The organism is Devosia sp. Z11_6, assembly GCF_058133665.1.
Genome location: NZ_JBYUNQ010000005.1, coordinates 164021 through 220052, shown reverse-complemented (window position 1 = coordinate 220052; position 56032 = coordinate 164021). Strand labels below are relative to the sequence as shown.

Here is a 56032-nt window from a genome sequence, read left to right as displayed (position 1 = left end):
GAGGTCCAGGCCGTTATGACGGCCTTCATGACAAAATACCTGCGAGATCTGCTGTCCCATGCACCTTACGTGCCGACGCAGCAGGCCGAATTTCGGGCTTGGTCGAAGCAGTTCGCGCACTGGCTTTTCGGCACCGACCATATCACTGTCCAATACGAGATCGCCTATGACGGCGTCGACATCCGCAAGCTCTCGCCCGGTACGCGCGGCATCGTGCTGCTGCTGCTCTATCTGGCGCTTGACGATTCCGACGACCGACCGCTGATCATCGACCAGCCCGAAGAGAATCTCGATCCGAAGTCCGTCTTCGACGAGTTGGTCGCGCTCTTCATTGCCGCGAAGGCGAAGCGCCAGGTGATCATGGTCACCCACAACGCGAACCTAGTGATCAACACCGACGCGGATCAGATCATCGTCGCTGAAGCAGGACCGCATCCCTTAGGCGGTCTGCCGCCGATCAGCTATGTGGCGGGCGGGCTCGAAAACGCTGCAATCCGCAAGGCCGTCTGCCACATCCTCGAAGGTGGCGAAGCCGCATTCCGCGAGAGAGCCCGCCGACTTCGCGTGCGGCTCGATCGATAGGACCGCGATATGCTTTCACCTAAATCCGTCGCGATCGATGCCGAACAGCCTGCTGGCCGGCTTTACGAGCGTGGCTGGTCGTTACACAGCAGCGCGGGCTCAAATCCCGACGACATCGTCCGCGCGCTGGTCGAGCTTGGCGAGCACCTTGGCACCCGGGTCCCTGGCCGCGCTGGTTTGCTCGAAGAGGTCGTTGAGCCGCTTGCCGCCGCGGATGCGCATCCACGATCCCTGAGCGCGCTCTACGGCGTGAGCGCTTTGCCCTTCCACACCGAACTCAGCCATCGCCCAAGACCGTGCCGCTACCTCCTTCTCGGGTGCGTCGACCCGGGATCACCGGCCGCGGCGACGATGCTTCTCGATTGGCGGACGCTAGGCTTTTCTCAGGACGAGCTTGCTCTTCTTGAAGAGACACCCGTCCTCGTTCGCACCGGTCGGCGATCCTTCTACTCGACCATCCTGGCCCCCGGCGGAGCGTTCTTGCGGTACGATCCTGGTTGCCTTGAAGCCATGGACGATCGCGGCCGAAGAGCCATGCAGCTCATCGATGACCGGGTCGCAGCAGCTCCATTCGACGCCCATCATTGGCGCCAAGGCGACATCATCATCATCGACAACTGGCGCGTCCTGCATGGGCGCAGCCCGTCGGACCACGGGTCCGGCCGACGCCTTGCGAGGATCCTCATCGATGCCTGAGAACGTCTTCATCGCCATCGACGGCGACGCGTTGCATGCCAAGTCGAAGGTCTAAATCGCCCGTGCCCTCGCGCGGAAAGGCGGCAGCGATCTCGACGAGTATCAGCTCTGGGCATCGCTCGCTCTCGAGCTGCTAGGCAAGGCTGCGCTTGCCCGCAAGCACCCGAGTCTCGTGGTAGATCCGACGCATTGGCAGTCGATGTTCGTGGCCGCCGGTGTGAACGTCACCACAGACGTCAAGACGATCACGGCGAAGACCCTGTTCGAGCGGCTCGCGCACCTCGTCCCACGGTTCGACAAGACGGTCCAGAAATTCTGTCAGGACATCGCCGAGCGCCGAAACGCAGAGCTGCACTCGGCCGACCTTCCGTTCCGGACCATGCGCCTCGACGCCTGGGAGGCGCGATACTGGCATGCCTGCGACACGATCCTCCACCAGATGGGATCGTCCTTGGAGCAATGGCTCGGTGCGGCCGATGCGAAGGCGCCCCGCCAATTGCTCGACGAGGCCGCCAACGCCGTTGAAGCTGCTGTCAAACTCCGCGTCGAAGCCGCCAAAGAGCACTTCGAGGGGCTAAAGAAGCCCGAGCGGGAGCGCTTGGCCGCCGAGGCCGAACTGCGCGAGCCGCAGCAACAGGTAGGACTTTTCAAGGGTCGCTACGACGAGATCTGGGTCGAGAGCTGCCCAGCCTGCAAATGTCGCGCTTTCATGACCGGCGAGCAGTCCGGCGAGGACATCAGCGAGGACCGCGACGAATACGCGATCTGGGAGGTCGTCGACCGCGAGTTCCTCGGTGAGGAATTCCGCTGCCCGACATGCGACCTAACGCTCATGGGAAGCAACGAAATCGATGCCTCCGGCCTCAGCTACATCCATGAGGACCAGCAAGAGCGGGAAATGGAATACGAGCCGGACTACGGCAATGACTCAAACCGGGCCGCCACGGACGGGGACCTTCGCATGCAGCCCGTCATGATATCGCATTTCCGGGTCGTCCGGAGCCCCGAGCGAGCGCAGTGCATCCGGAGAGGTCGAAAATTTTTGATGTCTCACGACACAGTGCGAAGCTCAGATCCTCTTCATCAGGATCTCGGTCGTCCCGCAGGTTTTTAAAGCAGCAGCCCAAGCAGTTCGATCTTGTTCATAAGCATTCTCCTTGATGCACATACCCTTTACCGGCGCGACGCGCAGGGCAGGCTCAGAGCAATCGGCATATGGAGAATGTTGAATGGCTGAAGGGGACCGCCACTTTGCCCCTATGAGAGCCTCGTCATCTATCAAACGGCCAGTCCGATCTCCAAGCTGGTCAACCGCTTTTTAGTCGTCCGACTAAACTCTCCCAAGATCCATACTTGGCGCTTTCGGCGATCGGTAAAGGGGGGTGTCGCCAGTGGAGCGATATACCCAAGGACTAAGATGATGTGGAAGATTACTACGCCGTCGGATCTTTATGGCTGGACTCGTGACATGGACGGGGAGATCGATGATGCCGCGAACGAGGTGATGCACCTAATGCAAGGGCTGTTCAGCAATGATGAGTGGTCGCTGTGCGTGTTGCATATGCTCGACGCTGACAGGCATCTCACCGCCGAGAAAACCACAACAGGCATTCACCTGCCCGAGCTCGAACGCCGGTACAAAGTGAAAGTCAATATGACCTTGCCGCAGAAAGCCTTCGAGCGCTTGGGCGAGGGTAGCGGCTTAGCATTCTCATGGCGCTAAGTTTGAAAGTGTAGCGCAGCAGCACAGGGAAGGCGCATGGTGTGCGCCTTCCCTCAACGGCAGCGCTGTCGCCGGCCAAGCAAATCCAACCCGTCAGTCACCTGTCGGACAACGCGTGCCTACGGCCCACTAACGCGAACCGCCGTCCGCTGATCTAGATGGACGATTAGCCGTGAGAAAGGTGTCAGCTGACAAAGGAGAACCATCAGCTGGCGGAGGCGGTTAGGCGCTGTCCATCGAGCAGGTCAGCCCACCATTGCATCATCCGTACACGCTCATCCCAGTAGGTGGATCGATTGTAGATCCTTCTGACCTCTCTCGAGTCAAGGTGGGCCAGCTGCGCCTCGATAGCATCGGGGCTAAATTGTCCCGACCCGTTTAGAATCGTACTGGCCGACGCTCTAAACCCATGTGCGGTGTGCTCATCACTGCCCACTCCCATGCGCCTGAGCGCGGAGTTCATGGAGTTTTCTGACAGCACCTTCTTGCCAGACATCATGGAAGGAAAGACCTGCTGCTGAGTACCGGCTATCTCGCGCATTTGCGCGATGACCCCGACAGCTTGCGTGGAAAGCGGAACGTGATGCTCTCGACGCATTTTGGCTTTTGCGGCCGGGATCGTCCAAATGGCCTTGTCGAGATCGAGCTCTGACCACTCCATGGTTCGCGTCTCACCCGGACGAGCGAAACAAAGAGCCTGTATCTTCAGTGCGGCGACAAGGGACGGCCAACCTTCATATCCGTAGATAGCGCGCATGAGCCCACCAAGTTCAGCGTGGCTGGTCAGCGCGGCATGACTCGTCGGCACGTGCCGTTGCAAAGCACCACGAAGTGCAGACGTGGGGTCAGTTTCGGCGCGCGCAGTGGCGATTGCATAGCGGAAAACTCTACCTATGGCCGCACGCGTAGCAAGCGCGCTTTCCACTCGGCCGCTTCGCTCAATGTTGGTAAGAACCGCCAGAACGTCTTTGGGCGCAACTTGGGTGATAGGAAAGGCGGCCAATTTGGAAGCTAAGGTTTGCAGCATCCACTGGTTCTTCGTGACGGTCGCCTCAGCTCGTTGATCACGGCGCATCTTGTCGATGTACTCTTCAGCGAGGACGCCAAAGGTGTTGCCTGCTGCCGCCTTTGAATCTAGCTGCGCCCGCCTTTTTGCAAGCGAGGGATCGATGTGCTCAGCAAGCATCCTCTTTGCTTCGTCCCGTTTTCCCCTAGCTTGAGCAAGTGTCACCAGTGGGTATGCGCCGAACGTAATAGTCTTCCTCTTGTCAGCAAATCGATAGTCGAGCCGCCATGACTTGCTGCCGGTAGCGCTTACATAAAGGTATAGGCCCTCACTATCCGGCAGCTTGCGTGGTCTTTCACCCGCCTTAACATTGCGAATCTGGGTGTCGGTAAGGGGCATGACGGTATTAGCTTTGCGACAGGTGCGCCGATACCGTCAAAAATACCGCAAAAACTACTGGCTGTCATCGGACCTTATTGCACAGCCCCACACGCGCGCGAGGGAGAATCCCCCTAAAACTGTGGGGTTGGTGTACGTTTTTGGATTTTGATGGATGGGTCGCTGGAGCGGGTGAAGGGAATCGAACCCTCGTCGTAAGCTTGGGAAGCTTCTGCTCTACCATTGAGCTACACCCGCACGGGTTTCTAGATGCGCGAAACCTCCCGAGCCGTCAAGCGATTCCGCCCGCCTTAACCGTCAAACCTCCCGGCGGGGGAACCGCGCGGCAGTGGCGGCGTTGCTTGAGCACCATCTCTTTGGAGCACAGCGTCATGGGTATTATCTGGACCATCATCATCGGTTTCGTCGCCGGCATCATCGCCAAGTTTATCATGCCGGGCAACAATGAGCCTTCGGGCTTTATCCTCACCACTATCCTCGGCATTGTTGGTGCCTTTGTCGCGACCTTCCTTGGTCAGGCGCTCGGCTGGTACAGCGCCGATGAAGGTGCAGGCTTTATAGGCGCAATCGTCGGCGCAGTGATCGTGCTGGCAATCTGGGGCTTTATCGCCCGTCGCCGCTAAGCGGCACCTGAAGGAGAAGCAAAATGAAACGTGGCCCTTCCATGATGGCCCTGTTGGGCTTGCTGGCGGTAGCCGGCTATCAAAACCGCGATAAACTCGGCGAACTTCTCGGCAACGCCGGTCGGCAGGGAGGGCTAGGGGGGCAGGGCGGTCAGGGTGGTCTTGGCGAAACCGGCCAAACCGGCGCCCAAGGCGGCGGCCTGGGCAATTTGGGCGGCATGCTCGGTGGCCTGCTGGGCGGGGGCGCCGCAGCAGGCGGTCTGGGTGGCATGCTGAGCGGCGGTCTCGGCGATCTGATGGATAGCTTCAACCAGTCGGGACGGGGCAACAAGGCTCAAAGCTGGGTTGGACCCGGCAACAACGAGCCGCTCGACACCAGCGATCTGGAAGAAACGCTGGGCGAGGACACAATCACCTCGCTCACCCAGCAAACCGGGCTTTCCCGCACCGAATTGCTGCAGCGCCTGAGCCAGACCTTGCCTGAAGCCGTCAACCACTTCACGCCTGACGGCCACATTCCCACCGAGGAAGAGGCTGCGCGCCTGATCACCTGAGGCAACTTAGCCACAGGTCTGCACTTCAAGCCCTTTCCGGTTACGGATAGGGCTTGAAGTGTTTCGACAGCTTGAGCGTCTGCGCCTGGTAGTTCGAGTTGAGCTCGGAGCCGTACAGGCGCTCTGGGCGCTCCGCCAGGCGTTCATAAACCAGCCGGCCAATGGTCTGCCGATGGCCCAAGAGAAATGGCACTTCCCGGCTGCGCACTTCAAGTACGGCGCGGCTGCCGGTTCCACCTGCGGGCGAATGGCCAAAGCCGGGGTCGAAGAATCCCGCATAGTGCACACGGAATTCCCCCACCAGCGGATCAAACGGCACCATTTCGGCTGCATGGGTGGGGGGCACATGCACGGCTTCGTCGCTGACCAGGATATAGAATTCGTCGGGATCAAGGATCAGCTCATCGCTGCCGCGATTGTAGAGCGGGTCCCAAAAATCGAGCACGTCGAGCGCGCCCTTGCGATCCACATCCACCACTGCCGTATGCCGTTTGGACCGGAAGCCAACCAACCCGTTGCGCCCCTCGCCCTTGAGGTCGATGGACAACGCCACCCCGTCACCCACCGGATGATCGCCGCCAAACACCAACTTTTCAAGGCCGTGCAGTTGCACATGCTCGGCCTGGGACAGCCGCGAGTCACCCACCCGAAAGCGCATCTGCGACAACCGCGAGCCGCTGCGCACCAGAATGGGGAAGGTGCGCGGGCTCACTTCGAGATAGAGCGGGCCTTGATAGCCCGCCGGCATCTGGTCAAAGCCGCGCGCCCGGTCCCCGATCACGCGCGTGAACACATCGAGCCGACCGGTCGAGCTCTTGGGGTTGGTTGAAGCGCTTACGCTTGGCGGCAAGGCCAGGCTTTCCTGCAGCGGCACGAGATAAACGCAGCCGCGCTCCAGCACCGCCCCGCCCGAAAGGTCGATCTCATGCAGCTTGAGCGCATCGATCCGCTCGGCCACCGAATGATCCGGGCCCGGCAAAAAGCTTGAGCGCACCCGATAAGCCACCGCTCCCAACCGCAGATCAAGGCTTGCCGGCTGCACCTGGTCGGCATCGAAGGCCCGCTCGGTCCTGATGGCGCCTTGCGCATGCAAGGCCTCGATCAGCCGGGCTGGAAACACCCCCGATGGCCAGTCGCCCTGCTTGTCCATGCGCTTCTCCAAGTTCGCCGCAACCCCTAGCAACAATTGACGGCGGCGAGCAATTGCCTTTAGATGCGCGAAGTGGTGATTTGGCCGGCCGATTGCAGCCACTTAAAATAAGTCGCTAAAGGACCGTTTCACACCGGCCGCTTTCCTGCGCGCCGGTTTTTTGTTGAGATCACCATGTCCAAGACCGAAAATCCGCTATTCGATCCTGCGCGTAGGGCCCCCGAAACGCAGCTGGTCCATGGTGGCACTGAACGCTCGCCGGCGGGCGAAACCTCCGAGGCCCTGTATTTGAACTCGGGCTATGTTTATCCCAGTTCGGGCGCAGCCGAAGCGCGCTTCAAGGGTGACGATCCCGGCTATATCTATTCGCGCTTTTCCAATCCCACCGTCGAAATGTTCCAGAACCGTATCGCGCTGCTGGAAGGGGCCGAGGCGGCGCGCGGCACGGCAACGGGCATGGCTGCCGTGACCTTGGCGCTAATGAGCCAGCTGCGCGCGGGCGATCACGTCGTATCGGCGCGCGCCCTGTTCGGCTCCTGCCGCTATGTCGTGGAAGACTATTTGCCGCGCTGGGGCGTCAGCTCCACCTTGGTTGATGGCCGCGACCCCAACAATTTTGCCGCCGCCATGCAGCCCAATACCAAAGCGGTGTTTCTCGAAACGCCCACCAACCCCACGCTCGAGCTGGTCGACATTGCCGCCGTTGCCGATATTGCGCACGCCCATGGCGCCGTGCTGATCGTCGACAATGTCTTTGCCACCCCCATCAACCAGTCGCCCCTGGCCCTGGGTGCCGACCTCGTCGTTTATTCCGCCACCAAGCATATCGATGGCCAGGGCCGCGTTATGGGTGGCGCCATTCTGGGCAGCCAAGAGCGGATCGGGGGCGATATCCATACTTTTATCCGCCAGACCGGCCCATCCATGAGCCCGTTCAACGCCTGGACGCTGCTTAAAGGACTGGAAACCCTGCCGATCCGGGTGCGCCAGTCCAATGCCTCGGCTGCGGCCATTGCCAATGCGCTGAGCGATCACCCCAAGATCAGCCGGGTGCTTTATCCGCACCATCCCGATCATCCCCAATACGAACTCGGCATGCGTCAGATGCGCGCTGGCTCCACCCTTGTCGCCTTCGAAGTCGAGGGCGGCCAGGAAGCGGCATTCCGCATGGCCGATGCATTGGCGGTGATCCTGATTTCCAACAATCTGGGTGACGCCAAGTCGATCATTACCCATCCGCGCACCACCACTCACCAGCGCTTGTCCGAAGAGGTCAAGCTTGAATCGGGGATCACCCCCGGCCTGCTGCGTCTTTCCGTGGGGCTAGAAGCAACTGAGGATCTGCTGGCCGATCTGCTTTACGGACTGGATCAGGTCTAGATGCGCGCCCCCGCGTTTCTGCGCCTGATCGTCCTGTTGGCGAGTGCGCTGGGTGGCGTAGCGTTGGCACAGGCGCAGCCCTTGCCTTATCACGCCGATCCCAGCGCACGGGAAATCGCGCCTAGCCTCGCGCAGGTGCCGGCAATCCGCTTTCTCACCACGGCGGACTTCCCGCCGTTCAACTTCCGTGACGCCAGCGGCGAACTGATCGGCTTCAACATCGATCTGGCTCGGCGCATCTGCACCCAGGTCGATACCGCCTGCACCATCCAGGCTTGGCCCTGGGATCAGGCTGCCAATGCCTTGGCCGACAATCAGGGCGACGCCTTGATCGCAGGCCTCGCGCTTTCGCCCGAGAACGGCCAGCGTTTTGATTATTCCACCACTTACTTGGCCCTGCCAGGGCGCTTTGTGACCCGAGCCGCCGATATCGAGCAGTTCGATCCGGCCCAGCTTGCGGGCAAGACGGTGGCGGTGCGCCGCGGCAGCGCCCACGAAACCTTCATGACCCGCTACCTGCCGGGCGCCACCATCCAGGGCTTTGACAGCGAAGCGGCTGCCCTTGCCGCGGTAGCCGAGGGCACCGTCGACGCCTATTTCGGCGACGGCATGCGCGCATCCTTCTGGCTCAACGAAAATCTCAGCTGTTGCGGCTTTGCCGGCCCGGCCTATTTCCGGCAGGCCCTCTTCGGGGAAGGCTTGGCTATTGCCGTGCCGGCCGGCAATGATGCCATCCGCCACGCCATCGATTGGGCGCTGGTGGAGCTCAAGGAAAGCGGTGCGCTCGACGAGCTTTATCTGCGCTGGTTCCCGGTCGGGTTTTATTGAAGAAGCGGCGCCAGCCGCCATCCCAGTATTTGAGGTCGATGAGCACGCGCCGGCTAACCGGCGCGCTCAGCACATGCAGGCGCAACACGAACGGCACCTCGCCCATGAACAGGGCCGTCGCGCGATGATTGCCGTCCAGCAGCAGCAAACGCCCCGCACCCAGATCATAAGCCGGTGCGTCAACGGTGATCGGACCCGCCTCTTGGGCAAAGCGATCGCGATAAGCGATAAAGGCTTGCCGGTTGGCCACCGGGAACTCACCCAGCCGCGCCGCAATATTGCCGATGCGCATCGGCAGCGCGAACGGGTTCTTCATCGACACCTCCACCTGCCGCTGCGTGGCGCGGTAGGCGGTGAACACGTCGCCAAGAGCCGCCCGGTCGGTGATCTCCTGCACCTCGACTGTCGCTGTTCCCGGCACAATCCGCTCATAATGCAAGCGCAGCTGAATGCCGGGAAACCGCTCGGCAAAGCCCGCAAGAGCATCGGGCCGCGTTGCTGCGTCTTCAGAAATCATTAACGAAACGGCCTTTTTCCTTGTCTCTGCGCGGGCGACCCTAGGCAGTTGGCGGGCGGGCGGCAAGCGCCAGCACAATTGACGCAAGGGGCAGGGGATGCAACACACGCTCAAACCTCCTCCGAAAGGCCTGTTGCATTGTCGCCCGCTCCGCTGCCCGAACTCGATCCTGCGTTTTTCGACGCTGCCCAAACCGCCCGCGCCTGGCCGTTTGAGGAAGCCCGCAAGCTCGTCGCGCGGCTCGAAAAAACCGGGAAGAAAGAAGCCCTGTTCGAAACCGGCTATGGTCCCTCGGGCCTGCCCCATATCGGCACGTTCGGCGAAGTGGCCCGTACCACCATGGTGCGCACGGCCTTTCGCCTGCTCACCCGCGACCAGGTGCCCACGCGGCTCCTCTGCTTCTCCGATGACATGGACGGCATGCGCAAGATCCCGGAAACTGTCCCCTCCAAGGAGGCGATGGAGCCGCATCTGCAAAAGCCGCTGACCTCCGTGCCGGACCCGTGGACCAACGAGCACAACAGCTTCGGCGACCACAACAACGCCATGCTCCGGCGTTTCCTCGACACGTTCGGCTTCGACTACGAGTTCGCCAGCGCTACCGACTACTACAAGTCCGGCCGCTTCGACACGGTGCTGCGTCTCGCCGCCGAACGCTACGATGACATCATGGCGGTGATGCTGCCGACCCTAGGTGCCGAGCGGCAGGCAACCTACTCGCCCTTTTTGCCGATCTCGCCCATCTCCGGCCGCGTGCTCTACGTGCCGATGAAGGAGGTCAATGCCAAGGACGGAACTGTCACCTTCACCGACGAAGATGGACGCGACACCACGGTTCCGGTCACCGGCGGCCACGTAAAGCTGCAGTGGAAGCCCGATTTCGGCATGCGCTGGGCTGCCTTGGGCGTCGATTTCGAGATGTTCGGCAAGGATCATCAAACCAACCAGCACATCTACGACAAGATCTGCGCCATTCTCGGCGGCACCCCACCCGAGCACTATGTCTACGAGCTCTTTCTCGATTCCGAGGGCCAGAAGATCTCCAAGTCCAAGGGCAACGGGCTCACCATCGATGAATGGCTGACCTATGCCTCGACCGAGAGTCTGGGGCTCTACATGTTCCTCAAGCCCCGTGTCGCCAAGCGCCTGCACTTCGACGTCATTCCGCGCCAGGTCGACGACTATTACTCCCATGTCGCCGCCTATCAGGAACAGGACGCGGCTGCCCGGCTCGAGAACCCGGCCTTCCACGTCCACTACGGCGACGTGCCGAACCCCGACGTACCGCTCAGCTTTGCGCTGCTGCTCAACTTGGTCGCGACCGCCAATGCCCAGGACACCAAGGTGATGTGGGGCTTTATCTCGCGCTACATCCCCGGCGCGAGCCCCGTGACCCATCCCGAGCTCGACAAGCTCGCCGGCTATGCGGTGCGCTACTTCAACGACCGCGTTAAGCCGTTCAAGACCTACCGCGCGCCTACCGATCACGAGCGCGCCGCGCTTGAGGACCTGCGCACCCAGCTCGAGGCCTATGCCGGCTCGACCGATGCCGAGGCGCTGCAGAACCTGGTCTACGAAATCGGCAAGGCCCACAAGTTCGAGCCGCTGCGCGACTGGTTCAAGGCCATCTACCAGGTGCTGCTCGGCGAGGATCAGGGCCCGCGCTTCGGCTCCTTCATCGCCCTTTACGGCGTGGGGGAAACGCGCAGGCTCATCGAGGACGCCCTCGAAGGCAAGCTGCTGAACTCAACCGCCGTCTGACCTGCGCGGGGCGATATTCGTCCTTCACATCCCGCTGTCACCCCGGCCCTGGGCCAGGGGGCCATCAGCATCGGGGCTGCCTTATTGGCTGGCCCAAATGATCCGCGCGATCCATTCAATATCGGCGGTGTTGATCAAGCGCGGCTCATAAGCGGGATTGACCGAATGCAGCTCGATCTGCTTGGCCGTTTGCCGCGCGAGGATCTTGGCCATTACTTCGCCATCGCGCGTCTTGACCACGACCCGGTCGCCCCGCCGGACCTGCTCGGTGGGTGACACCACGATCCGGTCGCCTTCGCGATACAGCGGCTCCATGGAGTCGCCCTGCACCTCAAGCGCATAGATCCCCGCTTCTCCGGGGGTAGGGAGGGCGATCTCCTCCCAGCCTTGCCCGGCCGGAAAACCGGCGCTGTCGAAAAAGCCGCCCGAACCCGCCTGCGCCAAACCCAGCAGGGGCACGGTGGGCGCCGACCCGCGCTCGGGCATCTGCATAAAAGCCCCGGTGCCGGCGAGAAATGTATCGAAACCCTCGCCCGTCGCTTCGAGGATCTTGGCCAGGCTTTCCGTCGAGGGCCAGCGCTCCCGCCCGTCCTTGCTCACGCGCTTGGATACGTTGAACGCCGTGGCATCGAGACCCGCAAGCTTGGCCAGCGCCGAAACCGACAGCCGTTGCCGCCGCGCTAGGGCGTCAATTCCATCCCAAACGGCTCGATGTGACAACATGGGCGGGCAACTCACAGCAGCAAGGAAACTTGTCTCGCCTAGGCAATTAGTCCTATTTTTCTACACATCTTCCCGCCCCCTGTAAAGCGCCACGCTTGCCCCATCCGCAAAGTGGTGATTAGGGTCGCGCCATGACCACGCCCGCTCTCATCTACAAGATCGCCACCGAGGCCGCGTTCGCGCCTTATCGTGCCGCGCCTGCATTTCCCGGCATGCCGATCGACGCTGCCGATGGCTACATGCATTTTTCCACCGCCGCGCAACTGCCCGAAACCCTGCGCCTCCACTTCGCCGGGCAGTCTGACCTGGTGCTGCTAGCGGTGCGCACAGCCGATCTGGCGCAACTGCTCGTCTGGGAGCCTTCGCGCGGGGGGCAGCTCTTCCCCCATCTTTATGCTGATCTGCCGACAACGGCCATCGTCTGGGAGGCGCCGCTTGCTGTTGCGGCTGACGGCACCTGCACCTTGCCCGAGGCCGTGCAATGATCTTCTCGGCTCTTTCACCATTGCTGCGTCTCGCGCCGGTTCAGGAGCTGACGCGCGACGCCTTGCTCAAGCTCGATGCGGAAACCGCCCACCTCGCCACGATCAAGGCGCTGCGGCTGGGTCTTGGCCCCGAACAGGCCCAGGCTGATCCGCCCGAGCTACGCACCACTTTGTGCGGGCTTGAGTTAAGCAATCCCGTGGGCATGGCGGCCGGCTTTGACAAGAATGCCGAAGTGGCACGTCCCCTGGCCCTGATGGGCTTTGGCATGGTCGAGATCGGCACCGTCACCCCGCGTCCGCAAGCGGGCAATCCCAAGCCACGTCTGTTCCGCCTGCCCGAGGGCGAGGGCGTTATCAACCGCATGGGCTTCAACAATGAAGGCCACCAAGCGGTTTTTGCCCGCCTCAAGGACGCCCGCGTTCCTGCCGCCCTTGGCATCAATATCGGCGCCAACAAGGACAGCCCCGATTTCGTCGCCGATTACGTCTTGGGTGTGCAGCGCTTTGCCGATCTCGCCGATTACCTGACCGTCAATATCTCCTCGCCCAACACGCCCGGCCTGCGTGATCTGCAAAGCGATGAGGCCCTGCGTCGTCTCCTGGGTGAAGTGCTGCAGGCCCGCGCCAAGAGCTGCACCCGGGTGCCAGTGTTCCTCAAGATCGCGCCGGACCTTGACGAAGCCGCGCTAGATGCCATTGCCAAGGTAGTGCTGGCCACCGATCTCGATGGCCTGATCGTCTCCAACACAACCCTGAGCCGTGACCCCGTGCAGGGCCAGCCCAATGCCACCGAAGCCGGCGGGCTTTCGGGCAAGCCCCTCTTCAACCGCGCCACGCAATGCCTTGCGCGCACGCGCCAGCGCGTGGGTGATCTGCCGATCATCGGGGTGGGCGGCATCCATTCGCCGCAAACCGCGCTGGCCAAGTTCGAAGCGGGCGCGAACGCTATCCAGCTTTATTCCGCCCTGGTGTTCGGCGGCCTTGATCTGCTCAATCAGATCAAGCAGGGCCTCCTCGCTGCCGTGCGGGCCCAGGGCAAAACCAATATCAGGGAGCTCGTCGGCACCCGTGTCGAGCACTGGGCTAGCGACGCCACCACCCCCTAGGCGGCGAACAAGCCGGTCTTGCGGCGCTCCAGCGCCCACCAGTAAATCGCTCCGCGCGCCAAAAACCAGCAATGGAGCGCGGCCCACAATCCCAAATTGCCCCACAAGGGCTGCAGCACGGCGACTGCGGCCAAAAACACCACCAGCGACGCTACCATGCCATTGCGCATCAGCACATTGAGCGTCGTGCCCACCAGAATGCCGTCAAACACCACGGCCGGCATGAAGGTGACGGCGCAGAGCGCCGCCACGGGCAGGTAGAGCAGGGCATGCTGCTGCACTTCCGCATTGGTCGTCATGAGGCCAATGATCCAGGGCCCGCCGGCGAACCAGGCCAGGCCCAGCCCTGCCGCGAGCATGAAACCCCAGGCAAAGCTGAGCCGATAAGCCTGATCAAAGGCCGGCCGCCAATTGGCGCCCAGTGCTTTGCCGCTCAATTGCTCGGCCGCCTGCGCGATGCCATCCAGAAAATACCCGGCCACCATGAGGAGATTCAGCAACAAGGCATTGCCCGATAGCGCCACCTCGCCCATGCGCGTGCCCTGCGCGGCAAACCACGCATAGGCGCCCATCAGCGCCATGGACCGGATCATCAGATCCCGGCTCAGGCCGAACATGCGCTTGAGACCCTTCGGATCGAGCAGCTCGGCCAGTGGCACAAGGTGAGCGATCCGGCCCAAGCCGCCGAAATGGCGTACCAGCAGCCCCAGTCCAAGCAGGGCCGCGACCGCTTGGCCGATCACCGTGGCCCAGGCCGCGCCCGGCACGCCCCAGCCCAAGCCATGCACGAACCAGATGCTGAGTACGATATCGATGCCATGGAGCAGCATTTGCAGCATCATGCCGGTGGTGGCCTGCGCCCGGCCGTAAAACCACCCCAGCAGCGCATAGTTCAACAGCGCAAAGGGCGCCGCCCAGATGCGAACGGCAAAATACTCGCCCATTGCAGCGGATACTCCCGCTTCGGGGGCAAGCAAGCGATTGCTCAGCCACAAGATTGGTCCGGCGAAGGCGATCATCGCGATGCCGATCAGCACCGCGAGCATGATGGCCCGGCTGGCATGCACCAGCCCACCATTGGCCTCACGCGCGCCAACCGCCTGGGCGGTCAACCCGGCCGTGCCGATGCGCAGGAAATAAGCCAAGGAAAACAGCACATCGAACAGCAGTGCGGCCAGAACCAGCCCGCCCAGCAGGCTCGCATCGCCCAGCCGCCCGATTACCGTTATATCAACCAGCCCCACAATGGGCTCGGTGATAAAGGCCAGGCTCGCGGGCAGGGCGATTTTCCACACATCACCATGCCGCACCACGAATGGATATTGCGGCCGCAGCGGCGTGGTCGTGGTCATCGATCAACTCGGGGGAAAAGCAGGGGAGGGGCAACAGCCCCCAGCTTATAACGGCATTTCGCAGCGCTGCCAGTGGCTGTTCAGCACAGTTTCAGCTTTCGGTATCGAGTTCGATGATCACATCGGCGCGGTCGCGCGACTCCCAAACCAGGTCATAATTGGGCAGGTCATTGCGCGCTATATGGGCGCGATTGCGCTCCTCGGTGAACAGCCCTTCGGCTGCGTGGCGCCGCAGCAAACGCTGTTCCACCCGTTCACGCGGCACGTTGATGAAGACGCAATAGTCGAGCAGCGACTTGACGCCGGCCCATGGCCCCTGCGTCAGCAGCAGGTAGTTACCCTCGACAATCAGCACCCGCACTTCCGGGCCAATTGCGAAGGCATCCTCCACCACATCCTCGATCTTGCGCGAATAACCGGGTCCGCTGATCGTCTCCGTGGCCCTTTTGAGCTGGTGGAGGAAATCCACAAAGGCTTCCCCCTCAAAAGTGTGCGGCGCACCCTTGCGCTCGGTCTGTCCCAGCGCTTCGAGCTTGGCATGGCGCATGTGAAACCCGTCCATGGGCACAAGGGCCGCAATCCCGGGATGGGTTGCGTTGATCATGGTCACGAGTTCTGCCGCCAGCGTCGATTTGCCGACGCCGGGGCCCCCGGTGATCCCCACCGCGATGCGGGCATGCTTCTGGCTCATCAGCTCGAGAATATGGGGCACCAACCGCCCCAGCGCCTCGCCCGGGGTGAGATGGAGCGTCGCGGTCATCGGCGCTTGCCCGTCAAGCGCAGCAGCAGCCAGATTGGGATCACCAGTGCTGCGCCCGTCAGCACATAATTGAGCGTGGTCCGCGCCACCCCGGCACTGTCGCGCAGCGTTTCGCGGACCAGTTCAACGGCACCCCGGAAGATCTCGGTGGCATCAACCCCGAATACCGACATGAAAAAGCCTGCCACCAGCGATAACAGGATCAACCGCAGGATCACGCCACCGGGACGGCCGCCCATGAAGCGCTCCAGCCAGGAGCGGTGATCAACCAATTCATCGCGATCCTCGATCATGCCGCCAACCTCGCTTCTGTGCCGCCTCGTCACCATATAGGCTGTTTGCATCTTGCCCAAGACCTTGGCGTGTCTGTGACCGAACTCCTCCCGCAACTGCCCCCTGTGATCACCGATTGGTTCGCCAGCAAAGGATGGGCGCCGCGCGCCCATCAGCTGGCGGTGCTGGAGAGCTGGAATGCCAGTGCCTCGGCGCTGCTGATTGCGCCGACCGGGGCCGGCAAGACGCTGGCCGGTTTTCTCCCCACGCTTGCCGACCTGATTGCCGAGCCTCGCCCGGGCTTGCACACGCTCTATATTTCCCCGCTCAAGGCCCTCGCGGTGGACGTCGCTCGCAATCTTGAAACCCCGATCGCGGAAATGGGCCTGCCGATCAGGGTCGAGACCCGGACCGGCGACACGCCCGCGTCGCGCCGCGCCCGCCAGCGCACCAATCCGCCCCAAATCCTGCTCACCACCCCCGAACAGATCGCCCTGCTGCTCAGCCACCCTCAGGCCGAGCTGCTGTTTGGCTCGGTGCGTCGTATCGTGCTCGATGAGCTCCATGCCCTGGTCACCTCCAAGCGCGGCGAATTGCTGTCGCTGGCCATTGCCCGGCTGGCGCGGATGGCGCCCGATATGCGCATCACTGCGCTCAGCGCCACGGTCGCGCGACCCGATCTTTTGCGCGACTGGATCGCCCAGCCACTCCCAGAAGCGCCTACGCATCTGCTGACGGCGGCCGGTGGCGCCCCGCCAGAGCTGGCGATCCTTCAGACCGAAGAACGTCTGCCCTGGGCAGGGCACTCAGCGGCCTATGCCCATCGTGAACTCTACGAAACCATCAAACAGCACCGCACTACGCTCCTTTTCGTCAATACCCGCTCCCAGGCAGAGGCCTTGTTCCAGGGTCTTTGGGCGCAGAACGAGGACCTGCTGCCCATCGCCCTCCACCACGGCTCGCTTTCGGTCGAGCAGCGCCGCAAGGTGGAAGCGGCTATGTCTGCAGGTGTCCTTAAGGCCGTGGTCTGCACCTCGACGCTTGATCTCGGCATCGACTGGGGCGATGTGGATCTCGTCGTGCAGGTTGGCGCGCCCAAAGGCTCGTCGCGCATGCTCCAGCGCATCGGCCGCGCCAATCACCGGCTCGATGACCCGTCCAAGGCTCTGCTGGTCCCCTCCAACCGCTTTGAAGTGCTGGAATGCGAAGCGGCGGTGGAAGCTGTCTCGGAAAACCATCAGGATAGTGAGGACCCGACCTCGGGCGCCTATGATGTTCTCGCCCAGCACATCCTGGGCATGGCCTGTGCCGAGCCCTTCCAGCCCGATGAGCTCTTTGCCGAGATTTGTCGCGCTTGGCCTTATCGCGATCTGGCGCGCTCTCAGTTCGATCGCATTCTCGACTTTGTCGCCACCGGCGGCTATGCGCTGCGCGCCTATGAGCGCTATGCCCGGTTGAAGCTCATGCCCGACGGGCGCTGGCGCATCGCCCATCCCCAGGTCGCCCAGCAATATCGGCTCAATATCGGCACCATTGTTGAAGAGCCCATGGTCAAGGTGCGCCTAGTTCGGGGCCGCGGCTTCAAGCGCGGCGCCACAACTGGCCCAATCGGCTATGGCGGCCGCGTGCTGGGGGAAATGGAGGAATACTTTTTTGGCACCCTGCTCCTCGGAGACACCTTCATGTTCGGCGGTGAAATCGTCGCCTTCGAGGGCATGAAGGACAACGAGGCCTATGTGAGCCGCGCCCAGTCCACCGATCCCAAGATCCCCTCCTATATGGGCGGCCGCTTTCCCCTCTCTACCTACCTCGCCGATCGGGTGCGCCGCTTGCTCGATGATCCCCATGAATGGTCCAAGCTCCCCGATCAGGTCAGCGACTGGCTGCGCCTGCAGGAGGAAGTCTCGGTGCTGCCCCGCTCGGATAGTCTCTTGGTTGAAACCTTCGCGCGCGGCAGCCAGAACTTCATGGTCTGCTACCCCTTTGAAGGCCGGCTCGCCCACCAGACCTTGGGGATGCTGCTGACGCGCCGGCTGGAACGCGCCCGTGCGCGACCGCTTGGTTTCGTCGCCTCCGAATATGCGCTGGCGATCTGGGGTCTCGGTGATCTCTCCGCGCTGATCCGCACCGATCGACTTTCGCTCGACGAACTCTTTGCCGAAGACATGCTGGGCGAAGACCTCGAGGATTGGCTCGATGAATCCGCTTTGATGAAGCGCACCTTCCGCAACTGCGCCATCATTGCCGGGTTGATCGAACGCCGCCATCCCGGCAAGGAGAAAACCGGGCGGCAGCTCACCATGTCCTCCGATCTCATCTATGACGTGCTTTACCAGCACGAGCCAGACCACATCCTGATCCAGGCCACCCGCCGCGATGCCGCCCGCGGCCTGCTCGATATCGAGCGCCTTGGTCAGATGCTACGCCGCATCCGCCAGCACATCGTCCACAAGCCGCTCCATCGCGTTTCCCCGCTCGCCGTTCCAATTCTCCTCGATATCGGCCGTGAGCCGATTTATGGGGAAGGGCGCGAATCAGCTATGGCAGATGCCGCCGATGAGTTGATGCGCGAGGCCATGAGTGGCCCCGAAGGACAACAGCGCTCCGGCGAAGCAGTTTAATACAGACGGCCCGGAGAGTTGCGCTCCTAGGGCAAGGACAAGCTTTGAGCCAAGTCTTATCTACAGCCGAGATCACGGAGACCCCGGTCTTGCGCTTTGCCGGACACTTGTTTGAGCCGCTCCCTTCAGGCGCCCTTTATTGGCACGCCCAAAGGACGCTTTTGGTCGCTGACCTGCATCTGGAAAAACTCAGCTCCTATGCCCGCCATGGCCAGATGCTGCCGCCCTATGACACGGGGGTCACGCTCGCCAAGTTGGAACGGGACCTGCGCCGCACGGGCGCGACCCGCCTTATTGCCCTGGGCGACAGCTTCCACCGCGACGAAGGCTCGCGCACCCTCAACGACGGCGATCGTGCTCGGCTCGATGGCATGACCGACATGGCCGAATGGCTCTGGCTTTCCGGCAACCACGATCCCGCGCCCCACGCTCTGGGCGGCCGCTGCCTGCCGCATCTCGATCTGGCGGGCCTGCACCTGACGCACGAGCCACGTCGCGACCGGCCTGGCCTCATCGCGGGCCATCTCCACCCGGGCGCGCATCTGCACATGGCCGGCCGGACCACGCGTCGCCCGTGCTTTGTGCACGACAACCGGCTGCTGATCCTGCCCGCCTATGGCGCAGCCACGGGATCGCTCAATATCCTCTCGCCCGCCTTTGTCGGCCTCTTCCATTGGCCAGCGCTCGAAGTCACCATGCTGGGCAAGGACCGGCTGTATCCGGTCAGTCCCAGGCGCTTGGTGCGCGGCTAAGCTAGCGCCGGAAGATCACCCCACCCGCCCAGCCGGTGAACAGAGCCAGCACGACGCAGATCAGCCCGTAAGCCAGCGGGTATTGCTTGGAGGTGATCGCCAGAAACCGCTCGAACCCGATCTTGCGCACGGCAAAGCCCTCGGATTTGCGGGCGATCACCTCGCCATTCTGGAACACATAAGTGAGCGCCAGATAAGGGCCGGGCGGCGCATTGCTGGGGAGGGTCAGGCGCGCCGAATAAAAGTTCTCGGTGGGAAAGTTGATGGCGTTCTCATCCACCCCAAACAAGCCCTGCTCGGTCATCAGGCGCACCAATTCGCGCCCGAACACCGCTGTCTTCCACCAGCCGGCATCATTGGGCGTGAGCGTATAGGCTTCGGGTAGGATCTTTTCGGCCGTCAGCGTCGTCAGATTGGTGATGTCACGCAGCCGCCCGCTCGAAAGCACATGGAAGTAGCTGGGGAAGTTGGGAAACACGACCTGGTCGGTGTTGAGCCAGATCCCCAGATTATGCGTTTTCTGCCGCGCCACCCGGTTCTGGGTCGGCCCGACCACCACCACCACCACATGGAACGGCCCAGGCACCGTCAACTGGCTCGAGCCCACATCGGGCGCGATGGTGCCAAAGAAGGTCATCCGCTCACCCGAAAAGCTCGAGGTGATATCCACCGTATCGCTGGAGAGCTGGGACACCAGGCGCGCGCCCTGCGCCGGTATGGCGAGAAGCAAAGCGGCGACGAGCCAGAGCACCAGCCGGATCATTGCAGTGACCCAATCACGGCCATGCTGAACGGATCGGCCGGGGTCAGCACCAACGACAGGCCAAAGCGGATTGCGACAGCAAGCACCAAAAGCGCCAGCAGTCCGCGCAGCTGTTCGCCCCGCAACTGCTTGCCGGCCGAAGCGCCGAACTGCGCGCCGACGACGCCCCCCACCATCAGGCAGAAGGCCAGGAGAATATCGACGCTCTGGCTCTGCACGGCGTGCAGCACCGTGGTCACCGACATCATCGCCACCACCTGCAGCGAGGACGTCCCGATCACCACATTGCCCGGTACCCGCAGCAGATACACCAACGCCGGCACCATGATAAAGCCGCCGCCAATACCGAGCAGCGAGCCGACAAAGCCGATAAACAGTCCGATCACCAGCACCGGCAGCACGCTGATATAAAGGCGCGACTTCTTGAACCGCACGCGCCAGGGCAGGCCGTGCATCCAATTATGTTGGTTGGCTTGCCGCTCCCGCACCACCACGCCCGACCGCCGCCGCAGGATGGCGCGGCTCGATTCGATCAGCATCATGATCCCGATCGAGCCAAGCAGCACCAGAAAGCCCAGCGAGATCACGAGGTCCAGCTGCCCCGCCGCGCTCAAGAACGAGAACATCGCCACGCCCGCAAAGGCGCCGAGCACGCTCGACAAGATGAGATACATCGCCAGATGCAAATCGATCCCGCCCCGTCGATAATGACTGAGGGCTCCCGAGGTGGACGCGGCCACCACCTGGCCGGTTACCGAGGCCACGGCAACAGGCGCCGGCACGCCCGAAAAGATCAGGAGCGGGGTGAGGAGAAATCCGCCGCCCACGCCGAACATGCCCGACAGAAAGCCGACCGCCCCCCCGATCCCCACGAGAAAGAAGAGGTTCATGGAAAGTTCGGCGATCGGCAGATAAACCTGCAAGATCCAAATCCATCCAGGGCGGCCGCCCGCTGGCAGGCCTGCCAAAAAACGCGGCAGGGTCCCGGCAGTGTTTTGCACCCCCGGAACCCGCAATGCTTGATGGGCTTACGTGCCCATCCCGCTCGTGTCAAACGGCTCGGGTCAGGCCGGCTGGCTACCCAGCACCGCGAGCAGCCGCGGATTGATGGCGCCGCTTTCGCTCATGCCCGTGCCGCGCTCGAAGGCCTTGATGGCTTCGGCTGTCTTGGGGCCGGCCATCCCGTCGGGCGTGCCCACATCAAAGCCGAGTTTCGACAGCGCCTGCTGCACCTTGGCCACAACATCGGTCTTGGTGATGGTTTCGCCCGCTTCGAAGTTGGCCAGCCAGGTCCCGATCGGAGCATAGTTCGCCGCCAGATCGATGGGCTGGGCCCGCCAGGCCGCAATCTCGTCACCCACGGTCTGGACGGCGTCGGCCGTCAAAGACTTGGCCACGTCATCGCGCGCTTTGGTCGCATCCGCATCGCCACTGCGCGCCGCCAGCGAGAACCACTTGAACGACTGCTCGAGATTCTGCTCGACGCCCAGGCCACGGGCATAAAGCATGCCGAGGTTAAACTGGCTGTCGGTCATGCCCAGCATTGCGGCTTTTTCGAACCATTCGGCAGCTAGCTCGAACTGCTGCTCGCCCATTTGCCCGCCAGCATAAAGCGCCGCCAGATTGTGCATGGCCATGCGATTGCCGGCCTCGGCGCCGCGCTGATACCAGAGCTTGGCGACTTCGAGGTCCTTGTTGACCCCGTTGCCGGCCTCATAAAGATTGCCCAGCCGATACTGCGCGGGGCCAAAACCCTGCGCTGCCGAGCGCTCATACCAGATGGCAGCTTCGGCATAGTCCTGGGCAATTGCCTGGCCTTCGGTATAGATCGCAGCCACTTCGAATTGGGCCTTGGCATCGCCATCGGCAGCCGCCTGGCGCAACTCGATCGGACCGATCGCCTCGGGTGGCAAGCCAAAGCTCTGCACCGGCGCGCTGGTATCGGGAGTGCTTCCCGTCACCAGCCCGGCCGGCTCGCCTGCGGCAGGATCAAGCGGCAGGTAAGCCATGGCTGCCGCAACGGCGTCTTCGGTCAGGGCCTCGGGCAGGGCGGCAGCGTCGCTCGACTTGCTGAAGCTGGTCGTGGCCGCGGGGTTGATGGAGCCCGTGGCGGTGTCGTCGATCATGTCGATCACGCGCGGACCGGTGGAAACGTCGATCCCGTCCGCTGCGGGCGCAGGCTCGACCGTAGGTGGAACTGCAGGCTCGGCCACGGGCTCTTCCGGAGTGCTTTGCACCATGGCCGCGGCGGCAGGCGGCGCTGCCTCTTCCATGCGCTGCATCACCAGGTTGAGCGCTAGCATCGATACGGCTGCAAGCGTGGCGGCCAGTAGAATGGGGCGGCGATGACGCAGCAGGAAGCTTTCCCGCGCCGGCTCGGCTTCGGAACCGACCGCATCAAGATCAAGCACGGGCTCTGGTGCGGGATCCGCTGCAAGGCGCGTCTTGCGCTCCTTCTTGGGCTTTTCGCGCTTGATTGGCTTTTCGGCTACCGCAACCTCATCGGGTGCAGCTTTGGTATCGGGCGCAAGCGCTGTCTCATCGGTAGCAGCGGGCCGGACGCGGGCAAGTGCCCGGCCAATCAGCGAGCCGCCAGCAGCAATGCCGGTGGGCTGTTCCACCTTGGCCCGCTGGGCGCGGCGAGCGGCCGCCACAAACGTGCTGGTGCTGCTCGGGCTGGGGGTCGCCTGCACCGACGGGGCTGCCGGTTGGGGCGCCGGAGGCGCTTCAAACGGATCCACCGTGTCGCTGCCAAAGCTCGACTGGGGCCGCGGTGGCGGCTCCACCGTGCTTGGGTCAAAGCTGGGGCGTGCATCAGCCATTGCCGCCGTGGCGCCAGGCTGGGGCGGGCGGCCGACTGGCCGGGTGATCGGGCCGAAATCCTTGAAGCCCGGATCAAGCAGTGGCGCTTCATCGGCCGGGTTTGCCGGCATGGAGTCGCCCTTGGATTGGGCAAGTGCGGTCAGCATGGCTTCAAGGCCCGCCATCTCGGCGGCAGCCTTGGTGGGCTTGCTGGCTTCCCGCGCCGGAGTGGCCGCGGCGTCGGTCTGGGCCGCTTCCCGCTCCCGCAACGTGGCTTCAAGCCGCGCCAAGCGTTCGGCCGTGTCCTTGCCGGCGGTGTTGAACAAGGCCGTCATGCGCCCTTCAAGGGCCGAAAGATTCTCCTCGCTCAAGCCCGCGGCGGCCGTTGGGGCAACCCCGGCCACAGCCTGCGAGGTCTTTTCTGCCACCAGATTGGCGAGGGCTTCGATATCGGGTTCGCGTCCAGCCCGCTTGATCAGGCCCCCAATACGGTCCTCAATGCTCTTGAGGCTTTCAGGGCCGAACATGGCCACAGGTGCCGGAGCCTTGCGGGTCACGGCATCGCTGGTGCGCTCAGCAACCAGGTTCGCCAGCGCCTCCAGATCGGGCGCATCGGCTTCCTTGGCCGAGTAAAGGCTCGCCAGGCTATTGAGCTGGGCGCCGGTCTCGTCCATGCGCTCCATCAACAGCTTGAGCTGGTTCTCGACCTGCGAATTGTCGGGTACCGGGGCGGGGTTCGCAGCAAGGTCCGTCAGCACTTCGAGCTGGCTCTCGATGCGCGAGAACCGTGGCTCCATGCCGGCAATCACCGCCTGGCGCAGCGTCGAGATATCATCCTTGAGCCCATCGATATCGTCGTTGCGCGCATCAAACGCCCCAATCCGGGCCGCAAGGGCATCAACCTTGGCGACGAGCTTGCCGGGCTGGGCTTCCCGCTCCTTGATTGCCTTGGTGAAGGCGGCCATTTCGGCGGTCAGCCGTTCAAAATCGCCCGATCCCAGCGCCACGTTCTTTTCGATCGCGTCGATGCGGTCATAAACATTGCGGACGCTGTTTTCGATCGCGTCCATCGTGGGCGCCAGCGCTTCGACGCCGGCGGGACGGGGTTGCTGCGCGCGTCGATCCTCGCGCACAATTTCCCGCTCCATCTGCTCGGCCTGCAACTGGGCAAGCTTGCCCACCGTCGCCGACACATCGTCGAGCCTGGTGTTGATGGCGGAAAGATCAACCTGGGGCGCTTCCCCGATCAGGCGCGCCAGGCTCCCGATCTGGGCTTCGAGCCGCTTGACCTGCCCGGTTTCCCCGACGGCGCCAGCCAGCAGTTCCACTACATGGGTGAGTTGTTCGACCTGGCTGGCAACTTCGCGCACATTGCCATGGCCATCGCGCTGCGCTTTGAGTTCGCCTTCCAGCCGCGCCAGCCGGTTTGATAGACCGCCCACCAGCCCGCTCAGTTCGCGGAATTCAGGCATGTCATTGGCTTGGCGACGCAGGGCTGCTGCGGGCGCCGACATCTGCCGGCCGCGAATCTCGGCAATAGCCAGCGTCAGCGCATCGGTAGCCTCGGCGGCCTGGTCTTCCTCACGATCGGTGAAGCGATCTACGGCCCGCTTGACGGTCTTGAGCGCCTCGCTGCGGCGGATCGCCGGCTGAGGTACTTCCACCTGGCCACGCAGGCTCCGTACGCGTTCGGCCAATCCTTCGAGGGCGGGATCGGCCTGCTCTGCTTGCACATAGCGGCCTTCCACCTGATCGAGCAGGGCCACCAGTTCTCCGCGCAGCGCCTGCCACTCGCCCGGCTTGGATGGCGATGCTGTCTCGGCCGGTACGGATTTGGAAGAGGCGCGGGCCATTGGTGTCCCCTGATGGGTGTCGTCGGAGCCCTCGCGATGCAACACGAAGGTAGGGACCCTCATTTGCCGAAAACATGGTAAACATCCCGTTAAGCATTGTTGCATTTTGCCGATGCTGGCGAGCTCTGGTGCGGCTAAGTGCCGGTGAGTGCTTGTCGGCAAGCTCCAGGAGGACCACCATTCATGACGCGCCGCCGCATCATCATTGTTGATGACCACCCGCTGTTTCGCGCCGCATTGCGGCAGACGCTGTCCGGGGGAGATGCCACGGTCAGCGTCGAGGAAGCGGGTGACCTTGCCAGCCTCAGCGCCGCGCTCGATGCCGATCGGGATTGCGACCTCGTGCTTCTTGACCTCAACATGCCCGGTGTTCGCGGTTTTTCCGGCCTGCTGCTGTTGCGGGCGCAATATCCCGAGATTCCCGTGATGATCATTTCCGCCGTGGAAGACGCGGTGGTCGTGCGCCGCGCCTTTGAGCTGGGGGCCGCGGGCTATCTGCACAAGTCGGTGGGCCCCACGGAAATCCGCCGCGCCATCGAAACCGTCTTGTCGGGCGAAGTGTTCGTGCCGGAAGGGGTAAGCCTTGGAGTGGAGGACGCCAACTCCGCCCTGATGCGGCGCCTCGCGACCCTCACACCCCAGCAGGTGCGCGTGTTGATGATGCTCAGCGACGGGCTGATGAACAAGCAGATCGCCTATGAACTCTCCATTTCCGAAGCCACGGTGAAGGCCCATGTTTCGGCCATCCTGCAAAAGCTGGACGTGGACAGCCGCACCCAGGCGGTGATCGCCGCTTCGCGGATCGAGGACGGCCAGTTCGAAGCCTTGTTCGCCACCGGCGCAGAAAAGGCCTAAGCAGCGCTCAGCCGGTGCGTTTGACGGGCCGGCCGGTCTGGCTGGCGAGCCCCGTGATCGCCGCCCGCAAGGCCGCGGGCTTGACCGGCTTGGTAACGACGGCCACCCCGCGCTCCTCGGCCAGCGTGCGCACTGCCGAGCTCCGGTCGGCGGTTACCAGCGCGGCCGGCAGGTGCCCGCCCAGATTGTGGCGCAGCCATTCGATGGCATCGAGCCCCGAAGTCTGGTCCAGATGGTAATCCATCAGCACCAGGTCGGGGTACCAGCCTTCCAGCAGCCGCTCCCGGTCGATCTGCTTGAGCGACAAGGCCGAGCGCACATCGCAGCCCCAATGGGTGAGCAGGCCCTCCATTGCCTCAAGGATCGAGCGCTCATTGTCGACGCATAGCACTTTGAGGTTGAGCACGCCAAAGGCGGGTTCCGCCGGCGCCAGGTCATTGCCCTTGGCCGGCGTCACTGCCCTTGCGGTGGGCAAAAACAGCGAAAACCGCGAGCCGCGTCCGATCTGGCTATCCAGCTCCAGCGTCAAGCCCATGGCCGCCACCAGCCTCTGCACGATTGATAATCCCAGCCCCAACCCCTGCGCCATGCGGGCGCCGCGTTCCAGCCGCGAGAACTCGGCAAACACCAGCCGGTGTTGATCCCGGGCAAAGCCGATCCCGGTATCCACCACATCGAGCCGCATTCTTTGCCCGCGCCGCCGCAGCCCCACGAGCACCTTGCCCCCAGGCGGGGTATATTTGATCGCGTTGGAAACGAGGTTCTGCACAATGCGCCCCACCAGCGTGCGATCCACCAGCACCGCGCTCTTGGTGGGCAGGATACGCAGCGAAATCGAGCGCTCCCGCGCCATCGGCCCGAACTCGACCTCGAGCCGCTTGAGCAGATCATTGCCGTTCACCGGCATGGGCGCTGGCCGCAGCACGCCGCTATCGATCCGTGAAATATCGAGCAGCGCCCCCATGATGTCTTCCACCGCCGTCAGCGATGCCTCGATCGAGTTGGCGAGATCGGCCAGCCCGGTCAGCTTCGCGCGCTCCATCAGCGTGGCGGTATAAAGCCGCGCCGCATTGAGCGGCTGCAACAGATCGTGGCTCGCAGCGGCCAGGAACCGCGTCTTGTCGTGATTGGCCGCATCCGCTTTGGCGCGGGCAATTTCGAGCTCGGCATTGACCCGCGTCAGCGCCGCCGTGCGCTCCTCCACGCGCGCTTCCAGCGATTGGTTCATGCGCTCGAGCGAACCTTCGGTGTCCTCCCGCGCCGTCACATCGGCCACGCTGATCACGAGACCCCCATCGGGCAGCCGGCTCGACTGGAACTCCAGCATCTGCCCGCCGATCCCGGTGCGCTGGCTCACCGTCGTGGGTGCTGCCGTCAACGCATTGATGCGCTCGATGGCCAGGCGCGCGGCGTCCCCCGGCCCGAAGTCCCCCCGATCACCCTGCCAGATCGCGAGGTCGAACAATGGCGTGCCCGGTCGCATCAGCTCTTCTGGCAGCATCAAAAGCGTGCTGTAGCGCTGGTTGGAAAACACCAGCCGCAACGCATTGTTGAACACCGCAATGCCCTGGGGCACGAAATCCAGCGCCTGTCTGAGGCTCGCTTCAGCGGTGAAAAGGCTCGATTGCATCTGAAAATCCTGGTGACCGGCTGGACTATCGACCTCCGCGGTCTGCCTCGCAAGCTCAACTCTTGGCCCATTGCTTTGCCCGGCTGCTTGGAGGATGAATGATGCGCTCGATCAGCCAAGAGGATACTCAAATGCTCAAGGAATTTCGCGACTTCGCTATGCGGGGTAATATGATCGATCTCGCCGTCGGTGTGATCATCGGCGCCGCTTTCGGGGCTATTGTCTCGTCTATAGTTGACGATATCTTTATGCCGATCATCGGATTGTTGATCGGCGGCATCGATTTCTCCAATTTTTTTATTGTTCTTTCCAATCCCGACGGCGTTCCTGTTCCCTCGATTGAAGCTGCCCGCGCCGCTGGAGTTGCAACCCTCAATATCGGCCTCTTCATCAATGCCGTAGTCAAGTTCCTCATCATCGCTTTCGCGCTGTTTCTCGTGGTCAAGGTGATCAACCGCCTCAAGCGGGAGGAGGCTACCGACCCCGGCCCGGCCGAGCCGACGCGGCAAGAAGTTCTGCTCACCGAAATCCGGGACGCCCTGCGGCAAAGCCCGGTCCAGCCGATGGTAAAATAGGAATAAAAACCATTGACTTGACCTAACCTAGGTCGGTATACCTATATTGGCCTAGGTAGTTTCTCCTACGTGTTCCCCTTATCGGACTGCATCTACACTTAGTTCAAATTACCCGGGTGATGACCGAGCAGCATCTTCAGTCAAGGCCAAAGTTCAAGCTAAGATTAAGTCGCCCTCAGGTCCTCGAGCATCGATCGTGCGACGCAGCCTATCAAGGACGAGGCAGGATGAGCGAACACCCTTATTACCATTCCTTTTTGAACCGTGACCGACTGATCCATATTGTTGATGCCGACCCGGCCGTGTGCGAAGCACTGAGCGTGCTGTTCCGGCTGGAAGGTTTTCAAACAACTTTCTCGCTGGACGCCGCCCATTTCGCCGCCGCCATGGAGCGCCGGCGTCCCGATGCCGTGGTGCTCAATTTCGAGCTCGGCGACCAAAGCGGCTTGGGCTTGCTGCAGCGTATCAAGGCGGCACGCCACAGCACGCCGGTGTTCATGCTTGCCCAAACCTCCCAGGTCGACGCCATTGTCACGGCAATGAAGCTTGGCGCCTCCGATGTGGTCACCAAGCCCATCAACAGCGATTATCTGCTTAGTGCCGTGCGTGCGGCCATGCGCCACGAAGCTCATCTTGGCGGCGGCCAGCAGTCGGGCCGCCCGGTGGAAGTGCGCGGCTTTTCCCAGCTGACGCCGCGCGAGCGCGAAGTGCTGCAGCTGATTTCCAATGGCCGCTCCAACAAGGAAGCCGGCCGCCAGCTTGGAATTTCGCCGCGCACCATCGAAGTGCATCGCGCCCGGGTGATGGAAAAGCTGGGCGCCCGCAACACGGCCGACCTCATGCGCATCGTGCTCACGAGCTGAGCGAGCAATTTTGCTTAAGCCGGAGCGTGACATCCCGCTCCCGCCCGCGGCGTGGAGCGGACCACAGTCCGCCTTATGGGACATCCGAGCCCCCGGGCAATGGTGAGCGAACGCACCACCGATGCGGGCTTTCGATGCCCCGAGGGCGAACTTATTCGGCTGCCGGATCATAGCTTTGGGGTGGCTGAGCGGTATCCGAAAGCTGCGCCAGGTCCACGCCGACCTCGCGCAGGGCTGCCTCGGCTTCCTTGCGCTCTTTCGCACTCAATTCGGGCTCGCGCGCCAGGATCCAGCCGGTATTGCCGTCTGGCGAATAAACCGCCGCCCAGGGATATTGCCCGCCTTCTTCCTCCCCAACTGCCGCCACGACATAGTTGACGCCTGGAGCGCCGCTGTCTTCGCCAAACTCCACCGAGAACGTGTTGAAGTTGCCATTGACCACTTCAGCCGTACCAACCACGCCCTGCTCATCGCCTGAAGCACGATCGCAGCGGTTGATTACCTCCACGCTGGTTTCATCAAGCAGATTGTAGGTGGCCGTCACCCCGCCCTCGCAGTCCTCCTGATAGGGCGTGGGCGTGCGCGCAATCTCGTACCAAACGCCGGTATAAGACTGCGGGTTGATTTCCAGCGCTGTTGTGGTGCCAGCTTCCTGGGCCGTGGCAGGAGCCGCTGCGATCAATGCTGCAACAAGGGCAAAGGGCAAGCGCATATCGTTCTCCATTTCTGCTGTTGCGGGGTCAACAGCAATGGAGAGCCGGGGTTCCGGTCCTGGCTCATTCGTGAGGGCACCAGCGCCATCAGCCTTTGCCACAATGGGAACCAGGCCTTCGTTGCGGCTCTGATCATGGAGCGTTGGCCTCCCGGTTGGCCGCAATGACTTGCGCATGGGTGGGGTTGGCGCCCAGCTTGGCAAATTGTTCCGGCAGCCGGTCGCGCTTGGCCGTTGCGGCACCCTTTTTGGCGGCCGCCAATGCGCGGATGGTCTCTTCTGCATTCCAGTCACAGCAATAAGCAGGGGTGGACGGCTGCTGCCGCCAGCTATCGTCAAGTGAGCCGGCATCGACCGGATCAAAGCCCACTTCGTCCACAATGCTCATGGCGATGCGCTTTTGGGCATCGTCGTCGCCGGCCACGGCTATCGCCAGCCTGTCGGGTGCCCCCCGTGGCCGACCCAGATCTTTCAATGAATCCGCCAGGATGTTGTTGAACGCCTTGATCACCGGCCGCCCAAGCTGTTGGGAAACCCAAACGCTTTCCGTCATGCCGTTGTCGATCGCCGCAATGTGAGGGTCACGCATGTCAGGATAGTAGTTGCCGGTGTCGATCACCGGCACCGAGGCAGGCACGCCCGCAATCTCTGCGGCAAGCTTGGTTACGGCCGGAAAGGGGACCGAAAGGATCACCACCTCAGCGTCGGCAACAGCCCCAGCTGCATCGGCGGCAATGGCGCCAATCTCGTCGGCGAATGCCTTCACCGCGTCCGCACCTTTTGAGTTTGCCACCCGAACCTCGTGGCCATTTTGGGCAAGCTTGCGCGCCAGCGTGCTGCCGATATGGCCAATGCCGATAATGCCGATTTTCATGATGGGTGCTCCAGCTCGAGGCCCCCTCACTTGGGGAGCGCTGCCGGCTGTCACAAGGACCCGCCTTGTAGTCGGCTTTAAACGACAATGCCCCGGCGCGGTCGCCGGGGCACGTTATCAAAGATTGCCTGGATACGCTTGGGCCCCTTAGCCGCCGCTGGTCGGCAGCGTTAGATTGCCCGAGGTCAGCTTGCTCGCCGTGATGGCGGCATCGGCCGGCTCGCGCGGTAGCTCGAGGCTCGTCCAGACGCTGACCAGCGCGTGGCGCAGTGCAAAGATCATCTCGTCGGTATGGAGCGGGGTGGGGGTGATCCGCAGCCGCTCGGTACCCTTGGGCACCGTCGGGTAGTTGATGGGCTGGATATAGATATTGTGCTTGTCGAGCAGCATGTCGCTGGCCGCCTTGCACTGGCGCGCGTCGCCCACCATCACCGGCACGATATGGGTTTCGGTTTCCATCACCGGCAGGCCCGCATCGCTGAGCATGGCCTTGAGCAGCCGCGCCTGGCGCTGCTGCATGGCGCGCTCGGTCTGGGACGCCTTTAGGTGTTCGATCGAGGCCCGCGCTGCGGCACAAAGGGCTGGGGGCAGGGCGGTGGTGAAGATGAATTCGGGTGCATAGGAGCGCACCGCATCGATGATCGACTTGTTGGCGGCGATATAGCCGCCCATCACGCCAAAGCCCTTGGCCAGCGTGCCCTCGATGATGTCGATCCGGTCCATCAGCCCGTCGCGCTCGGCAATGCCGCCGCCCCGCGCGCCATACATGCCCACGGCATGCACTTCATCGATATAGGTCAGCGCGCCGAATTCCTCGGCCAGATCGCAGATCGCCTCGATGGGCGCGATGTCGCCATCCATCGAATAAACCGACTCAAAGCAGATGAGCTTGGGGCGCTTGCGGTCGGTCGCGGCGAGCAATTCGCGCAAGTGAGCGACATCATTGTGCCGGAAGATATGCTTTTGCATCCCTGATTGGCGCACGCCCTGGATCATCGAGGCATGGTTGAGCTGGTCCGAAAAGATCACGCAGTCCGGCAAGAGGCGCGCAATGGTCGAGATCGCCGCTTCATTGGACACAAAGCCCGAGGTAAAGACCAGCGCGCCTTCCTTGCGGTGCAGGTCGGCGAGCGAACGCTCAAGCTCGACCAGCGGCCGGTTGGTGCCCGAAATATTGCGCGTGCCGCCGGCGCCGACCCCGAGCCGACCCGCAGTTTCCTGCATGGCTCCGATCACGGCCTCATGCTGGCCCATCCCCAGATAGTCGTTGGAGCACCAGATGGTGATTTCACGCGCATTGTCGGCTTCATCGCGAAAGATCGCCTTGGGAAAGCGCCCGGCAATCCGCTCGAGATCGGCAAACACTCGGTAGCGCTTTTCCGCTCGCAACGAGTCCACCGCATCTTCGAAGATTCCGCGATAGTCCATCCCACTGTCCTTCTGCATTATGCCGGCAGGCCGATCCGCTGCTGCCCGATAGATTTAGGAGCACGCCGCGACCATGGGTATGAGCCAATTCGACGCGCACCCGACCGCTAACTCGTTCCAACGCCACGAGTCCGGGTGCCAAGATAAGACCTATTCTAAACTAAGCGCGGTCCATCTGCCAATGCGCCAGCGCACTTTGCTTGACCAAATATGAGCTTGGTCCACCAATAATCCCGACAACTTATCGGGGGTTAACTGCGCAACAGCAGTGCAGTTGAAGCCTGCCTTGCGAGCGTTTACAACAACAGCAACAGCACCCGAACGGGTATTGGGGGAACAGGGGTGAGCGACTTTCCAGAAACGAGCGCCGCTGGCAAAGGCCCGGCAATGCTCGATTGGGCAGCGGCAGCGGTGCGCAAGGATCCGCAGGCGCTGTTCACCAATTTCCAGTGGTTCTTATACAACTCCAAGAACACTGTTTATTTCACCGCCTACTCGAAAACGGCGTTCACCAGGGAAAGCCTGGCCAACTTTGTTGCCGAAATGGTGTCGCTGGCACCCCAGCTGACCCATGGCTTCAAGGGTGCCTTGCCCGGCCAGCCTTTTCCCCAGCACCTGTTGGACGCCATTACTTCGGTGATCGAGGTCGACAGCTTCGAGGGCTATCCCGACAAATGGCTGGGCAAGGGGCTCGATATTTTCGAGCGGCAGGACCTGCCGCTGTTTCGCGTTTATGCTGCCACGTTGCGCGGGGGCCCTGATGGGCAGGGCCATGCTTCCATGGTCCTGGTGCGATCGAGCCATGCGCTGCTGGAGGGACATGATTCGTCCCTGTTGACGCGTTCCCAATCCATTGCCCGCACCCCCGAAGCGGCCAAGCCAAAGCAGAAGCTGCCCTTCAAGCGCCGGATGGGTCTGGCCGTGGGTTCGATGATGGGTGCCACGCTGCAGCTTTATTACGCCAACAAGAGCGATGTGCCAGTCAAGAACATCCAGTTCCGCTCGTTGGCTATCACCCGTAGCCGCATCCGCGCCCTTGCCAACCGCATCGGCGTACGCCAGCGCGCGCTGATGTTCGGGCTGATCACCCAGGCCCTCAATGTCGCCGAAAAGGGTCCCGAGGCCAAGGTCATCACCGCCGCCTATACCATGCTGGACAACTCCGAACGCAGCGAGGTCGATGACGACCAGTTCCGCGTCCGCGCCCTCATGGCCGGCTTTGCCGTAAAACCTGATTTCATCGACTATGTCCGTGGGATCGATGCGACCCTGAGTGAAATCGAAGCGCGCGATACAACGACCTACCAATTTATCCTGATGGGCATGTTCGCGTTGCATCGGCGCATTTCTCGCCTGCTGCCCTTTCTTTATGGCGACAAGTTCTTTCGCTTCAGCCGCACCACCGACGTGGTGCTGACCCTGGTCCCGCCGCACCGCATGTATGGCAACATGACTCGTGATCTGGTGGAGCCCGTTTATGTCGGCTCGTTCCACCCGAGCGCCAATCTCTGCACCTTTGTGCCCAATCGCCAATATATCACGCTGAACTTCGCCATGGAGCAGCGCTATATCGACCGGGTTGATGATATCGTGACGCTTCTCGAGACCACCGAGGTCCGCTCAATTCACCCGGCCCCAATTCCTGCAGAAAGCCATACCAGCCTTGACTGAATATAGCCGTTATCCAAGCCTAGCCGACACTCCCGTCGTGATCTCTGGCGGTGCCTCGGGCATCGGCGAATGCCTCGTGCGCAGTTTTGCAGCCCAAGGCGCCAAAGTCGGCTTTGTCGACATTGCACAAACCGCCGGCGACAGCCTTGCTGCCGAACTCGTGGCCGCCGGCCATCAGGTGCGCTTCACCCCTTGCGACGTCACCAATACCGACGCCTACCAGGCCGCGATCGCCGGCTTTGCCGAAGCCCATGGGGATGCCCTGGTGCTGGTCAACAATGCCGCCCATGATCAGCGACACAACTGGAGTGAAGTGACCCCGCAATACTGGGACGATCGCATGGGGGTAAATCTCAAGCACAGCTTCTTTGCCATCCAGGCCGTCGCCCCCGGCATGCAGGCGGCCGGTCGCGGCTCGATCATCAACACCGGCTCGATCAGCTGGATGATCATGTCGCCCAACATTCCGGTCTACGAAACCGCCAAGGCCGCCACCCATGGCCTTACCCGCGCCATGGCGCGCGAACTGGGCAAGTCCGGCATCCGCGTCAATACCGTTGTGCCCGGCTGGGTGATGACCGAGCGCCAGCTCACCCACTGGATCGACCCGGCGGCCGAACAACTGATCGATGCCAGCCAGGCCCTTGCCGGCCGGGTGTATCCCGAAGACATCGCTCGGATGGTTTTGTTTCTCGCCAGCGAGGACAGCGCCATGATCTCGGCGCAACAATTCCTCGTCGATGGCGGCTGGGCCAACACCTGACAGCTTTCGTTCATTACCCGTTCACCATGATGACATAATCAGGGCGCACCGACGGCCAAATCCATCAGGGGTGACTCGATGAAGTCCAAGCTACTCGTTGCCGGCCTTGCCGCCATGGCGCTCAGCGCCTGCTCCAGCATCAATCCATATACTGGCGAATCCCAGCTCTCCAACACCGCCGGCGGCGCCCTTCTGGGCACGGGCGGTGGCGCCATCACCGGCGCCCTTGTCGGCGCTGCCGTGGGCGGGGACCCCCGCGTGGGCGCCCTGATCGGCGCCGGCGTGGGCGGTCTCGCCGGCGCTGCGATCGGCGATTATATGGACGACCAGGAAGCCGAACTGCGCGCCCAATTGCAGGGCACCGGCGTGTCGGTGACCCGCGTTGGCCAGCAGATCATCCTCAACATGCCTTCCAACATCACCTTCGCCACCGACCAGGCGAGCGTGCAGCCCCAGTTCAACCAGACCCTGGTTTCTGTCGCGCTGGTGCTCAAGAAGTTCGACCAGACCATCGTCGATGTCTATGGCCACACGGACTCGCAGGGTGACGACAACTACAATCTGAGCCTGTCGCAGCGCCGTGCCGTAGCGGTTGCCACCATCCTTGCCAACCAGGGCATTGACCAGCGGCGCTTCTTCATTGAAGGCAAGGGAGAAACCAGCCCGATCGCCTCCAACGCCACCGAATCCGGCCGCGCCCAGAACCGTCGCGTAGAGATCCAGATTTCCCCGATCAACCGCTGATCTGATCGGGCGGCGAGCGCGGCCAGCCGCGCTTGCCCCATTCTATGGCGTTGGCGCCACGGGTTCCACCACCGGCTCGGACACAGGCGAGCCCGGCTGCACGTCTGTCCCAGGCGCCCCATTAAACAACTGCATCAGCAGCAGCATCGCAATCACCACTGCAAGCCCGATCAGCCCATAAAGCCACCAATTGGTGGGCCCAGTAGCGCCGACGCTCGCTTCGTCCCCCGCCGCGACTTTCAGCGCCGAGTCCTCGGGCACCACGATGGGCGAGCCATTTTCATCAATCAGCGTGTCCACTTCGGCCACAGTGCGCGTTGGCTTGTTGGGAACAGTCGCCATAGCTTTTCTCCCTTGATCCCGGGCGAGTGCGCCCTTGTCTGCAAGAAGCAATGCGGGGAAGCGGCACCGGTTCCGCCATCCTTGCCCCTCGGAACGGGGCAATGCAGGAGACGTTGTACCTGCCAGCGGCAACAAGGGAGCAGGGTAATGGCTTATGAACAAGCTTCCGGGCAGGACGTCTATGTCAAGGAAACGCACGACCTGATCGGTTCAGACAAGGTCGAGGGCACCAAGGTGTTCGACCGATCCGGCGAGCATATTGGCTCGATCGAGCGGCTCATGCTGGAAAAGCGCAGCGGCAAGGTCAGCTATGCCGTACTAAAGTTCGGCGGCTTCCTCGGGATCGGCGACGAGCATTACCCGCTGCCTTGGTCCAAGCTCGAGTATGATGAAGCCCTAGGCGGCTACCGGGTGGATATCACGCGCGAGCAACTGGAAGGGGCGCCCCGCTACGACCGCGACGATGACGCTTATTGGAGCGCCGACAACGGCTTGCGGCTCTACGAGTATTACGGGGTGCCGCCCTACTGGATTTAAAAACGGCGGCCGGCATTCAATCGCCGGCCTGAAGCCTCAAGCCGCCTTTTTCGCCCGCGGCTTGGCCGTGCCCGTCTTTTTTACCGCTGGTGACTTGGCTTTCGGTGCCGACATGGCTGCTCCCGCCAATTCCTCGGCTGCGGCAAACCAGAACCGCTGGTCCTGACCCTCTGGGCGGCCGGCCGCTTCCCAAAGTGCGTAAGCGCGGTCCTTGATCTGAGTGTGCATATTTTGCTCCTTGCAAGATGCTGTCCGGGCAGACTGGCTAAGCAGGGTTAAAGCAAGGTGAACGCCACGCTCGTGCTTGAGGCGCGCTCCGTCTCCAGCAGGCAGTAGTTGCCCCGGCTTGACCCTCTCCCACGCCGCGCATCTCAATGCGCCAGGCCGTCCCGTGGCTCAGCAAGAGATCGGCTCGGATCCATGTTTAAAAGCTGGTGGGTGCAAGGTGCAAGGTGCAAGGGGAGGGGGCGGCAAGGCGGCCGTGGCACGGCTAGAGCCACTGCGTCACCTGTTGCCATATCTTCTGCGCTACCCGGTTCGGCTTTGCTTGACCCTCACCTTCTTGGTGTTGTCGACGTCGGCGTCCTTGTTCATCCCCCTGTTTTTCGGGCGTATGATCGACACCGGCTTTGTGGCAAGGGACCTGGGTACGGTGGGCCATCATGCCTGGATCATCGGACTATTCGGGGCCGCCGCCGCCCTTGCCAATGGCATTCGCTTTTATCACATAGCCTATATCGGCGAGCGCATCGTCGCCGATATCCGTTTGTCCGTGTTCACCCATCTCCTGAGCCTCGATCCCGCCTTCTTCGATCGCCACCGCGTGGGTGATCTCGCATCTCGCCTTAATGGCGATGTGTCGACCATCAAAGCCGCAATCACCGCCACAGCGTCAACCGCGCTGCGGGCTCTGGTCACCATGGCCGGGGCGTTCCTGTTCATGCTGACTACGAATGTGTTCCTCACAGTCGCCGTGGTCATGGCGGCGCCGTTCATCATGCTGCCGCTGCTGCTCATGGCGCGCCGCTTGCGCAGCATGTCTCGGCGCAGCCAGGACGCGCTAGCTGATCTTGCGGCCCGCTCCACCGAAGTGCTGAGTGCCATGCGCACGGTGAAATCCTTTACCCGCGAGCATGAGGAAGTTGGCCGTTATCAGGCAATCGGGGAGGGCAGTTTTCGCTCTGAAATCGGACGGCTCAAGTCGCGCGCGGTGATGATGTCGCTGCTGATGCTGCTGTCGAGTACCGCGATGATCTTCGTGATCTGGTGGGGCGCCCAAGCGGTCTTCCATGGGCTGGCCAGCACAGGAGAACTGACCCAATTCCTGCTTTATGCCTGGATGGGGGCAGGGGCGCTCGCCACCCTATCGGAGGTGGCCGGGTCGCTCCATGTGGTCGCCGGTTCAACCGAGCGCGTGGTGGAAATCCTGAGCACCCCCGCAACAATCGCCACCCCCGCTGCGCCCGAGGCCTTGCCCGCAGACGGCACGGGGGTCATCGCGTTCCGCAACGTCACTTTTCGCTACCAGCCAGACAATCCGGAACCTGTGCTTGACCGCTTGAGCTTTGAGGCCAAGAGCGGCCAGACCATCGCCCTGGTGGGATCCTCCGGCGCGGGCAAGTCCACGATCTTTTCACTCCTGCAGCGATTTTATGACGTCGAGAGCGGCGCGATCCTCGTCGACGGCGTAGATGTGCGGCGGGCGGATCTGCATCAGTTGCGCCGCCGAATTGCGGTGGTGGAGCAAGAACCCACGATCTTCTCCGGCACCGTCGAGGACAATGTCCGCTTCGGCGACACGCGAGCCAGCCGGGATGCGGTGGTTGCTGCTTGCGAGATGGCGCTGGCGCACGAATTCATCACCGAGATGCCGCTGGCCTATGACACGCCAGTTGGCGAGCGTGGCGTGACCTTATCGGGCGGGCAGCGCCAGCGCCTGGCCATCGCCCGCGCCGTGCTGAAAAACGCGCCGATCCTGCTGCTCGACGAAGCCACCAGCGCCCTCGACTCCAACAGTGAGCGGCTGGTGCAGACGGCCATTTCCCGGCTGCGCAGTGGGCGCACCACCCTGGTGATCGCTCACCGCCTTGCCACTATCCGCACAGCCGATACCATCCTGGTGATCAGCCGTGGCCGGATCGTCGACCAGGGCTCGCATGACGAACTGATGGGCCGCGATGGGCCATACGCCGACCTCGCCCGCCTGCAGTTCAGTTTGGCAGTTGCCTGAACCGCAGGCCTTCGGCGTGAGCCTCGCCTAAGTAGTCTTCACAACTCTGCCGTCAAAGACCGCGTTCATCATTGGCGTTACAACAGTCCTGCTGAAGGTTGCAGATGCAGGAGCCGGCCATATTGAAGGACACCCAATCCAGCAGCCATTGGTCTGCCGGCTCCGCCCGCCACCGCAATCTCGAACTGGTCAATACCGTGCGGCGCCCTGAGCTCGACGATGAGCTCTCATCCGATATTCGCTTCATCGATATTGGCAAGATCCTGATGGCGCTCCGCCGCCAAATGCCAGTTGTGCTCGCCGCAGCACTGCTTGGCGCCTGCTTTGGCGTTGGTTACCTCATGCTCGCGCCGCGCAGCTATGTTTCGGTCAGCCAGATCATGATCGACCCCCGGGTAGGCGCCGTGATCAATGACGAAGAGAGCACATCCTCGCTGGCGGGTGGCGAGACTGACATCCTCAATCAACTTGAGGTCCTGCGATCCACCAGGCTTGCGGGCGAAGTCGCGCGTGGCGAAAACTTCGGTTCGGACCAGACCTTCCTCAACCCGCCGCCTTCATTTACCGGCCGCGTGCGCGGCATGATCGGCGATCTCGTCGGAATGCTGCTGAACCGGCCGCCAGTGGAGCCGGAGCGCCTGACCGAACTCCCAGACGACATGGTCGCCGGCCTGCTGCGCCGAAACGTTCTCGTAGAGCGGGTAGGCCGCAGCTATGTGATTAGCCTGGGCTATCGCTCGCCAGACCCGGAGCTTGCCCATCGGATTGCCTCTGCTTATGCGGACGCTTTCGTGCAGGACCAGCTCAACACCAATCTCGATGCATCACGGACCGCGGCGGACTGGCTGCGGCAACGCTTGACCGAGCTGAGCGTCAGCCAGCAAGAAGCCAGCCGTGCCGTCGAGGAGTTTCGTCGGAGCGCCGACCTTTCCCTTGCCGATAGCGACAATCTCGTCACCCAGCGCTCCGAAACGCTAACTCAACAACTGGTCTTGGCCCAAGCCAATACGGCGCAGATGCGGGCCCAGGCAGAGCAACTGCAAGTAACTCTGGCAGGTGGTCCTGAAGGGCTGGCCGGCCAGTCGCGAGTGCTATCCGACGGCAGCCTTGATGCCGGCAATGTCGCGGAGCTGCTCAGCCGCCAGAACACCATCACGGCCCGGATCGCCGAGATCACCAGCAATTTCGGCCTCGATCATCCCCAGATCGCTGCCCTGGAGACTGAGCTCCGTTCCGTGAGGACTGAGATTTTCAATCGGCTGCGTGACAGGCTCGACTATTATCGTGACCAGGTCGCGGTTGCCGAACGACGCGAGGCGGAGCTCCGTAACAATCTGGCGGCGGAAAGCGCGCTGGCTTCGCAGTCCAACCAGAACCGCGTGCAGCTCAACGAATTGCAGCAACGCGCCGAAGCCCTCAATCTCTTGTATAATTCTTTCCTGTCCCGCTACGAAGAACTTCTGCAGCGCCAGTCATTTCCGATTCCGACGGCCCGCATCATCAGCCCTGCCGAAATGCCACTGGCTGCCTCCAGTCCTAACTTGCTGTTCTCGCTGATCGGCGCGACCATGGGGGGCCTGTTCATCGGCGCGCTGCTCGCCTTTCTGCGCGAAATCCGAGACCGCTCCTTCCGCATCGGCGAACAAATCACCAGCGAACTTGGGCTACGGTTTGTTGGCTATCTGCCCTGTCTACGTGGGCGGCGCAGCAAGGCAGGTGAGGGCCAGACGGGCACGATTTTCAAGGAGGCCTCTGTTTACCGCACTGCTCACCAATTGATCCTCCGCCAGAAGCCGTCCGCACCTACTTCCGCCTTTGCCGAAACTCTGCGTTCGGGCAAGCTGGCGCTGGATGCGGCAGCCCCGAACAACAAGGATAGCAGGGTCGTCGGCATTGTTTCCGCGCTCCCGGGGGAAGGGAAAACCACGGTCGCGATAGCCTTTGCTGAAATGCTCGCCGTCGGCGGCGCAAGGGTCATGCTGCTGGACGCCGACCTTCGGCATCAGCGCGCGAGCAGGCTCCTCGCGCCAGGAGCACGTCCAGGCTTGCTCCAGATCGCTGAAGGCGCGGACTGGCGTAGTCTGACCTGCATCGAGGACGCAACTGGCCTGACAGTGCTTCCAGCAGGGGGCGTCGGTGCTAATGCCAAGAACCGGGATTTCTTGGGTTCAAACGCCATTCAGGAACTCATAAGTGAGCTACGGCGGGAGTTTGATTATGTGGTCATCGACCTGCCGCCCTTGGCGCCGGTGGTTGACGCCAACGTCGTCCTGCCCTGGACCGATGCCTTCCTGCTGGTGGTGCAGTGGGGCAAGACCCCGCGCCGACTGGTGCGTTCGTTGCTCGAGAAGGACCCGGTGCTGGCCGCCCATATCCAGGGCGCGCTGCTCAACAAGGTCAACTTTGCAGATCTACCCAGCTTCAGTGCGCCCGACGGGTCGGAACGGTATCTCAGCACCTTCAAGAACTATTACCGTGAGCCAGCGCGGGGTAAAGCGTAGGCCGGTTTGGCAATGCTGCCAAAGCGTTAGTTCTGCTCCGGCAGACGCCGACCTTCAAACAGGCGCAATGCCGCTTCCGATGCGAGAGCCCTGGCCACCTCCTTGGCGTATTGCGTCCGCTGACCGAGGCACAGCTCCCACAGCACGTCCCGGCGCATGGGCCAGACCAGCTCAGGGTCATCCGGGGTAAGGATCATGCGGGTCAGCGTTTCGTCGGAGATGTTCGCCAGGACGGGTGGTCCTCGGTCAAGTGGTTGATTATCATTGGCAAAAAGCGCCGTTACGGCGCGTAGCGCTAGGAGCGCCGTGCCGCCCAGACCCTGGTCGGCGGCCGTGGCGAGGAACCGGGCAGGGGCCGCTAGATCGTCCTGCAACAGCACGAAAAGATCGCATACATGAGCGGCGGTGGCTTCGCGGTTGTAAAGCCCCTTGGCGATGCTGATGGCTGAGATCAGAGGAATCTTGTGCCGGGAAAGGCAGGGGAGCTGCGTTCCTGAGAACTCGATTTGATCAATCATTTCAAGATATTGACTGGCGCGTCGAGGGGCGGGGGAGCCGGGTTGTTGCAGGCGGTAGTGCAGGTCGATGGTAGTGGGAAAGGCTCCGGTCTTGACCAGATGCTCTTCGCCAAGGAACAGGCGCCACCAGAGCGAGGTGGAAGCTGATCTATAGTTTAATGCTTCCAATGACTTGACTACGGCGCGGTGATGGCGGCGGGGGAGCAACACGTCGATATCCGCAACCGGGCGGGTGAAAAAATCACCGTGAACCAGGCGCTGCTGCAGCGGTCCCTTCATGTAGATGAACGGAGTCTGAACGGCTTTGAGCGTGGCAAAAACCGCTACGCTTTCGCGTAGCAGCGTCGAGTTGATCTGGAAGGTCCTGAACTTGTAGGCGGCAACGGCGGCCTGCTCGCTCGGGCTCAACCGGTGGCGGAGCGGCTCGCTGATGTAAAGCAGGATCTTGTTGGCGATGGCGATGCGCAAGACTCCGCTGCAATCGCCGGCATAACCGGGCGTGGGACCATCTGGTGCGCCAGGGGCAAAGTGCTGGCGCAGCGCGTGGACCACGGTTTGTAGCTCGGCGCGAATTGGCTGGCCCCGCTGGATAGCTGACAGCAAGTAGATAGCTGTTGTTTGCCCGCGAGAGAACTCGAATCAGCGCCAATCTTCCATATACGTGTCTCTACCTAGTAGTTAATGACGCGTTGACTTGTTGGGATCCAAATGAGCAGGATCAGTTGTGTTGCAGCAAGCGCACAAAGTTCAACTGTTCTGGCTGGAGATTGACATGACGAAACTCACTTATACTGCGCCGCGGCTGGTCCGCCACGGTTCTGTTGAAGCCGTGACCAAGGGTGCATCTACGGGTAGCGCACTGGACGCGACTTTTCCCACAGGCACCCCCTTTGGCGACCTTACCTTCTCGTAAACGCGTATTCGCTGCTGGGTCGTCGCATTCGGCAGCGAACATTGCCCTTGGCAGGAGCGGGGTTTGACCCAAGAGCTGAACCAGGCCGCCAGCGGCACCCTGACCTTCCGTGCCGTTAACGGCGATGCTGTGCTGACCACGGCACTGGGCGACGGCCTTGCGCTGCTGGATCTGAGAGCCAACGAATATTTCACGCTCAACGGCGTGGGAGCGCTGCTGTGGCGCCGGTTGCAGGCGCCGCAAAGCAAGGCTGAACTGATCCAGGCGGTGCAGGCCGAATACGACGTCGATGCGGCGAGCTGTGCCGGGGATGTCGATCTGATGTTGGATGACCTGATTGCAGCCAAGCTTGTGGATGTTCGCTAGATCACTGCTGTTCCGCTTGCGACGGTTGCGCGCCGCGGACTACCGTCTGCTGGCGGAGGCCATCATCCTGCTGGTCCAGGTTCGCCTTGGTCTCAGCTTTTCCAGTTTGCAACAGCTGCAGCACCAGTTTCTTGGGCCTGATCGGCAAGGGTCGGCGGCGAGGGCGGATGTGCCACGCATCGCCCGGGTCGTTCGCAACGCGGCGCGACTTGTTCCCGGAGCCAGTTGCCTGACCCAGGGGCTGGCCTACCAGATCCTGCTGCACCGGCGCGGCGTTCCTTCCGAACTCAAGATCGGCGTCCGGCACAACGAGCGGGGCGAATTTGCCGCCCATGCCTGGGTCAGCGTGGCCGGGCAGGTGCAGCTCGGGGGTTCGCGGCAGCAAGTCGCGGCTTTCGCTCCAATCGCACAATTCGGCGCTGGCAGAAAATGAGCGGCATTGCGGGCCTCCTGCTGGCCAAGCATAGTCGGGTGGCACGTCCCGAGTGGCTGGATCGCCAAAGCCGAGCCTTGCATATGCGCGGGCCCGACGGGCAGGGGAGCTGGAGCGGGGGCCGGGTTTATCTCACGCACGCACATCGCCATAGCACCGGCTTTGTTGAAAGCAACTTGGCGGCGCCCAAGGCGGGGATCGTCGGGCTTGCCGATATCCGGCTCGACAACCGGGCGGAACTTGCTGACCTGCTTGGTGCCGACGAGCACAGCGCCAGCGATATTGCGCTGGTTATCCTGGCTTATCGCCACTGGGGCCCCGATTGCTGCAGCCGCTTGGTCGGGGATTTCGCCTTCGCCCTTTGGGACGAGGGGACACAGACCCTGTTCTGTGCGCGAGACCAATGGGGTGTGAAGCCGCTGTTTTACGCGCAAAGTGGCGCCGGGTTTTCCTTCGGTTCCGATCCTGGAGCCCTGATTTGCGACGACGACGGGGTCAACGAGCATCGCGTCGCCAGCTTCATTGCAGGTTTTGTGGATGATCCCGCCGCCACCGCCTTAAGCCACATCCGGCGTCTGCTGCCCGGCCATTGGCTGCAGCTCAAGGACGGCGAACTGGTGACGCGGCGCTATTGGGGCGCGGAGGCAGCTCCCGACGCAAGTCTTTCACCTCCTGAAGCGGTCCGCGACCTGTTGCAGCAAGCCGTCCGGGCTCGGCTGCGCGGCGCGCCGGCGATCGGGGCCATGTTGAGCGGCGGCCTCGATTCATCTTCGGTCGTGGCGACTGCGGCACGCCTGCGCCCGGGCGTGAGCCTGCGCACCCTGTCGTTCGACTATCCCGCCACGCCCGAGCTCAGCGAGCGCCGCTACGTCGATGCAGTGCTCGCCGCTTATCCGCTCCAGCCGAGTTTTGTTCCCTTCGACGATCTGGCGCCCTTGCAGGGGGTTTCCCAACTGGCGCTCCGTGATGCGGATCTGCTGTTTGCCCCAGGTTCGGGCAAGATGCTGCGCTTGTTCAAAACCGCAAAGGAACTGGGCGCCACCGTGCTGCTGGACGGCCATGGTGGCGACGAGGTGATCTCCCATGGCTATGGCCGGCTGGCGTGGCTGGCGCAGGCGGGTCGGTGGGGTGCACTCTATGGTGAGTTGCGTGGCGTTGCGGCGACGTTCGACGATAGTCCCAGTCGCGTGTTCCTGCGCTATTTTGCGGCTTATGGGCCGGGGCGCCGGCTGGCGGGGAGGGCGCAGAGGCTTTGGTCGGCATTGCGGCCGCCCGAGACCGGCGCCGTGGGGCCCACCGCCTTTGTCGCGGCCGACTTGGCGAAGCGCAGCTGCCTTGCCGATCGGTATGCCGAGTGGCGGCAGGCGCTGCGGACCGCCCATGCGGATGAGGACAGCCTGCACCGCTGGAACGTGTCGTCGCCTGCGGTGGGGCAAAGTTTTGAGGCGCTGGATCGCGCCGCCACGCTTGCCGGGGTGGAACTGCGCTTTCCCTTCTTTGACCGCCGCCTGGTGTGCTACGCGCTGAGCCTGCCACCGAGCGAAATCCTGCGCGATGGGTGGTCGCGCAGCGTGCTGCGCCGCGCCATGCAGGACATCCTGCCGCCGCAGGTGCAGTGGCGGCGTGACAAGACCGATTTCAGCTCCGAACTGCGGCTTGGCCTCGTCAAGCATCATGGAGGGGAACTCGACGCGTTGGACGGCGACAGCTTCGGGGTTAGCCTGTTCCTGAACATGGACCAAGTGCGGTCGACTATTGCGCGCCTCCGTGCCGACCCGCTTCGGCTCGACGCTGGTGAGCTCTTCGGGCTGTGGCGCGCATTGTTCCTGTCGCTTTGGCTGCAGAGCCGGGCGGCTACCTCATGAGCGGATCTGCTCTCGAGCCGGGCTTTCGCTATCGCCTGTTTGGACTGACGGTGTTGTCCGAGATCGAGATGCCGCAGCTGCCCGCTGCGCCGGTCGGCAGGGTCGACCTCACGATCAGCCGGACCGCGATAGATCATCCGCGGCGTCGCGAGCCCGGTGTGGTGGCCGAGTTCGGGCCGGCAATGCAGTACCTCGCTTGGGAAACGGTCGGTGCGTTTCGCATCCGCAGGGCCGACCTGATCGAGGTCGATCCCAATGCGGGGGTAAGCGATGCCCTGGTGGCATTGCCGCTTTTGGGTTCGGTGATGGCAACGCTGCTGCATCGGCGCGGCCTGCTGGTTCTGCATGCCAGCGCCGCCACGCTCGGTGGGCACGGCATTGCCTTGCTGGGCGATAAGGGCGCCGGCAAGTCAACCACCGCCGCAGCCCTGGTCGCCGCCGGCTATACGCTGCTTTCCGATGATGTGGTGGCGCTGGCCTTTACCGGCGGCAACCGGATCGAAATCCTGCCAGCCTACGGCCAACTCAAGCTTTGGGATGAAGCCGTTGCAGGCCTGGCACCGCTACCCTTGCGTGAGGGGGGCCAGCTACACCCGGCGATTGCCAAGTCGCAATATGGCCTTGCGGCAGGTTTTTCCGCCGAAGCGGCGCCGCTTAGATGCCTTTATGTGCTCGGGCGCGGTGACGCGGCGGGGGTGACGATGGTGGAGCCCGGCGAAGGGCTGGCGGCGCTGCTGCGCTACGCTTACATGGCGCGCTTTGGCGAAGCAGGGTTTGGTCCCAGCATGGCGTCCTATTTCGGGCGCGCTGCCGCCCTCGCCAGCGCTGGCAAGGTGCGCATGCTGCAGGTTCCCGAGGGCGTGCAGCGCATCGGGCAAGCAATTGCCGCACTGGAGCATGATCTGGATCTTAGACCTGCGGGTGAGCTGCGCGCTAATATCGGCGCGATGTAAGTATAAGCCCGGTGCTGTGCTCCATCGGTGCTTCTGGTAGGCCAGATTGGTATTGCAACAATGAGGCGCGCAGCTGTGGCGACAAGGAAATTATTCCGGTGACGACCATGCCGCTGAACAGCCGCAGCTTTGCTCGAACGGCGCTGCTTGCCGCAATTTTGGCGCTGACGAGTTCGGTGCAGGCCAAGGCCGGCGATTATCGGCTTAGTGTCTCGGATCGCATTGCCATCAAGGTGGTGGAGTGGTTGCCCAGCGCCGGCGAATTCCGGGAATGGACCGCGCTCGCCGGAGAAGCGTCGATCGGCCCCAACGGCTCGGTGCCGGTGCCGTTTCTGGGCGAGGCTGCGGCGGCGGGAAAGTCGCCGGCCGAACTGGGCGGGGAGATCAGCAAGGGGCTGCAGCAGGTTTTCGGGCTCAATATCGCGCCCGATGTCACCGTCGGGATCATCGCCTATGCCCCGGTCTTTGTGACCGGCGATGTGCAGGCGCCAGGGCAGTTTCCCTTCACGCCGGGGCTCAATGTCATCAAGGCGGTAAGCCTGGCAGGCGGCGAGCGCATTTCTGCCGATGCCTTGCTGCGCGGTGAGCGGGATCTGATCAGCGCTAGTGGCAGCGCGGAAGTGGCCCGCGGCAAGCTGCACCGCCTGCTGGCGCGGCGCGCGCGCCTCACCGCCGAACTGGATGGGGAAAGCCAGGTGCCGGTCCCGTCCGAACTGAGCGCGGTGGCGGATGGGGCCGCCGTGGTGGCGGTAGAGCAGGCGATCCTACGCGCCAATGCCAGCCGGGCGCAGGCGCAGGCGGCATCGCTGCGCGAGCTGATCAACCTGCTCAATCGCGAGCTGACAACGCTGGCGCAAAAGCAGGCGACGGTGGAGCGGCAACTCGAGATTGCCCGCCGTGAGCTGGGCAATATCAAGTCGCTGGCCAGTGATGGCCTTGCCGCCAATACGCGGGTGTCCGCCATCGAGCAGAATGTGGCGGAACTCGAAACCCGGCTGCTCGATATTGGCACCGCCATTCTGCGCGCCCAGCAAAGCATCAGCGATACCGACCGAAACCTTGCCGCGCTTGACAATGATCGCACGGCCGAGCTCACGGCTGAGCTGCAGCAGGTGGATGGGCAAATCGACGAGCTCAATGTGCAGCTTAATACCCAGCAAGCGCTGATCACGGACGCCATAATTTTGGGCGCCGCGCTGCAGGCCGAAGGGGATGAGCTGGTCGCCTATAGCTATTCCATTGTTCGGGCCGGCAGCGAAACCGCGGGCACCGAAACCAGTGAACTGCAGCCCGGCGACGTGATCCGGGTCACCCGCTCCATCAGGGTTGCGAGGCCATGACGCATCAATTCGGAGGTGGCACCATGCTTGCCCAAACGCTGATGGTGATGTTGCTGGCCTCCTGTTTTGCCCTTGGCGGCGTTCACGCCGAGGAGCGCGAGCTGGGCGGGAGCTTTTTCGATGATTTCGACAGGCTGGACCCTGAGCGCTGGTTCGCCTCCGATGGCTGGAGCAATGGCAATCACCAAAGCTGCGGCTGGTCCAAGAACGAGATCGCGGTAACCGGGGGCGTGCTGCAGGTGGGGTTTTCCCGCAATCCGGCCGCCAACCGGCTCTATCGCTGCGGGGAACTGCAAAGCCATGCCCGGTTCAGCTATGGCACATATGAAGCCCGGCTCAAGACCCCGCCGGAGGCGCCGGGGCTGAACGCGGCCTTTTTCACCTATGGCGGCCCGCCCGTCGGCGAGGTGCATGACGAGATCGACTTCGAGATCCTGCTCAAGGACCCCGCGCGGGTGCAGGCCGGTGGCTATGTCGGTGGCAAGGGCGTGGAACTGGCCACCCCGCTGCTGCCGCAGCCAGCCGCAAAGGCGTTTATCGATTATGCCTTTGTGTGGGAGCCGGGGCGGGTGCGCTACTATGTCGATGGCGCACTGGTGCATGAATTAGGGGAGCCCGCACCGACCCCCGAGCATCAGCAAAAGCTTTATTTCAGCCTGTGGTCCACCGAAACGCTGAGCGACTGGATGGGCAAGTTCCAGGATCCGGGCGCACCCCTGACCATGGAAGTGGACTGGGTGGGCTATACGGCCCCTGGGGAGCGCTGCTTGTTCCCCCAATCGATCACCTGCTGAGGTGCTTGCCCGTGAGCGACAGCACGCCTGAGGCCAATGCGAGCCAGCGGGGCGGGGGCCTGGCCGGCGGCGTCTGCGTGATCATTGCGGCCAAGGATGCTGCCGCAACCATCGGGCGCGCGGTGCGCTCGGCGCTGGCAGAGCCGGAAGTGCGGCGCGTCGTTGTGGTGGATGATGGCTCACGCGATGCCACTGGTGAACTCGCCCGGCGGGAAGGGGCGGGGACGGATCGGGTTACGGTATTGCGGCTCGAGCAGAACCGGGGCCCGGCTTATGCCCGCAACCTCGCCATCCAGAGCAGCGACGAACCGTTCATTGCCATTCTTGATGCCGATGACGCCTTTTTGCCCGGCCGCTTCGAGCGCCTGGCGCAGTTCAAAGGGGCGTGGGATCTGCTGGCCGATGACATCGCCTTTGTGGCCGATCCTGATGTGATCCTGCCCGAACGTTCGATCGGGGAGCCGTTCTATCTAGGTCTGGCGGCGTTCGTGGCCGGCAATCTGGCGCGGGCGGGGGTGAACCGGGGTGAGTACGGGTTCCTCAAGCCTGTGCTGCGGCGCGAAACGCTGCTGCGCACCGGCTGCCTCTACAACCCCGCGCTGCGGCTGGGTGAAGATTATGACCTTTATGCTCGTTTGCTGGCCCGCGGCGCCCGCTTTGCGGTGGTGCGTTCTTGCGGGTATCGGGCGCTGGTGCGAGCCGATAGCTTGAGTGGGCGCCATCGCACCGTTGATCTGCAGCAATTGGTTGAGGTGGACGCGGCGCTGCTGCGTGATCCCAACCTGCCGCAAGCGGCCCGCAGCGCCCTGCTCGTGCATCTGCGCCAAACGCGGGCCAAGTTCGAGCTCCGCCGCTTTCTCGATACCCGGCGGCAGCAGGGCCTTGCGGCAGCCTGCCGCCAACTGGGGTTGAGCGGGCCCGCCTGGGCGGCGGTGGCCGGTGGCATTGTTCGCGACAAACTTGCGACCGGGCAACCGCCGCGTGAGCCGGTGAGGCAGGGGGTGCGTTACCTGCTGTAACGCAGAGGGCTGCGGCGGGGAATTTGAGACGCGGCGCGGATGGCGTAAACCAGGGCCAGCAGCACCACCACGGTTTGGAAGCTGAACTGGTAGAACACCTGCACCTCAACCATGGAGGTGCAAAGGATCATGGTCAGGTAACCGGCAAAGAACGCGTTGGCGGCAGAGGGCGCGCGTAGGCTCCAGCGCAGGGTGAGGATGAAGGCCGTTGCCAGCAGCATCACCTGGAGAGCGACGCCGACAATGCCGATCTCGACGGCATTGGACAGGTAGGTGTTGTGGAAATTGAAGCCACTGCGGCTGCCGATGCCGAACTGGGCCCACAAGGCTTCGGCAGGCGCAAAGCCATGCAGCCAGAAGGCCCGAAAACCCATGCCGAACCATGGCCGTTGGCTGATGAAATCGAGCGCAACAGCCCAAAGCTCGGTGCGGCCGGTCAGGGTGACGTCCTTGCCCGAACTCTCGAGCACGAGCTGCATGATCTCGTTCCAGTATGCGGCGATCAGCAGGGACATGGCGGCAGCGAGCATGAGGAGGGCGGCGGCAAGCACCACCCGGTGGGTCGGAGCGAACCAGCGCATGAGCTGCACGATCATGATCAAGGCCGCGCCCGGCAAAACCACGATGATGGCCCCGGCCGATTGGGCCAGCACGATCAGCGGCAAAGCGAGCAGCAGCCCGGCCAGACCGCTCCAGCGTTCCAGCGCTGAGCCGGCCCGGTCGCCCAGGGTGGCGAGAGACGCCAGCAGGAAGACGGACACCGCAGCGGCAAAGGCATTCTTGCTGCCAAAAATGCCGACCCAGGCGCCGATATCGGCACGCACGCGGCCAAACAACACGCTGGCGATCATGGTGAGGAACATCACGACGAAGATTGCGCGCAGGGCAGAGCGCGGCGGCACCCGAACGGCAATGGTGATGGCAATGATGACCGTCAACCAAAGCTGGATGGCACCGCGAAAGGAGTCCGGGGGCGCTTCGGACCACAAGGTCGATGCCAGGCAATAAAGCGGCAGCAGCAGAATAAGCCAGAAGCGCAGGAGGCCCTGGATGTTGTGCTGCAGATTGCTGAGCACCAACACGGCGCCGCAGCCAAGGAACAGGAGGATGGCCCGGCTACCCAGCAGCGGATCGAGTTGCAGGGCGCCGAGGCAGATCGCGCTCAACAGGGCGGCGAGATTGAGGCGCATCTGCCAGCCAAGGCTGAAAGCGCGAGGGGAATGGACTGCGAGCGTCATGGCGACAACTCAACCGAATAGGACGATCGGTGTCCCCTTCGGGCGAGCCGTTCGCGCACAGAAACAGCGAGGCGGCGGATGAGAGCGGGCCGGCGCAGCACCGCATTGGCGGCGGGGCCGAACCGGCGCTGCTTGAGTGCTTCGACCAAGTGTTCATAGGCCAGTTGCTCGCTCAAGATCTGGCGCCGGTGCTCGAAGGCGGCCCGGATGCCGGGAGATGTTGCAGCGTAAGCTCGCGCAAGGTCATCATGGCTCTGCAGCATGGCGCGCGCAGTATCGGTCGACAGCCGATGCGAGAGCGACGCGCTATGCCGCCGGTAATGATAAAAGCTCTGCGGCGTGACGCAAAGCCTTGCACCCTCCAGCACCAGGCGCAGCAGCAGTTCGTAGTCCTCCCCAATGCGCAGCTGTTCGTTGTAGCGCGCGGTTTTGGCGAACTGGCGCCGTATCATCGGCTTGAGATAGCCGAACTGGACGCTGGCTCCGCGCGCCGCCGCGCGTTCCCTGATCAGCATTTCGGGCGTTATGCTGGTTGGTTCCGACAGTTCCAGGCCGCCGAGCAAGCGGTGATGCGGCGCTGCTCCCTCCATAAAGAAAGCCAGGTCGTCGGCGACAATGTCGGCCTGAAAGGCACGGGCCAAGTGCAGCAATTGCGCCAGTCGGTCGGGCTCGATCAGGTCATCGGCATCCACAACGGCAACCCATTCGCCCCGTGCTGCGTCGAGAGCCGCATTGCGTGCGGCTGCCGGCCCGCAATTCCGTGGCAGGGCAAGCAGCCTGAGCCGAGCATCGCTCGCCGCAAGGGAGCGGATGATCTCGACGCTGTTGTCACAAGAGGCATCATCCACCACGATCAGTTCCAGCTTGGCATGACTCTGGCCGAGCACCGATTGGATCGCAGTGGCCAGAAAGGGTGCGCCGCAGTGATTGGCCATGACGACGCTGACCAGCGGCTCACACCCCGATTGCACAAGGTGCCCGGTCACCGAAGGTCCCGCTCGCTGGGCCGGAGGCCCCCGAAACTCACCGGCTGCCCTTGCGCACGAGCACGACGACGAGCGTGCGCAGCAAAATGCTGAGATCGTTGGGCATCGACCAGGTGTGAACATAGTGCTCGTCGAGCGCCACGCGGCTGTTATAGTCCAGATCGCTGCGGCCGCTGACCTGCCAAAGCCCGGTGATCCCCGGCCTGGCGCTCCAATAGGCCGAGATCGCGTCGGCATAACGGGGCACTTCGGCCTGAACGATCGGCCGCGGGCCGACAAGGCTCATCTCGCCCTTGAGCACATTGATCAGTTGCGGCAGCTCATCGAGGCTGGTGATCCGCAGGAATTGACCGAGCGGCGTGATGCGGGGGTCAGCGCAAAGCTTTTGGCTGGCGTTCCATTCGGCTCGGGCCCCCGGCGAGGCCTCCAGATGGCGGGCAAGCACCTCGGAGGAGTTGACCACCATGGAGCGGAATTTGAGACAGCGGAAGCGCCGCCCCTTATAGCCGATCCGCTCATGGGCGAACAACACGGGACCAGGATCCCAGGTGGCGATCATCATTGCAATGATGAGCATGGCCGGCAGCGCCAGGAACAGCAGGATGGCGGCCGCGCCTATATCGAAACTGCGCTTCAGCTTGCCCCCGCGCGGCAGTTCCGAGAACGACGGAATTCGGGAAACATCAGAATTGACCAGCGACATTCGTGCCTTGCCTCAACCATACCGACGCGACCCCAGTCCGGATTGCTTCCGTGGCGTGCTCCACCGGCGGCCCATCTCGCCCAAGGCGGAATGAACGCGCTGTTGGCACCAGGCAGAAAGTAATCCTCGAAGACAGGGTGATATGCGTCCCAAGCCGCGAGTTAACAAAACATGAATGAGGAAGATAAACAATGCCCAGAACGCATACGGTCTATGCGTAATTCTGGTCAACCAAGTTCATTACGTTGTTTTCTGAGCATGAATAGTACAACTACTTACAGTATTGGTGGAGTTGCGGATACTTTAACTGAGTAAAGGCGAGCGGGTGAGAAGAGGGTCTCGCATTGGCCTTCTTCAGGCGCCGTAGTGACGGGCCTGTCTGGTGCCGAAAAGGCCTCCCACAACGCCGAGATGCAGCACGCCCCGAAGCAGGTTCTTGCGCCAAGCTATGGGCGACCACGCTGTTGCGAGGGTCAGTCCCAAGCACAACGCCGCCTTGGCGCTGGCGAGCGCTACCGCTCGCGGCCGGTTCTCGCCGGTTGCGAGCAGCCGCGCTCCATAGGTCTGCCCGGAGCGAAAGCGGCGCCGGACGAGCCAGCCTAGGCCGGTGCGGCTTGCCGGAACGGGCTCATAAACCCAAGCCTCGGGCGCAAAGGCAATGTGGCCGCCCGCGTCGGTGAGGCGGTAAAAGAACTCGGTATCCTCGCCACCCGTTTGCCCCAAGCCCAGGTCAAAGCGCATCGACTTGACCTCAGCGGTGCAGCGCAGCAGGACGTTGCAAGTATAGCCGGTGCGGATCCCGCCCCCGGTTTGAACCGGCAGGGTGGAATGAAAATCACCCACGCGCTGCCAAGCGGGCACCGAAGGCTCGTAAAGCGCGCGCGCCGGGCCTAGCACCACATCGGCCTGGGTCTGCCGGGCAGTGTTCAGAAGCGCTTTCAACCAGCTCGGCGAGACCAGTTCATCATCATCCACAAAGGCGACGAAATCGGCATCGGCGTGCTCGAGGCAGGCATTGCGCGCCAGCGAGATATTGGCCGAGGGGACATGAAGGTAGAGCAGGGAAAAGGGAAAATCGGCGCGCTGCGCCTCCACCAGGGACGCTGCCGATGCGACCGCATCATTGTCGGCGACCAGCACGCGGATCTGGGCGCCGGTAGCATCGATCGCGGCGATCGAACCCAGTGTTAGGGCAAGGTGCGGTCGCCGGAAGGTGCAAACACAAATATCGACACTTGTTGAAGCGGCCGGCGGGCTGTCGACAGCGGGGACTTGTGCAACAGCCTCGGTCACGCCAACGCCCCCGCTGCCTGCGTCTTGCCGCTGCCAAGGCTCGCTAGCCTCGCTACCAGCGCGCGGCAGTCTTCGGCTCCATGGGCAAACTGGGTCGGCTCCGCCTGCGCAACAGCAGCGGCCAGCCTCTCCATCCGCTCGGGCGTCAGTTGCGCCACCATATTGTCGAGGGTCGCGGCTGCAATATCGGGCACAACGACGCCGAGGCCGTGGCGCTGGAGATAACCGGCCGTTTCCGTGCCGGCCACGGCGACGGGAATGGCGCCAAACAGGCAGCTTTCATAAAGCCGGTTGGGCAGCAGCCAGGCCGAGTTCTGGCCTTCCTCGAAGAAATCGATCGCCCAGCTTGCATCCACCTCGGCATAAATCTGGGGCAGCTCGGCAGCACTGTAGGGCCCCAGAAAGTGCAGATGGGGGTGCCCGGCAACCTGCGCGAAGAAATCGCGAAATCCGCTCAGCGCGGGCCGGCCGCGAAGCACGACCTCCACCCTGCCGTCGCAGCGATCGCTTAGGGCGGCGAGCGCATCCAGCGAGCGCTGGCAGCGTAGCGCCCCGAACCAGCCGATCCTGACCACCCCGTTTGGGCGCACTGGGCGCGGGGCTGGGGGGATGGCGCCCTGGGTCAGCAGCACCTTGTTTTCGAGGAGCAGGGTGGGAAGACTGCTCTGCGCATCAAAATAATGGCGCAGAAAGCCGGGAGAACTCGTGATCAGCAGCGCTGCAGTGCTCGACCAGTGCCGCTCCGCTGCGCGCAAGCTGCGCCCGAGCCAATCCTGGCGCAGCAGCAAACGATGGATGTCGAGGCATTCATAAACCAGCTGGGGCTGCCGGGCCCATCGGTTTTGCAGCCGCCCCGCCAGGGGCAGCATTTCGAGATTGCGGGCAATGATAAGGTCCGGCCTGGGCCAGTTCGCCAAGCGGCTGGTGATGCGCAGCAAGCCGCGGAAGACGGCTGCGAGGCGTTGCGTAAACCGGGCGTCGAAAGTGTGCCCGAGGCAAACGCAATGCTGCACCTCAAGCTCGGGCACTACCGCGCCGCCGCGCAGAAAGCCGGCAACGGAAACCGTTGCGCCGCCCGCGCGCAACATGGCAATGCGGCGTGCCACCGCCGGATCGGCCAGGTTGGGAACGAGATAAACGATGCTCGGCATGGCGCGGTCTCCCGCAGCAGCACTATTGCAGGCAGCGCTCCGCACAAGCGTTCAAACGCTTAGGGAGTGCTCCGAATAGTGGCGCGGGAGGTCGGGTCCTTGCCCTTGGTGCGGCCCTTCTAGCGGGGCTAGTTGCCCTGTTCGAGCTTCTGCTCGACCTTTTTGCGGCTATTGCCGACTTCCTGAACGGCTTCCTTCACTTCCTCCTGGGAAACGCCTTCCTTGCGGGCTTCATAACGAACCTCATGGTCCTGCCCGCCAGCAACGCGTGCCCGGTCCTGGGCGCGCCCACGCGCGGTGTGTTGGTTTGACATTGCAGCCTCCTTGCTCCGTTAACCCTCCTAACGCGAGGGGTGGCCCCATGTTTCCACGCCAGCAACGAAGGGCTCCAATCGCCGGCTCACGCGTTGAGTGCAACAACGCCGCCGGCTGCATCTGGCCGACATTGCGCCACGGGCGAGGCAAGGGAGTGATATTGTGGGCCAAACCATTGAACTGACGGCGAGCGACGGCGCGCGCATTGCGGGTTACCGGGCTGATCCCGAAGGGCCCGCCAAAGGCGGCGTCGTGGTGATCCAGGAGATCTTTGGCCTCAACCATCATATCCGCGCCGTGTGCGACCGCTTTGCGGCGCAGGGTTACCTTGCCGTGGCACCGGCCATGCAGGATCGCTGGGCCCCCGGCTTCGAGGTCAACGATTACGGCCCCGAGCAATTCGCCAAGTCGCGGGCCTTCTTTGGCAGCTTCCGCCCGGAGCAGGGTCTTGCCGATGTGGCCGCCGCCGTTGAGGTGGCAAAGGAAGCGGGCAAGGTCGGCATCACCGGCTATTGCTTTGGCGGCATGGTGACCTGGCGCGCCGCGCATGCGGGGCTCGGGCTTGCCGCGGCCTCGGGTTTTTATGGCGGCGGCATCCCCAATTACATTGATCTGGCGCCCACCATCCCCATCGAAATGCATTTTGGCGATCGCGACACCGGCATCCCTCTCGAGCAAATCGAGCAGTTGCGCGCCCGCTATCCCCAGATGCCGGTATATTTGTATCCAGCGGGGCACGGCTTTTTCAACGATGAGCGGCAGTCCAGCTATGACGCGGCGAGCGCCGCAACGGCGTGGCAGCGGACGCTGGACTTTTTCGCGCAGCATCTGCAGTGAGCACCGGGGCCGCCATGCCCGCACCGGGTGGAGCGCGGGAACAGCTCGCCGCCCACTGGCACCTGCTGCAGCGGGACTTCGCCGCAAGCCAATGCGCACGTCTGTCGCTGCGCAAGGCCTGGCTCGTCGCGATGCTGCTCGATCATGTGCCCGACCGGATCTGGGACGCCTGCATCGAGGCGGGCGCGCCATTGCCCCATGGCGCCCCCGATCTTCCCTCTTATCGCGCCTGGCTGCGCTCCAGCGCGCCGGCCTTGGCCGATATTTTCGCCCTGGTGGCGCTACAGCCGGACGGCCCACGCCTCGAACTGCTCCCGGTCGCCGTGCCGGCCGAAGCGGTCGAGGCGCTCCCCGTCGAGGACTTCATGATCAGCCTTTACAACGACAATCACATCCAGCAGCTGATGCTCACGACGGCCGCCGGCGCCATCCCGGCCCATGACCGGCTCGCAGCCGCCATGGAAAGCCTGGGCAAGGAACTGGACTTGGTCCGCCCCTGATTCGGAAGCGGCACGAGCCAGGGCGAAGATCTGTTATGTAGGGAAGAAAACTGGTGCTGCCGGACAGGATTGAACTGTCGGCCTCCCCCTTACCAAGGGGGTGCTCTACCACTGAGCTACGGCAGCATTGGGTGGTTGCGGGGCAGTGCCCGGCGACCGCGGCTCTACTGCCATAGGCCTTGGCTCGACGCAAGGCTAAAAAGCTTTTATAGGCAAGCTTCACTCGTGTTGATCACCATGACCAAATCCACCCAAGCCCTCCAACGTGAGCAAAGATTGGCCGCAAAGCTGCGTGAGAATCTCAAGCGCCGCAAAGGTCAGGCCAAAGCTCGGGCCGATGCGGACACGCAGGCGCCCCCTTCTGCGCCGGCAAC

General features: G+C 62.9%; 55 protein-coding genes, 2 tRNA genes and 1 riboswitch (1 of these 58 only partly in view). Of the genes, 32 read left to right on the top strand and 25 right to left on the bottom strand.

Annotated elements, in window-relative coordinates:
• The 4 genes from AC3YMN_RS15700 to AC3YMN_RS15685 form a co-directional block, all read left to right on the top strand.
• Positions 1-582, top strand: the end of a protein-coding gene (locus AC3YMN_RS15700) for a TrlF family AAA-like ATPase (protein ID WP_489890709.1). It extends 2394 nt beyond the left edge of the window; only the last 582 of its 2976 coding nucleotides appear in the window; the start codon falls outside the window, past its left edge; it ends in the stop codon at positions 580-582.
• Positions 583-591: 9 nt separating this feature from the next.
• Complete coding sequence (locus AC3YMN_RS15695) at positions 592-1278, top strand: TauD/TfdA family dioxygenase (protein ID WP_489890708.1); 687 nt, start codon at positions 592-594, stop codon at positions 1276-1278.
• Between the two features lie 199 nt (positions 1279-1477).
• Positions 1478-2392, top strand: coding sequence for a hypothetical protein (locus AC3YMN_RS15690; RefSeq protein ID WP_489890707.1), 915 nt, complete (start codon positions 1478-1480; stop codon positions 2390-2392).
• A 306-nt stretch (positions 2393-2698) separates the two neighbouring features.
• Complete coding sequence (locus AC3YMN_RS15685; RefSeq protein ID WP_489890706.1) at positions 2699-3001, top strand: hypothetical protein; 303 nt, start codon at positions 2699-2701, stop codon at positions 2999-3001.
• Between the two features lie 205 nt (positions 3002-3206).
• On the opposite strand, the gene AC3YMN_RS15680 is transcribed toward AC3YMN_RS15685, so the two are convergent.
• Together AC3YMN_RS15680 and AC3YMN_RS15675 are read right to left on the bottom strand one after the other, a co-directional pair.
• Positions 3207-4406, bottom strand: a complete 1200-nt coding sequence (locus tag AC3YMN_RS15680; protein WP_489890705.1) for a tyrosine-type recombinase/integrase — start codon at positions 4404-4406, stop codon at positions 3207-3209.
• A gap of 163 nt (positions 4407-4569) precedes the next feature.
• Positions 4570-4643 (bottom strand) — tRNA-Gly (locus AC3YMN_RS15675).
• Positions 4644-4777: 134 nt separating this feature from the next.
• Between AC3YMN_RS15675 and AC3YMN_RS15670 the strand changes: the two genes are divergently transcribed.
• Both AC3YMN_RS15670 and AC3YMN_RS15665 read left to right on the top strand, forming a co-directional pair.
• Positions 4778-5029 (top strand): GlsB/YeaQ/YmgE family stress response membrane protein, encoded by a 252-nt coding sequence (locus AC3YMN_RS15670; RefSeq protein WP_172122452.1) that lies wholly within the window; start codon positions 4778-4780, stop codon positions 5027-5029.
• Between the two features lie 23 nt (positions 5030-5052).
• The gene (locus tag AC3YMN_RS15665) at positions 5053-5583 is read left to right on the top strand and encodes a YidB family protein (protein WP_489890704.1); all 531 of its coding nucleotides are present in this window, start codon (positions 5053-5055) and stop codon (positions 5581-5583) included.
• Positions 5584-5623: 40 nt separating this feature from the next.
• On the opposite strand, the gene AC3YMN_RS15660 is transcribed toward AC3YMN_RS15665, so the two are convergent.
• Positions 5624-6733, bottom strand: coding sequence for a 2'-deoxycytidine 5'-triphosphate deaminase (locus AC3YMN_RS15660; protein WP_489890703.1), 1110 nt, complete (start codon positions 6731-6733; stop codon positions 5624-5626).
• A gap of 62 nt (positions 6734-6795) precedes the next feature.
• A riboswitch (SAM riboswitch) is annotated at positions 6796-6872 on the top strand.
• 35 nt (positions 6873-6907) lie between these two features.
• Here AC3YMN_RS15660 and metZ point away from each other — a divergent pair.
• Together metZ and AC3YMN_RS15650 are read left to right on the top strand one after the other, a co-directional pair.
• On the top strand, positions 6908-8113 hold the full coding sequence (metZ, locus tag AC3YMN_RS15655; protein ID WP_489890702.1) for an O-succinylhomoserine sulfhydrylase: 1206 nt from the start codon (positions 6908-6910) through the stop codon (positions 8111-8113).
• Positions 8114-8941 carry a transporter substrate-binding domain-containing protein gene (locus AC3YMN_RS15650; RefSeq protein WP_489890701.1) on the top strand — a complete coding sequence of 276 codons (828 nt, stop codon included), beginning with the start codon at positions 8114-8116 and terminating at the stop codon, positions 8939-8941.
• Here AC3YMN_RS15650 and AC3YMN_RS15645 read toward each other — a convergent pair.
• Positions 8880-9458, bottom strand: a complete 579-nt coding sequence (locus AC3YMN_RS15645; RefSeq protein ID WP_489890700.1) for a hypothetical protein — start codon at positions 9456-9458, stop codon at positions 8880-8882. The genes AC3YMN_RS15650 and AC3YMN_RS15645 overlap by 62 nt on opposite strands.
• A 138-nt stretch (positions 9459-9596) precedes the next feature.
• Between AC3YMN_RS15645 and AC3YMN_RS15640 the strand changes: the two genes are divergently transcribed.
• Entirely contained in the window at positions 9597-11219 is a 1623-nt protein-coding gene (locus AC3YMN_RS15640) for a lysine--tRNA ligase (protein ID WP_489890699.1), read from the top strand.
• A gap of 81 nt (positions 11220-11300) precedes the next feature.
• On the opposite strand, the gene AC3YMN_RS15635 is transcribed toward AC3YMN_RS15640, so the two are convergent.
• Positions 11301-11942 carry a S24 family peptidase gene (locus AC3YMN_RS15635; protein WP_127752043.1) on the bottom strand — a complete coding sequence of 214 codons (642 nt, stop codon included), beginning with the start codon at positions 11940-11942 and terminating at the stop codon, positions 11301-11303.
• Positions 11943-12073: 131 nt separating this feature from the next.
• On the opposite strand from AC3YMN_RS15635, the gene AC3YMN_RS15630 reads away from it, so the two are divergent.
• Both AC3YMN_RS15630 and AC3YMN_RS15625 read left to right on the top strand, forming a co-directional pair.
• Positions 12074-12427, top strand: coding sequence for a DUF952 domain-containing protein (locus AC3YMN_RS15630; RefSeq protein WP_489890698.1), 354 nt, complete (start codon positions 12074-12076; stop codon positions 12425-12427).
• Positions 12424-13533 (top strand): quinone-dependent dihydroorotate dehydrogenase, encoded by a 1110-nt coding sequence (locus tag AC3YMN_RS15625; RefSeq protein WP_489890697.1) that lies wholly within the window; start codon positions 12424-12426, stop codon positions 13531-13533. Before AC3YMN_RS15630 ends, AC3YMN_RS15625 begins: the two co-directional genes overlap by 4 nt.
• Here AC3YMN_RS15625 and AC3YMN_RS15620 read toward each other — a convergent pair.
• The 3 genes from AC3YMN_RS15620 to AC3YMN_RS15610 all read right to left on the bottom strand — a co-directional run bounded on the left by AC3YMN_RS15620 (position 13530) and on the right by AC3YMN_RS15610 (position 15989).
• Positions 13530-14885: an MATE family efflux transporter gene (locus AC3YMN_RS15620; protein ID WP_489890696.1), complete on the bottom strand. Its 1356-nt coding sequence runs from the start codon at positions 14883-14885 to the stop codon at positions 13530-13532. The two genes, AC3YMN_RS15625 and AC3YMN_RS15620, sit on opposite strands and share 4 nt — an antisense overlap.
• Positions 14886-14976: 91 nt before the next feature.
• Entirely contained in the window at positions 14977-15645 is a 669-nt protein-coding gene (locus tag AC3YMN_RS15615; RefSeq protein WP_127752047.1) for a nucleoside/nucleotide kinase family protein, read from the bottom strand.
• A complete protein-coding gene (locus tag AC3YMN_RS15610; protein WP_164854675.1) occupies positions 15642-15989 on the bottom strand; it encodes a DUF6460 domain-containing protein in 348 nt (115 codons plus the stop codon). The genes AC3YMN_RS15615 and AC3YMN_RS15610 overlap by 4 nt, the downstream gene beginning before the upstream one ends.
• 18 nt (positions 15990-16007) lie before the next feature.
• On the opposite strand from AC3YMN_RS15610, the gene AC3YMN_RS15605 reads away from it, so the two are divergent.
• Both AC3YMN_RS15605 and pdeM read left to right on the top strand, forming a co-directional pair.
• Positions 16008-18539: a ligase-associated DNA damage response DEXH box helicase gene (locus AC3YMN_RS15605; protein WP_489890695.1), complete on the top strand. Its 2532-nt coding sequence runs from the start codon at positions 16008-16010 to the stop codon at positions 18537-18539.
• A 44-nt stretch (positions 18540-18583) separates the two neighbouring features.
• On the top strand, positions 18584-19291 hold the full coding sequence (pdeM, locus tag AC3YMN_RS15600) for a ligase-associated DNA damage response endonuclease PdeM (protein ID WP_489890694.1): 708 nt from the start codon (positions 18584-18586) through the stop codon (positions 19289-19291).
• A gap of 1 nt (position 19292) precedes the next feature.
• Here pdeM and AC3YMN_RS15595 read toward each other — a convergent pair whose 3' ends face one another.
• From AC3YMN_RS15595 to AC3YMN_RS15585, 3 genes are all read right to left on the bottom strand, one after another.
• Entirely contained in the window at positions 19293-20054 is a 762-nt protein-coding gene (locus AC3YMN_RS15595) for a TIGR02186 family protein (protein WP_127752051.1), read from the bottom strand.
• The gene (locus tag AC3YMN_RS15590; RefSeq protein ID WP_127752052.1) at positions 20051-20977 is read right to left on the bottom strand and encodes a sulfite exporter TauE/SafE family protein; all 927 of its coding nucleotides are present in this window, start codon (positions 20975-20977) and stop codon (positions 20051-20053) included. The genes AC3YMN_RS15595 and AC3YMN_RS15590 overlap by 4 nt, the downstream gene beginning before the upstream one ends.
• A gap of 141 nt (positions 20978-21118) precedes the next feature.
• A complete protein-coding gene (locus tag AC3YMN_RS15585) occupies positions 21119-24709 on the bottom strand; it encodes a peptidoglycan-binding protein (protein WP_489890693.1) in 3591 nt (1196 codons plus the stop codon).
• Positions 24710-24892: 183 nt separating this feature from the next.
• Here AC3YMN_RS15585 and AC3YMN_RS15580 point away from each other — a divergent pair, with 183 nt between their 5' ends.
• Positions 24893-25564, top strand: a complete 672-nt coding sequence (locus AC3YMN_RS15580; protein WP_127752054.1) for a response regulator — start codon at positions 24893-24895, stop codon at positions 25562-25564.
• Positions 25565-25571: 7 nt separating this feature from the next.
• Here the strand turns inward: AC3YMN_RS15580 and AC3YMN_RS15575 are convergent, their stop codons facing one another.
• Positions 25572-27194 (bottom strand): ATP-binding response regulator, encoded by a 1623-nt coding sequence (locus tag AC3YMN_RS15575; RefSeq protein WP_489890692.1) that lies wholly within the window; start codon positions 27192-27194, stop codon positions 25572-25574.
• 131 nt (positions 27195-27325) lie between these two features.
• Here AC3YMN_RS15575 and mscL point away from each other — a divergent pair, with 131 nt between their 5' ends.
• Positions 27326-27769: a large conductance mechanosensitive channel protein MscL gene (mscL, locus tag AC3YMN_RS15570; RefSeq protein ID WP_489890691.1), complete on the top strand. Its 444-nt coding sequence runs from the start codon at positions 27326-27328 to the stop codon at positions 27767-27769.
• 227 nt (positions 27770-27996) lie between these two features.
• Positions 27997-28632, top strand: a complete 636-nt coding sequence (locus AC3YMN_RS15565) for a response regulator transcription factor (protein ID WP_127752056.1) — start codon at positions 27997-27999, stop codon at positions 28630-28632.
• 151 nt (positions 28633-28783) lie between these two features.
• Here the strand turns inward: AC3YMN_RS15565 and AC3YMN_RS15560 are convergent, their stop codons facing one another.
• From AC3YMN_RS15560 to hemA, 3 genes are all read right to left on the bottom strand, one after another.
• On the bottom strand, positions 28784-29344 hold the full coding sequence (locus tag AC3YMN_RS15560) for a lipocalin family protein (RefSeq protein ID WP_489890690.1): 561 nt from the start codon (positions 29342-29344) through the stop codon (positions 28784-28786).
• 133 nt (positions 29345-29477) lie between these two features.
• Positions 29478-30218 carry an NADPH-dependent F420 reductase gene (locus AC3YMN_RS15555; RefSeq protein WP_489890689.1) on the bottom strand — a complete coding sequence of 247 codons (741 nt, stop codon included), beginning with the start codon at positions 30216-30218 and terminating at the stop codon, positions 29478-29480.
• 147 nt (positions 30219-30365) lie between these two features.
• On the bottom strand, positions 30366-31646 hold the full coding sequence (hemA, locus tag AC3YMN_RS15550; RefSeq protein WP_127752059.1) for a 5-aminolevulinate synthase: 1281 nt from the start codon (positions 31644-31646) through the stop codon (positions 30366-30368).
• A gap of 342 nt (positions 31647-31988) precedes the next feature.
• On the opposite strand from hemA, the gene AC3YMN_RS15545 reads away from it, so the two are divergent.
• The 3 genes from AC3YMN_RS15545 (at position 31989) to AC3YMN_RS15535 (ending at position 34824) form a co-directional block, all read left to right on the top strand.
• The gene (locus AC3YMN_RS15545) at positions 31989-33317 is read left to right on the top strand and encodes a hypothetical protein (protein ID WP_489890688.1); all 1329 of its coding nucleotides are present in this window, start codon (positions 31989-31991) and stop codon (positions 33315-33317) included.
• Positions 33310-34080 (top strand): SDR family NAD(P)-dependent oxidoreductase, encoded by a 771-nt coding sequence (locus AC3YMN_RS15540; RefSeq protein ID WP_489890687.1) that lies wholly within the window; start codon positions 33310-33312, stop codon positions 34078-34080. The genes AC3YMN_RS15545 and AC3YMN_RS15540 overlap by 8 nt, the downstream gene beginning before the upstream one ends.
• A 78-nt stretch (positions 34081-34158) precedes the next feature.
• Entirely contained in the window at positions 34159-34824 is a 666-nt protein-coding gene (locus tag AC3YMN_RS15535) for a YiaD family glycine zipper/OmpA-like lipoprotein (protein ID WP_489890686.1), read from the top strand.
• Between the two features lie 42 nt (positions 34825-34866).
• Here AC3YMN_RS15535 and AC3YMN_RS15530 read toward each other — a convergent pair whose 3' ends face one another.
• On the bottom strand, positions 34867-35166 hold the full coding sequence (locus AC3YMN_RS15530; protein ID WP_127752063.1) for a hypothetical protein: 300 nt from the start codon (positions 35164-35166) through the stop codon (positions 34867-34869).
• Between the two features lie 147 nt (positions 35167-35313).
• On the opposite strand from AC3YMN_RS15530, the gene AC3YMN_RS15525 reads away from it, so the two are divergent.
• Entirely contained in the window at positions 35314-35703 is a 390-nt protein-coding gene (locus AC3YMN_RS15525) for a PRC-barrel domain-containing protein (RefSeq protein WP_489890685.1), read from the top strand.
• 36 nt (positions 35704-35739) lie between these two features.
• On the opposite strand, the gene AC3YMN_RS15520 is transcribed toward AC3YMN_RS15525, so the two are convergent.
• Entirely contained in the window at positions 35740-35931 is a 192-nt protein-coding gene (locus tag AC3YMN_RS15520) for a DUF2934 domain-containing protein (protein WP_127752065.1), read from the bottom strand.
• A gap of 319 nt (positions 35932-36250) precedes the next feature.
• Between AC3YMN_RS15520 and AC3YMN_RS15515 the strand changes: the two genes are divergently transcribed.
• Both AC3YMN_RS15515 and AC3YMN_RS15510 read left to right on the top strand, forming a co-directional pair.
• Positions 36251-37933 (top strand): ABC transporter ATP-binding protein, encoded by a 1683-nt coding sequence (locus AC3YMN_RS15515; protein WP_489890684.1) that lies wholly within the window; start codon positions 36251-36253, stop codon positions 37931-37933.
• Between the two features lie 122 nt (positions 37934-38055).
• Positions 38056-40434 carry an AAA family ATPase gene (locus AC3YMN_RS15510; RefSeq protein WP_489890683.1) on the top strand — a complete coding sequence of 793 codons (2379 nt, stop codon included), beginning with the start codon at positions 38056-38058 and terminating at the stop codon, positions 40432-40434.
• A gap of 26 nt (positions 40435-40460) precedes the next feature.
• Here AC3YMN_RS15510 and AC3YMN_RS15505 read toward each other — a convergent pair whose 3' ends face one another.
• Entirely contained in the window at positions 40461-41555 is a 1095-nt protein-coding gene (locus AC3YMN_RS15505) for a nucleotidyltransferase family protein (protein ID WP_489890682.1), read from the bottom strand.
• Positions 41556-41724: 169 nt separating this feature from the next.
• On the opposite strand from AC3YMN_RS15505, the gene AC3YMN_RS15500 reads away from it, so the two are divergent.
• The 8 genes from AC3YMN_RS15500 (at position 41725) to AC3YMN_RS15465 (ending at position 48635) form a co-directional block, all read left to right on the top strand.
• Positions 41725-41865 carry a lasso RiPP family leader peptide-containing protein gene (locus AC3YMN_RS15500; RefSeq protein ID WP_172122476.1) on the top strand — a complete coding sequence of 47 codons (141 nt, stop codon included), beginning with the start codon at positions 41725-41727 and terminating at the stop codon, positions 41863-41865.
• 63 nt (positions 41866-41928) lie between these two features.
• The gene (locus AC3YMN_RS15495) at positions 41929-42231 is read left to right on the top strand and encodes a PqqD family protein (protein WP_489890681.1); all 303 of its coding nucleotides are present in this window, start codon (positions 41929-41931) and stop codon (positions 42229-42231) included.
• Positions 42221-42664: a lasso peptide biosynthesis B2 protein gene (locus AC3YMN_RS15490; RefSeq protein ID WP_489890680.1), complete on the top strand. Its 444-nt coding sequence runs from the start codon at positions 42221-42223 to the stop codon at positions 42662-42664. The genes AC3YMN_RS15495 and AC3YMN_RS15490 overlap by 11 nt, the downstream gene beginning before the upstream one ends.
• Entirely contained in the window at positions 42661-44529 is a 1869-nt protein-coding gene (locus tag AC3YMN_RS15485; protein ID WP_489890679.1) for an asparagine synthase-related protein, read from the top strand. Before AC3YMN_RS15490 ends, AC3YMN_RS15485 begins: the two co-directional genes overlap by 4 nt.
• Positions 44526-45482, top strand: a complete 957-nt coding sequence (locus AC3YMN_RS15480; RefSeq protein WP_489890678.1) for a phosphoenolpyruvate carboxykinase (ATP) — start codon at positions 44526-44528, stop codon at positions 45480-45482. The genes AC3YMN_RS15485 and AC3YMN_RS15480 overlap by 4 nt, the downstream gene beginning before the upstream one ends.
• A gap of 107 nt (positions 45483-45589) precedes the next feature.
• A complete protein-coding gene (locus AC3YMN_RS15475; protein ID WP_489890721.1) occupies positions 45590-46822 on the top strand; it encodes a polysaccharide biosynthesis/export family protein in 1233 nt (410 codons plus the stop codon).
• Positions 46819-47616: a family 16 glycosylhydrolase gene (locus AC3YMN_RS15470; RefSeq protein WP_489890677.1), complete on the top strand. Its 798-nt coding sequence runs from the start codon at positions 46819-46821 to the stop codon at positions 47614-47616. The genes AC3YMN_RS15475 and AC3YMN_RS15470 overlap by 4 nt, the downstream gene beginning before the upstream one ends.
• Before the next feature lie 11 nt (positions 47617-47627).
• On the top strand, positions 47628-48635 hold the full coding sequence (locus AC3YMN_RS15465) for a glycosyltransferase family 2 protein (RefSeq protein ID WP_489890676.1): 1008 nt from the start codon (positions 47628-47630) through the stop codon (positions 48633-48635).
• Here AC3YMN_RS15465 and AC3YMN_RS15460 read toward each other — a convergent pair.
• The 6 genes from AC3YMN_RS15460 to AC3YMN_RS15435 form a co-directional block, all read right to left on the bottom strand.
• Entirely contained in the window at positions 48623-49873 is a 1251-nt protein-coding gene (locus AC3YMN_RS15460) for an O-antigen ligase family protein (RefSeq protein ID WP_489890675.1), read from the bottom strand. The genes AC3YMN_RS15465 and AC3YMN_RS15460 overlap by 13 nt on opposite strands.
• The gene (locus AC3YMN_RS15455; protein WP_489890674.1) at positions 49870-50859 is read right to left on the bottom strand and encodes a glycosyltransferase family 2 protein; all 990 of its coding nucleotides are present in this window, start codon (positions 50857-50859) and stop codon (positions 49870-49872) included. The genes AC3YMN_RS15460 and AC3YMN_RS15455 overlap by 4 nt, the downstream gene beginning before the upstream one ends.
• Before the next feature lie 37 nt (positions 50860-50896).
• Positions 50897-51562, bottom strand: a complete 666-nt coding sequence (locus tag AC3YMN_RS15450; RefSeq protein ID WP_172122485.1) for a sugar transferase — start codon at positions 51560-51562, stop codon at positions 50897-50899.
• A 354-nt stretch (positions 51563-51916) separates the two neighbouring features.
• Positions 51917-52855, bottom strand: coding sequence for a glycosyltransferase family 2 protein (locus AC3YMN_RS15445; protein ID WP_489890673.1), 939 nt, complete (start codon positions 52853-52855; stop codon positions 51917-51919).
• Complete coding sequence (locus AC3YMN_RS15440) at positions 52852-54006, bottom strand: glycosyltransferase family protein (RefSeq protein ID WP_489890672.1); 1155 nt, start codon at positions 54004-54006, stop codon at positions 52852-52854. Before AC3YMN_RS15440 ends, AC3YMN_RS15445 begins: the two co-directional genes overlap by 4 nt.
• 128 nt (positions 54007-54134) lie before the next feature.
• Complete coding sequence (locus tag AC3YMN_RS15435; RefSeq protein WP_489890671.1) at positions 54135-54320, bottom strand: DUF3606 domain-containing protein; 186 nt, start codon at positions 54318-54320, stop codon at positions 54135-54137.
• 163 nt (positions 54321-54483) lie between these two features.
• Here AC3YMN_RS15435 and AC3YMN_RS15430 point away from each other — a divergent pair, with 163 nt between their 5' ends.
• Both AC3YMN_RS15430 and AC3YMN_RS15425 read left to right on the top strand, forming a co-directional pair.
• Positions 54484-55158 carry a dienelactone hydrolase family protein gene (locus AC3YMN_RS15430; protein WP_489890670.1) on the top strand — a complete coding sequence of 225 codons (675 nt, stop codon included), beginning with the start codon at positions 54484-54486 and terminating at the stop codon, positions 55156-55158.
• Between the two features lie 14 nt (positions 55159-55172).
• The gene (locus AC3YMN_RS15425) at positions 55173-55658 is read left to right on the top strand and encodes a hypothetical protein (protein WP_489890669.1); all 486 of its coding nucleotides are present in this window, start codon (positions 55173-55175) and stop codon (positions 55656-55658) included.
• A gap of 51 nt (positions 55659-55709) precedes the next feature.
• Here AC3YMN_RS15425 and AC3YMN_RS15420 read toward each other — a convergent pair.
• A tRNA-Thr gene (locus AC3YMN_RS15420) sits at positions 55710-55784 on the bottom strand.
• Positions 55785-56032: the final 248 nt, after the last annotated feature.

Excerpts from the sequence above, each read along its gene's own strand:
- AC3YMN_RS15695 (WP_489890708.1), top strand. The coding sequence starts at position 592 with ATGCTTTCACCTAAATCCGTCGCGATCGATGCCGAACAGCCTGCTGGC.
- AC3YMN_RS15690 (WP_489890707.1), top strand. The coding sequence starts at position 1,478 with ATGTTCGTGGCCGCCGGTGTGAACGTCACCACAGACGTCAAGACGATC.
- AC3YMN_RS15685 (WP_489890706.1), top strand. The coding sequence starts at position 2,699 with ATGTGGAAGATTACTACGCCGTCGGATCTTTATGGCTGGACTCGTGAC.
- AC3YMN_RS15680 (WP_489890705.1), bottom strand. The coding sequence starts at position 4,406 with ATGCCCCTTACCGACACCCAGATTCGCAATGTTAAGGCGGGTGAAAGA.
- AC3YMN_RS15670 (WP_172122452.1), top strand. The coding sequence starts at position 4,778 with ATGGGTATTATCTGGACCATCATCATCGGTTTCGTCGCCGGCATCATC.
- AC3YMN_RS15665 (WP_489890704.1), top strand. The coding sequence starts at position 5,053 with ATGAAACGTGGCCCTTCCATGATGGCCCTGTTGGGCTTGCTGGCGGTA.
- AC3YMN_RS15660 (WP_489890703.1), bottom strand. The coding sequence starts at position 6,733 with ATGGACAAGCAGGGCGACTGGCCATCGGGGGTGTTTCCAGCCCGGCTG.
- metZ (WP_489890702.1), top strand. The coding sequence starts at position 6,908 with ATGTCCAAGACCGAAAATCCGCTATTCGATCCTGCGCGTAGGGCCCCC.
- AC3YMN_RS15650 (WP_489890701.1), top strand. The coding sequence starts at position 8,114 with ATGCGCGCCCCCGCGTTTCTGCGCCTGATCGTCCTGTTGGCGAGTGCG.
- AC3YMN_RS15645 (WP_489890700.1), bottom strand. The coding sequence starts at position 9,458 with ATGATTTCTGAAGACGCAGCAACGCGGCCCGATGCTCTTGCGGGCTTT.
- AC3YMN_RS15635 (WP_127752043.1), bottom strand. The coding sequence starts at position 11,942 with ATGTTGTCACATCGAGCCGTTTGGGATGGAATTGACGCCCTAGCGCGG.
- AC3YMN_RS15630 (WP_489890698.1), top strand. The coding sequence starts at position 12,074 with ATGACCACGCCCGCTCTCATCTACAAGATCGCCACCGAGGCCGCGTTC.
- AC3YMN_RS15625 (WP_489890697.1), top strand. The coding sequence starts at position 12,424 with ATGATCTTCTCGGCTCTTTCACCATTGCTGCGTCTCGCGCCGGTTCAG.
- AC3YMN_RS15620 (WP_489890696.1), bottom strand. The coding sequence starts at position 14,885 with ATGACCACGACCACGCCGCTGCGGCCGCAATATCCATTCGTGGTGCGG.
- AC3YMN_RS15615 (WP_127752047.1), bottom strand. The coding sequence starts at position 15,645 with ATGACCGCGACGCTCCATCTCACCCCGGGCGAGGCGCTGGGGCGGTTG.
- AC3YMN_RS15610 (WP_164854675.1), bottom strand. The coding sequence starts at position 15,989 with ATGCAAACAGCCTATATGGTGACGAGGCGGCACAGAAGCGAGGTTGGC.
- AC3YMN_RS15595 (WP_127752051.1), bottom strand. The coding sequence starts at position 20,054 with ATGATCCGGCTGGTGCTCTGGCTCGTCGCCGCTTTGCTTCTCGCCATA.
- AC3YMN_RS15585 (WP_489890693.1), bottom strand. The coding sequence starts at position 24,709 with ATGGCCCGCGCCTCTTCCAAATCCGTACCGGCCGAGACAGCATCGCCA.
- AC3YMN_RS15580 (WP_127752054.1), top strand. The coding sequence starts at position 24,893 with ATGACGCGCCGCCGCATCATCATTGTTGATGACCACCCGCTGTTTCGC.
- AC3YMN_RS15575 (WP_489890692.1), bottom strand. The coding sequence starts at position 27,194 with ATGCAATCGAGCCTTTTCACCGCTGAAGCGAGCCTCAGACAGGCGCTG.
- mscL (WP_489890691.1), top strand. The coding sequence starts at position 27,326 with ATGCTCAAGGAATTTCGCGACTTCGCTATGCGGGGTAATATGATCGAT.
- AC3YMN_RS15565 (WP_127752056.1), top strand. The coding sequence starts at position 27,997 with ATGAGCGAACACCCTTATTACCATTCCTTTTTGAACCGTGACCGACTG.
- AC3YMN_RS15560 (WP_489890690.1), bottom strand. The coding sequence starts at position 29,344 with ATGCGCTTGCCCTTTGCCCTTGTTGCAGCATTGATCGCAGCGGCTCCT.
- AC3YMN_RS15555 (WP_489890689.1), bottom strand. The coding sequence starts at position 30,218 with ATGAAAATCGGCATTATCGGCATTGGCCATATCGGCAGCACGCTGGCG.
- hemA (WP_127752059.1), bottom strand. The coding sequence starts at position 31,646 with ATGGACTATCGCGGAATCTTCGAAGATGCGGTGGACTCGTTGCGAGCG.
- AC3YMN_RS15535 (WP_489890686.1), top strand. The coding sequence starts at position 34,159 with ATGAAGTCCAAGCTACTCGTTGCCGGCCTTGCCGCCATGGCGCTCAGC.
- AC3YMN_RS15530 (WP_127752063.1), bottom strand. The coding sequence starts at position 35,166 with ATGGCGACTGTTCCCAACAAGCCAACGCGCACTGTGGCCGAAGTGGAC.
- AC3YMN_RS15525 (WP_489890685.1), top strand. The coding sequence starts at position 35,314 with ATGGCTTATGAACAAGCTTCCGGGCAGGACGTCTATGTCAAGGAAACG.
- AC3YMN_RS15520 (WP_127752065.1), bottom strand. The coding sequence starts at position 35,931 with ATGCACACTCAGATCAAGGACCGCGCTTACGCACTTTGGGAAGCGGCC.
- AC3YMN_RS15500 (WP_172122476.1), top strand. The coding sequence starts at position 41,725 with ATGACGAAACTCACTTATACTGCGCCGCGGCTGGTCCGCCACGGTTCT.
- AC3YMN_RS15490 (WP_489890680.1), top strand. The coding sequence starts at position 42,221 with ATGTTCGCTAGATCACTGCTGTTCCGCTTGCGACGGTTGCGCGCCGCG.
- AC3YMN_RS15485 (WP_489890679.1), top strand. The coding sequence starts at position 42,661 with ATGAGCGGCATTGCGGGCCTCCTGCTGGCCAAGCATAGTCGGGTGGCA.
- AC3YMN_RS15480 (WP_489890678.1), top strand. The coding sequence starts at position 44,526 with ATGAGCGGATCTGCTCTCGAGCCGGGCTTTCGCTATCGCCTGTTTGGA.
- AC3YMN_RS15475 (WP_489890721.1), top strand. The coding sequence starts at position 45,590 with ATGCCGCTGAACAGCCGCAGCTTTGCTCGAACGGCGCTGCTTGCCGCA.
- AC3YMN_RS15470 (WP_489890677.1), top strand. The coding sequence starts at position 46,819 with ATGACGCATCAATTCGGAGGTGGCACCATGCTTGCCCAAACGCTGATG.
- AC3YMN_RS15460 (WP_489890675.1), bottom strand. The coding sequence starts at position 49,873 with ATGACGCTCGCAGTCCATTCCCCTCGCGCTTTCAGCCTTGGCTGGCAG.
- AC3YMN_RS15450 (WP_172122485.1), bottom strand. The coding sequence starts at position 51,562 with ATGTCGCTGGTCAATTCTGATGTTTCCCGAATTCCGTCGTTCTCGGAA.
- AC3YMN_RS15440 (WP_489890672.1), bottom strand. The coding sequence starts at position 54,006 with ATGCCGAGCATCGTTTATCTCGTTCCCAACCTGGCCGATCCGGCGGTG.
- AC3YMN_RS15435 (WP_489890671.1), bottom strand. The coding sequence starts at position 54,320 with ATGTCAAACCAACACACCGCGCGTGGGCGCGCCCAGGACCGGGCACGC.
- AC3YMN_RS15425 (WP_489890669.1), top strand. The coding sequence starts at position 55,173 with ATGCCCGCACCGGGTGGAGCGCGGGAACAGCTCGCCGCCCACTGGCAC.